The organism is Sphingomonas sp. P3_C6 (genome assembly GCF_056402595.1).
The window spans coordinates 1-57,671 of the sequence record NZ_JBFUHB010000003.1 but is presented as its reverse complement, the minus strand read 5'-3'; the positions used below and the strand labels follow the sequence as shown (position 1 = coordinate 57,671).

The 57,671-nt window shown below is 65.7% G+C and carries 50 protein-coding genes (1 of these 50 running past the window's edge); 33 read left to right on the top strand and 17 right to left on the bottom strand.

All coding sequences use genetic code 11. The features are described 5' to 3' along the window. Positions 1-111, top strand: the 3' portion of a protein-coding gene (locus tag AC1DT7_RS05195; RefSeq protein ID WP_478034717.1) for an efflux transporter outer membrane subunit. Its footprint begins 1,422 nt before the window's first position; only the last 111 of its 1,533 coding nucleotides appear in the window; its start codon lies off the left edge, out of view; it ends in the stop codon at positions 109-111. 276 nt (positions 112-387) lie between these two features. On the opposite strand, the gene AC1DT7_RS05190 is transcribed toward AC1DT7_RS05195, so the two are convergent. The 5 genes from AC1DT7_RS05190 to AC1DT7_RS05170 form a co-directional block, all read right to left on the bottom strand. After that, positions 388-3,972 carry an ABC transporter permease/M1 family aminopeptidase gene (locus AC1DT7_RS05190; protein ID WP_478034715.1) on the bottom strand — a complete coding sequence of 1,195 codons (3,585 nt, stop codon included), beginning with the start codon at positions 3,970-3,972 and terminating at the stop codon, positions 388-390. A 14-nt stretch (positions 3,973-3,986) separates the two neighbouring features. After that, complete coding sequence (locus AC1DT7_RS05185; protein ID WP_478034714.1) at positions 3,987-4,865, bottom strand: ABC transporter ATP-binding protein; 879 nt, start codon at positions 4,863-4,865, stop codon at positions 3,987-3,989. 105 nt (positions 4,866-4,970) lie between these two features. Beyond that, complete coding sequence (locus tag AC1DT7_RS05180) at positions 4,971-6,449, bottom strand: lipopolysaccharide biosynthesis protein (protein WP_478034713.1); 1,479 nt, start codon at positions 6,447-6,449, stop codon at positions 4,971-4,973. After that, positions 6,449-7,585 carry a GNAT family N-acetyltransferase gene (locus tag AC1DT7_RS05175; RefSeq protein WP_478034712.1) on the bottom strand — a complete coding sequence of 379 codons (1,137 nt, stop codon included), beginning with the start codon at positions 7,583-7,585 and terminating at the stop codon, positions 6,449-6,451. Before AC1DT7_RS05175 ends, AC1DT7_RS05180 begins: the two co-directional genes overlap by 1 nt. Before the next feature lie 126 nt (positions 7,586-7,711). Continuing rightward, entirely contained in the window at positions 7,712-8,623 is a 912-nt protein-coding gene (locus tag AC1DT7_RS05170) for a LysR substrate-binding domain-containing protein (protein ID WP_478034711.1), read from the bottom strand. Positions 8,624-8,757: 134 nt separating this feature from the next. Between AC1DT7_RS05170 and AC1DT7_RS05165 the strand changes: the two genes are divergently transcribed. From AC1DT7_RS05165 to AC1DT7_RS05150, 4 genes are all read left to right on the top strand, one after another. Further along, positions 8,758-11,964 carry an efflux RND transporter permease subunit gene (locus AC1DT7_RS05165; RefSeq protein ID WP_478034710.1) on the top strand — a complete coding sequence of 1,069 codons (3,207 nt, stop codon included), beginning with the start codon at positions 8,758-8,760 and terminating at the stop codon, positions 11,962-11,964. Next, entirely contained in the window at positions 11,957-13,141 is a 1,185-nt protein-coding gene (locus tag AC1DT7_RS05160; protein WP_478034708.1) for an efflux RND transporter periplasmic adaptor subunit, read from the top strand. Before AC1DT7_RS05165 ends, AC1DT7_RS05160 begins: the two co-directional genes overlap by 8 nt. 49 nt (positions 13,142-13,190) lie before the next feature. Then, a complete protein-coding gene (locus AC1DT7_RS05155; RefSeq protein ID WP_478034707.1) occupies positions 13,191-14,555 on the top strand; it encodes an efflux transporter outer membrane subunit in 1,365 nt (454 codons plus the stop codon). A gap of 135 nt (positions 14,556-14,690) precedes the next feature. Beyond that, positions 14,691-15,290, top strand: a complete 600-nt coding sequence (locus AC1DT7_RS05150; protein WP_478034706.1) for a hypothetical protein — start codon at positions 14,691-14,693, stop codon at positions 15,288-15,290. A 24-nt stretch (positions 15,291-15,314) separates the two neighbouring features. Here the strand turns inward: AC1DT7_RS05150 and AC1DT7_RS05145 are convergent, their stop codons facing one another. After that, positions 15,315-16,391: an AI-2E family transporter gene (locus AC1DT7_RS05145; RefSeq protein WP_478034705.1), complete on the bottom strand. Its 1,077-nt coding sequence runs from the start codon at positions 16,389-16,391 to the stop codon at positions 15,315-15,317. A gap of 150 nt (positions 16,392-16,541) precedes the next feature. Continuing rightward, the gene (locus AC1DT7_RS05140) at positions 16,542-16,769 is read right to left on the bottom strand and encodes a hypothetical protein (RefSeq protein WP_478034704.1); all 228 of its coding nucleotides are present in this window, start codon (positions 16,767-16,769) and stop codon (positions 16,542-16,544) included. Between the two features lie 237 nt (positions 16,770-17,006). On the opposite strand from AC1DT7_RS05140, the gene AC1DT7_RS05135 reads away from it, so the two are divergent. Together AC1DT7_RS05135 and AC1DT7_RS05130 are read left to right on the top strand one after the other, a co-directional pair. Continuing rightward, positions 17,007-19,670 carry a TonB-dependent receptor gene (locus tag AC1DT7_RS05135; protein ID WP_478034703.1) on the top strand — a complete coding sequence of 888 codons (2,664 nt, stop codon included), beginning with the start codon at positions 17,007-17,009 and terminating at the stop codon, positions 19,668-19,670. Further along, positions 19,670-20,518, top strand: a complete 849-nt coding sequence (locus AC1DT7_RS05130; protein ID WP_478034702.1) for a hypothetical protein — start codon at positions 19,670-19,672, stop codon at positions 20,516-20,518. The genes AC1DT7_RS05135 and AC1DT7_RS05130 overlap by 1 nt, the downstream gene beginning before the upstream one ends. A gap of 43 nt (positions 20,519-20,561) precedes the next feature. On the opposite strand, the gene AC1DT7_RS05125 is transcribed toward AC1DT7_RS05130, so the two are convergent. Continuing rightward, on the bottom strand, positions 20,562-21,374 hold the full coding sequence (locus AC1DT7_RS05125; protein WP_478034701.1) for a DUF7847 domain-containing protein: 813 nt from the start codon (positions 21,372-21,374) through the stop codon (positions 20,562-20,564). A 181-nt stretch (positions 21,375-21,555) separates the two neighbouring features. Here AC1DT7_RS05125 and AC1DT7_RS05120 point away from each other — a divergent pair, with 181 nt between their 5' ends. From AC1DT7_RS05120 to AC1DT7_RS05085, 8 genes are all read left to right on the top strand, one after another. Further along, on the top strand, positions 21,556-22,263 hold the full coding sequence (locus tag AC1DT7_RS05120; RefSeq protein ID WP_478034700.1) for a DUF4129 domain-containing protein: 708 nt from the start codon (positions 21,556-21,558) through the stop codon (positions 22,261-22,263). Further along, positions 22,260-23,480 carry a hypothetical protein gene (locus tag AC1DT7_RS05115; protein ID WP_478034698.1) on the top strand — a complete coding sequence of 407 codons (1,221 nt, stop codon included), beginning with the start codon at positions 22,260-22,262 and terminating at the stop codon, positions 23,478-23,480. The genes AC1DT7_RS05120 and AC1DT7_RS05115 overlap by 4 nt, the downstream gene beginning before the upstream one ends. Then, entirely contained in the window at positions 23,456-24,430 is a 975-nt protein-coding gene (locus tag AC1DT7_RS05110; protein WP_478034697.1) for an AAA family ATPase, read from the top strand. Before AC1DT7_RS05115 ends, AC1DT7_RS05110 begins: the two co-directional genes overlap by 25 nt. Then, positions 24,427-25,737, top strand: a complete 1,311-nt coding sequence (locus AC1DT7_RS05105; RefSeq protein ID WP_478034696.1) for a DUF58 domain-containing protein — start codon at positions 24,427-24,429, stop codon at positions 25,735-25,737. Before AC1DT7_RS05110 ends, AC1DT7_RS05105 begins: the two co-directional genes overlap by 4 nt. Continuing rightward, a complete protein-coding gene (locus AC1DT7_RS05100; protein WP_478034695.1) occupies positions 25,734-26,771 on the top strand; it encodes a stage II sporulation protein M in 1,038 nt (345 codons plus the stop codon). The genes AC1DT7_RS05105 and AC1DT7_RS05100 overlap by 4 nt, the downstream gene beginning before the upstream one ends. Beyond that, positions 26,771-27,643 (top strand): RDD family protein, encoded by an 873-nt coding sequence (locus tag AC1DT7_RS05095; protein ID WP_478034694.1) that lies wholly within the window; start codon positions 26,771-26,773, stop codon positions 27,641-27,643. The genes AC1DT7_RS05100 and AC1DT7_RS05095 overlap by 1 nt, the downstream gene beginning before the upstream one ends. Positions 27,644-27,728: 85 nt before the next feature. Further along, positions 27,729-28,955: an acetyl-CoA acetyltransferase gene (locus AC1DT7_RS05090; RefSeq protein WP_478034693.1), complete on the top strand. Its 1,227-nt coding sequence runs from the start codon at positions 27,729-27,731 to the stop codon at positions 28,953-28,955. Beyond that, the gene (locus AC1DT7_RS05085) at positions 28,952-29,743 is read left to right on the top strand and encodes a DUF1295 domain-containing protein (protein ID WP_478034692.1); all 792 of its coding nucleotides are present in this window, start codon (positions 28,952-28,954) and stop codon (positions 29,741-29,743) included. Before AC1DT7_RS05090 ends, AC1DT7_RS05085 begins: the two co-directional genes overlap by 4 nt. 124 nt (positions 29,744-29,867) lie before the next feature. Here AC1DT7_RS05085 and AC1DT7_RS05080 read toward each other — a convergent pair whose 3' ends face one another. Together AC1DT7_RS05080 and AC1DT7_RS05075 are read right to left on the bottom strand one after the other, a co-directional pair. Next, positions 29,868-31,325, bottom strand: coding sequence for a carotenoid oxygenase family protein (locus AC1DT7_RS05080; protein WP_478034691.1), 1,458 nt, complete (start codon positions 31,323-31,325; stop codon positions 29,868-29,870). 63 nt (positions 31,326-31,388) lie between these two features. Further along, positions 31,389-32,276: a metallophosphoesterase gene (locus AC1DT7_RS05075; protein ID WP_478034689.1), complete on the bottom strand. Its 888-nt coding sequence runs from the start codon at positions 32,274-32,276 to the stop codon at positions 31,389-31,391. 210 nt (positions 32,277-32,486) lie between these two features. On the opposite strand from AC1DT7_RS05075, the gene AC1DT7_RS05070 reads away from it, so the two are divergent. The 7 genes from AC1DT7_RS05070 to AC1DT7_RS05040 all read left to right on the top strand — a co-directional run bounded on the left by AC1DT7_RS05070 (position 32,487) and on the right by AC1DT7_RS05040 (position 38,868). Further along, positions 32,487-33,020: an RNA polymerase sigma factor gene (locus AC1DT7_RS05070; RefSeq protein WP_478034688.1), complete on the top strand. Its 534-nt coding sequence runs from the start codon at positions 32,487-32,489 to the stop codon at positions 33,018-33,020. After that, positions 33,017-33,946 (top strand): FecR family protein, encoded by a 930-nt coding sequence (locus tag AC1DT7_RS05065; protein ID WP_478034687.1) that lies wholly within the window; start codon positions 33,017-33,019, stop codon positions 33,944-33,946. Before AC1DT7_RS05070 ends, AC1DT7_RS05065 begins: the two co-directional genes overlap by 4 nt. Before the next feature lie 139 nt (positions 33,947-34,085). Beyond that, positions 34,086-37,076, top strand: coding sequence for a TonB-dependent receptor (locus AC1DT7_RS05060; RefSeq protein WP_478034686.1), 2,991 nt, complete (start codon positions 34,086-34,088; stop codon positions 37,074-37,076). Positions 37,077-37,177: 101 nt separating this feature from the next. Then, the gene (locus tag AC1DT7_RS05055; RefSeq protein ID WP_478034685.1) at positions 37,178-37,807 is read left to right on the top strand and encodes a peptidylprolyl isomerase; all 630 of its coding nucleotides are present in this window, start codon (positions 37,178-37,180) and stop codon (positions 37,805-37,807) included. A gap of 87 nt (positions 37,808-37,894) precedes the next feature. Next, on the top strand, positions 37,895-38,317 hold the full coding sequence (locus tag AC1DT7_RS05050; protein ID WP_478034684.1) for a hypothetical protein: 423 nt from the start codon (positions 37,895-37,897) through the stop codon (positions 38,315-38,317). A gap of 158 nt (positions 38,318-38,475) precedes the next feature. After that, positions 38,476-38,685: a hypothetical protein gene (locus tag AC1DT7_RS05045; protein ID WP_478034683.1), complete on the top strand. Its 210-nt coding sequence runs from the start codon at positions 38,476-38,478 to the stop codon at positions 38,683-38,685. A gap of 27 nt (positions 38,686-38,712) precedes the next feature. Continuing rightward, positions 38,713-38,868 (top strand): hypothetical protein, encoded by a 156-nt coding sequence (locus tag AC1DT7_RS05040; protein ID WP_372850569.1) that lies wholly within the window; start codon positions 38,713-38,715, stop codon positions 38,866-38,868. A 7-nt stretch (positions 38,869-38,875) separates the two neighbouring features. Here AC1DT7_RS05040 and AC1DT7_RS05035 read toward each other — a convergent pair whose 3' ends face one another. Beyond that, complete coding sequence (locus AC1DT7_RS05035; protein ID WP_478034979.1) at positions 38,876-39,862, bottom strand: aldo/keto reductase; 987 nt, start codon at positions 39,860-39,862, stop codon at positions 38,876-38,878. 180 nt (positions 39,863-40,042) lie between these two features. Here AC1DT7_RS05035 and AC1DT7_RS05030 point away from each other — a divergent pair, with 180 nt between their 5' ends. From AC1DT7_RS05030 to AC1DT7_RS05015, 4 genes are all read left to right on the top strand, one after another. Continuing rightward, entirely contained in the window at positions 40,043-40,492 is a 450-nt protein-coding gene (locus tag AC1DT7_RS05030; RefSeq protein ID WP_478034681.1) for a nuclear transport factor 2 family protein, read from the top strand. Positions 40,493-40,608: 116 nt separating this feature from the next. Further along, positions 40,609-41,955 carry an alginate export family protein gene (locus AC1DT7_RS05025; protein WP_478034679.1) on the top strand — a complete coding sequence of 449 codons (1,347 nt, stop codon included), beginning with the start codon at positions 40,609-40,611 and terminating at the stop codon, positions 41,953-41,955. Between the two features lie 52 nt (positions 41,956-42,007). After that, positions 42,008-42,421 (top strand): MbcA/ParS/Xre antitoxin family protein, encoded by a 414-nt coding sequence (locus AC1DT7_RS05020; RefSeq protein ID WP_478034678.1) that lies wholly within the window; start codon positions 42,008-42,010, stop codon positions 42,419-42,421. Continuing rightward, positions 42,418-43,143: an RES family NAD+ phosphorylase gene (locus tag AC1DT7_RS05015; protein ID WP_478034676.1), complete on the top strand. Its 726-nt coding sequence runs from the start codon at positions 42,418-42,420 to the stop codon at positions 43,141-43,143. Before AC1DT7_RS05020 ends, AC1DT7_RS05015 begins: the two co-directional genes overlap by 4 nt. A gap of 30 nt (positions 43,144-43,173) precedes the next feature. On the opposite strand, the gene AC1DT7_RS05010 is transcribed toward AC1DT7_RS05015, so the two are convergent. Further along, positions 43,174-43,920: a helix-turn-helix domain-containing protein gene (locus tag AC1DT7_RS05010; protein WP_478034675.1), complete on the bottom strand. Its 747-nt coding sequence runs from the start codon at positions 43,918-43,920 to the stop codon at positions 43,174-43,176. 161 nt (positions 43,921-44,081) lie between these two features. On the opposite strand from AC1DT7_RS05010, the gene AC1DT7_RS05005 reads away from it, so the two are divergent. From AC1DT7_RS05005 to AC1DT7_RS04985, 5 genes are read left to right on the top strand one after another with little or no spacing between them, the layout of a single operon-like run. After that, the gene (locus tag AC1DT7_RS05005; protein ID WP_478034673.1) at positions 44,082-44,711 is read left to right on the top strand and encodes a phage connector family protein; all 630 of its coding nucleotides are present in this window, start codon (positions 44,082-44,084) and stop codon (positions 44,709-44,711) included. Beyond that, positions 44,711-45,709, top strand: coding sequence for a hypothetical protein (locus AC1DT7_RS05000; RefSeq protein WP_478034672.1), 999 nt, complete (start codon positions 44,711-44,713; stop codon positions 45,707-45,709). Before AC1DT7_RS05005 ends, AC1DT7_RS05000 begins: the two co-directional genes overlap by 1 nt. 9 nt (positions 45,710-45,718) lie before the next feature. Beyond that, positions 45,719-47,479 carry a phage tail protein gene (locus AC1DT7_RS04995; protein WP_478034671.1) on the top strand — a complete coding sequence of 587 codons (1,761 nt, stop codon included), beginning with the start codon at positions 45,719-45,721 and terminating at the stop codon, positions 47,477-47,479. A 55-nt stretch (positions 47,480-47,534) separates the two neighbouring features. Beyond that, positions 47,535-47,933: a hypothetical protein gene (locus AC1DT7_RS04990; RefSeq protein ID WP_478034670.1), complete on the top strand. Its 399-nt coding sequence runs from the start codon at positions 47,535-47,537 to the stop codon at positions 47,931-47,933. Beyond that, positions 47,933-48,529 carry a virion core protein, T7 gp14 family gene (locus tag AC1DT7_RS04985; RefSeq protein ID WP_478034669.1) on the top strand — a complete coding sequence of 199 codons (597 nt, stop codon included), beginning with the start codon at positions 47,933-47,935 and terminating at the stop codon, positions 48,527-48,529. The genes AC1DT7_RS04990 and AC1DT7_RS04985 overlap by 1 nt, the downstream gene beginning before the upstream one ends. A 21-nt stretch (positions 48,530-48,550) precedes the next feature. Here AC1DT7_RS04985 and AC1DT7_RS04980 read toward each other — a convergent pair whose 3' ends face one another. Genes AC1DT7_RS04980 through AC1DT7_RS04965 form a run of 4 tightly spaced genes read right to left on the bottom strand, consistent with a single transcriptional unit; the run spans position 48,551 to position 53,988 of the window. Beyond that, positions 48,551-49,495: a glutaminase gene (locus AC1DT7_RS04980; RefSeq protein WP_478034668.1), complete on the bottom strand. Its 945-nt coding sequence runs from the start codon at positions 49,493-49,495 to the stop codon at positions 48,551-48,553. A gap of 40 nt (positions 49,496-49,535) precedes the next feature. Then, positions 49,536-50,765 carry a cytochrome P450 gene (locus AC1DT7_RS04975; protein WP_478034667.1) on the bottom strand — a complete coding sequence of 410 codons (1,230 nt, stop codon included), beginning with the start codon at positions 50,763-50,765 and terminating at the stop codon, positions 49,536-49,538. Then, on the bottom strand, positions 50,762-52,366 hold the full coding sequence (locus tag AC1DT7_RS04970; RefSeq protein ID WP_478034665.1) for a Dyp-type peroxidase: 1,605 nt from the start codon (positions 52,364-52,366) through the stop codon (positions 50,762-50,764). Before AC1DT7_RS04970 ends, AC1DT7_RS04975 begins: the two co-directional genes overlap by 4 nt. Continuing rightward, positions 52,348-53,988 carry a hypothetical protein gene (locus tag AC1DT7_RS04965; RefSeq protein WP_478034664.1) on the bottom strand — a complete coding sequence of 547 codons (1,641 nt, stop codon included), beginning with the start codon at positions 53,986-53,988 and terminating at the stop codon, positions 52,348-52,350. Before AC1DT7_RS04965 ends, AC1DT7_RS04970 begins: the two co-directional genes overlap by 19 nt. A 299-nt stretch (positions 53,989-54,287) precedes the next feature. Between AC1DT7_RS04965 and AC1DT7_RS04960 the strand changes: the two genes are divergently transcribed. Then, a complete protein-coding gene (locus AC1DT7_RS04960) occupies positions 54,288-56,735 on the top strand; it encodes a hypothetical protein (RefSeq protein ID WP_478034662.1) in 2,448 nt (815 codons plus the stop codon). A gap of 2 nt (positions 56,736-56,737) precedes the next feature. Further along, the gene (locus AC1DT7_RS04955) at positions 56,738-57,220 is read left to right on the top strand and encodes a hypothetical protein (protein WP_478034661.1); all 483 of its coding nucleotides are present in this window, start codon (positions 56,738-56,740) and stop codon (positions 57,218-57,220) included. Between the two features lie 228 nt (positions 57,221-57,448). On the opposite strand, the gene AC1DT7_RS04950 is transcribed toward AC1DT7_RS04955, so the two are convergent. Further along, positions 57,449-57,671, bottom strand: a 223-nt coding sequence (locus tag AC1DT7_RS04950; protein WP_478034659.1) for an integrase core domain-containing protein, incomplete at its 5' end; no start/stop codon positions are given.

Here is a 57,671-nt window from a genome sequence, read left to right as displayed (position 1 = left end):
GCGCAGTCAGACGCTGCGGTGGCCGACGCGCAGATTAGCCTGTTCAAGGCGCTCGGCGGCGGCTGGCAGGATGCGCCGGCACCGGTGCGACGCGACCCGGCCACGCCTTGAACGACTTCTCCCCTCCCGCTTGCGGGAGGGGATTATCGCACCTTCATGAACCGGATCGCCCGACCGAAGGCCGAGCGCGATGCTGTCGCGCCCCCCTCGCCTCTCGCGGACAAAAAAACGGGCCAGTCCCGAAGGGCCGACCCGAAAAAGTTTTAGGAGAGGATGCCTGAAAGGCCCGATCCTTGTGCACCGCAGCACGATTTGCTGCAAGTGCGTAATTTCCCGAAGCGATTGCTTTTACTGCAATCGTGACCGGTCCGGCCGCCTTTCCCAGCGTCACCCGGTCGTCGCGATGACATTGTCCTCGGAATTGCGATCGATGCGGATGTTGTACGGATCGGCGCCGGCAAAGCCCGGTTTCTTCGCCGTCACCAGCTTCACCACCTGGGTGCCGGTCCTGAGCGGCAGGCGCTGCAGCAGCAGCACATCCTTCTTCGCGAACGCTCCGCGGCCGGGCATCGCCGTGAACAGGCCGAACTCGGCCTGCTCGGCCATTGGCGCCTCGGTTTCCTTGCCCTTACCATCGGCATAGAGCTTGTGCGCCTCGACCGTCAGGGTCGTCTCGTACCGGCCATCGGGCAGCTTCTTCACCACCGCCCCCTTGGTCTTGATGTCATAGAGCGAGATGCGTTCGAACAGGTCGGTGATCAGCGCCTGCTCCTCGGGGCTGGCGCCCTTGCGAAATTCGGCGATCAGGTCGAGCGAGCGGGGATAGGGCGCGCCCTTGAAGCGGAAGCGCTCAAGATGGCGCCTCAGCGCCGCATTGACCCGCGCCTCGCCCAGCGCGTCCTTCAGCCGGTACATGACCAGCGACCCCTTGCTGTAATGGATATATTGCTGGTTCTCGACCCGGTAGAGCGGCAGTTCCTCGATCACCTCGCCGCCCCGCGCGCGCAGGTAGCTCTCCAGCTCGAACTTCAGGAAGCGGCGGATCTGGTCGCGGCCGTACAGCTTCTCCATCACCATCAGCGCCGAATATTGCGCCAGCGTCTCGGTAAGCATGGTCGCGCCCTGCATGTCGGCGCCGATCGCCTGGTGCGCCCAATATTGATGGGCGAGCTCATGCGCGGTCACATAGGTGACATAGTCGATCTTGTCCGGATCGGAGAGGTCGGCGATGAAACCGATGCCTTCCGAATAGGGCATGGTGCCGGCAAAGGCCTGGGCGAACCGCGCATAAGCCGGGAACTCGATGATGCGCGCCTGGCGGAACTGATAGGGACCGAAATTCGGCTGATAATAGTCCAGCCCGTGCGCGAAGGCAGCGAGCATCCGGTCAACGTTCCGGCCGTGGCGTGCGTCATAATAGACCGACAGGTCGACGCCGTTGTGCATCAGATGCTTCTCGACATAGTGCGCCGACTGGACCGAATAGAAATTCTGGATCGGCGCATCGACGACGAAGCGCGCGGTGCGCCTGCCGTTCACACTCGTATCGCTGATCTTGTAGCCCGGCGCGATCGGCGTCTGGCCGGCATCAGTGGTGACGGTGATGTCGGTCCTGATCCAGTCGGTGCGAATCTGGCTGAAACGCGTCGCCGCCATGTCCTCCAGCTTGGCCGGACGAAGCTCCGGCGGAAGGCCGTATTTGCGGCGCTTGACCCGATCCTGCAGCATGCCGTTCTGGTCGATGCCGATCGACGGCACGAATTCGAAATTATTGACGAAGGTGCCGTTCTGCACGACCCGCGTGTCGTTGCCGCTGTTGCGGAACCCGCGCTGGGTCCGTTCGCTGCGGAAACCGATGCTCATCGTCGCGCCGGGTGCGAGCGGTGCGGCGAGCCGGTAGATGCGGTACTGATATTTCGGATAATCGCGCGCCAATGTGGCACCCGGGATGGAAAGGGCTGTCAGCCTGGTCGTCCTGTCATCGAGCCTGACATGCAGGTCGCGGATCGGCCCCGGCGTCTTGTTGACGAGCGTGAGCGTGCCGCTGGCCGACAGGCCTGGCTCGTTCGGGCGCAGGTCGACCGAGACGCGGGCGGCCGTCACCGAGGGCTGGGGCAGCTTCTGATAGGGCAGCAGCGCCTTTTCATAGTCGGCCATGAAGGCGTCTTCGGAAACGGGCGTGCTGTACTCGTTCCACACATGGGTGTTGATGAAGATGTACACCCCGCTCGCGATGAATATGGCCAGGGCAGCGCCGCCGACCAGCCCGGCCGAACCGGATAGCCGGCGCGGCAGGCGCCTGAGCCGGTGTAGCAACCGGGTCTCCGTGCCGCGTCGCCACAGCGCATGGGCAAGCACCAGCAGCAGCACCGCAAAGGCCGACCAATAGAGCCGGAGCCACCAGGCACCGATCCAGAAGCGCCCCTGCCCGTTCATGTCCGACAGCGGCACGCCCGGGAACTGGCCGTAATTGTAAAGCGCGTCGCCGAGACCGAGATTGCGCAGCGTGACCCGGACGATGATGAAATAGAACACCATCAGGCCCCAGCCGAGATATTTGTTCGGGCTGAGCGCCTGGATGAACACGGCGAGGATCGCGATCAGCGTGAAGTTGACCGTGTCGGGCAGGACGTACCAGAGCAGATATTTGCCGAGTTCGAAATCGGTGTAGCCGTGCAGCACCTGTGCGACGAGGCCGGCAAGCACGCTGACCATCAGGGTCGAAAACATCACCAGCACGACGGCGACCGCCTTGGGTACGACATAGGCCCAGTCCGGAATCGCCGACGCGTCGATGATCTCGTGGATCTTGCGTTCGCGCTCACGCCAGACGAGTTCGCCGGCATAATAGATCGCGATGATCACCGGGATGATGCTGAACGATCCTTCGAGCAGGCCGATCACCACCCGCGTCACGGGCAGGACCGGCGTGCCGAACACCTCGCCGATATCGATCGTCGCCGCGGCAGCATTGAACAGGCCGAGCGCCATCAGCACGAAGAAGGCCGGGCTCTTGAACACCTGGCCGAGTTCGAGCCGGGTGCGTGCGCGCAGCTGTGCCAGCGCGGTCGCCGGGCCGTAGCTCGGCACGGGCAGCGGGCCGATCGGGCCGGCCGGCGCCGGCGCCTCGATCTGTTGCTGAAGTTTCAGCGCGCGCCGGCTGGCCTTTGACGGTTTGGTGCCGAAGCGAAAGGTCGCGGTGGCAAGCGCAAGTGCGCCGAGGCCGATCGCGACGACGACGGCGCGGTTCCACAGGAACATGCCGTCGATCGGCGGAACGAGCGTGTTGCGATCCGCCGCGGTCCAATATTTGGTCGCATAGGAGAAAGCGCCGACGCCGAACGGCTCCCCATAGGCGCCGGCCAGTTCATAGGCGGGGTTGCGATCGAGCACGACGTTGGCGACCGTCCACAGGATCAGGAAGCCGATGACGCCGAGATAGGTCGCCATCATCGACCGCGTCGCCGTCGCCAGCGTGAAGAACAGCGCCGAGGTCAGCAGCAGGTTCGGCAGGCCGATCAACAGGAACGGCACGGCATAATAGGAGAAGCTGTTCGGGCCGAGCGTTTCGCCGTCGACCCAGGGCATGAAGGTACCGATCCAGATGCCGGCCAGCACGGCAAGGAAACCGATCGCGGCGGCGACATAGGCGCCGGAATAGCGGCCGAGCAGATAGGCGACCCGGGTGATGCGCGTGGCGCGCACGATCGGGCCGAAGCCTGTTTCGTCGTCGCGCACGATCACATTGGCGACGAAGGCGGTCGAGACGAACATGTAGAAGACCGACATGATCAGCACGACCTGCGCGATCGCGTAAGGCGCGTTCTTGTGGACGTTGCCGCCCGACCCGATCTGGATCTGGTCGACCGTCGTCGCCCCGAAGGACAGCAGGAAAAAGACGACCACCGCAACCCAGAAGACCGGGTTGCGCATCTGGTAGCGAAGCTCGAAGCCGAAGACGCCGCCGAACATGCCGGGCGCCCCGCTCAGGCCGCGCGACGCGACGCGTCGAGCGTCGAGAAATAGACGTCCTCGAGGCCGCCGGACACGGGGTGGAAGCCGGCGCCCGGTGCCGCATCGGCCAGCACATGGATGACGGTGTTGCCCGCGAACAGGCGGGTCGAGATGACGCGGTGCCGCTCCCGATAGCTTTCCAGCTCGTCGCGGCCGATCGTCTTTTCCCAGATATGGCCCCGGGTCTGCGCGATCAGATCCAGCGGCGCCCCCTCGAGCAGGATCCGCCCGCCGGCCAGCACCGCCATGCGCGGGCAGAGATCGGCCACGTCCTCGACGATATGGGTCGACAGGATCACCACGACAGTGTCGCCGATCTCGCCGAGCAGGTTGAGGAAGCGGTTGCGCTCCTCCGGGTCGAGGCCGGCGGTAGGCTCGTCGACGATGATCAGCTTGGGCTGGCCGATCAGCGCCTGGGCGATGCCGAACCGCTGACGCATGCCGCCGGAGAAACCGGCCAGTGCCTTTTTGCGCACGCCCCAGAGATTGACCTGGTTGAGCAGCCCCTCGACCGTCGCCTTGCGCTCGCCGCGGCCGGCAATGCCCTTCAGCACCGCCATGTGATCGAGCATGTCATAGGCCGAGACTCGCGGATAGACGCCGAAATCCTGCGGCAGATAGCCGAGCACGCGGCGCAGCTTCTCCGGCTCGGCGATGACGTCGATCCCGTCGAAATCGATCGCGCCGGACGTCGGCGTCTGCAGGGTCGCGACCGTGCGCATGAGGGTGGACTTGCCCGCGCCGTTGGGACCAAGCAGCCCGAACATGCCCGGCGGTATTGTCAGGTCGACGCCGTCCAGCGCCCGCGTGCCGTTTCCATAGACATGGGTGAGCTTTTCGATCTTGAGCATGAATCCCTCCGGTCGGCGCAGGAAGCTAACAGGTGTGTTGGGGTTGTAAAGCAGCGATGACACCGGTTCGGTGACTGACCAAAATATGGCGCGCTCGTGCTCTGCTCAGGCTGGTGCCGGCCCCTGGCGCACCAGCGCCCAGGCGTCGCTCACCACGCCGCGGGCGAACAGCGCCAGCAGCCCGGCATAAGCCGCGGCGCCGACCGCAATCAGCACTGCCAGTTTCGCGGGTGCCGGCAGGACGGGTAGCGCGCCGTCCGCCAGCATCACCACGCCGGCCATCGCTACCGACGGCAATGCTCCCGGCAGCACCGCCAGAGCAAGGCCGCGCAGGTCGGCGCCGATCGCGGGGAGCGACTGGACCGCGGTGAAACCGGTTACCAGCGCCATGCCGCCGAGCCAGCTCCAGGCGAGCCCCTCGATCCCCCATTGTACGCCGATCAGGAAGGCCGAGGGCAGCATGATTCCGCCCGCGATCGAAGTGCGCAGCGAGATGCCGGGGCGCCCGATCGCATTGGTCGCGGGTGCGAACAGGATTTGAAGGGTGAGCAGCGGCATGGCGAGCGCGAGGATCGGCACGACCGCCACCGTCTCGGCCCATTTCTCGCCGAGCATGGTTTCGACCAGCGGCCCGGCCGTCACCGCCAGCCCCATATAGGCGGGCATCGCCACCAGCATGATGAGCCGCACCGTCTTCAGGAACGCATCGCGCATCACCTCGTGCTGGCCCTGGATGCGGGAATAGGCGGCGAAGGCGACTTCGTTCAGCGGCGGCACGAATTTGGTGGCGAGGATCTGGGTCAGGAACAGCGCCGTCGTATAGATGCCGAGCACATGCGGATCGAGCACGCGGCCTCCGATCATCACATCGGCCTGACTCTGCAGGAACCAGAAGAAATAGGCGAGCATCAGCGCACCGCCATAGCGGAACAGCGCGCCCGACCCGCGAAAGTCGAAGCTGGGCCACATGAGCGAGCGCGCGGCCCAGGTCATGCCGATCGCCTCGACATAGAAAAGCGCCATCGGCGCCGCGACCAGCGTCCACACGCCCATGCCCGCCATTGCGCAGCCAAGCGCGGTAGCGGCGCCCGAGATCGACGCCGCCAGCCGCACCTGCGCCGGCCGCTTGAAATCCATGCGCCGGCTGAGGATCGCATAGGGCAGCGCCATGAACGGCGTCGGTATATAGAGCAGCGCCTGGACGCGCAGCAGGTCGGCGACCTCGGCGTGGCGGTAATAGTCGGCGATCCACGGCGCCGCCGCGAACTGGGCGAGGCCGAGGCCGAGGTTCAGCAGCAGCAACATGCCGAACACCTGGCGCAGTTCGCGCCGCGATACGCTCTCCGCCCTGATCAGCGCATTGGCGATGCCATAGCCGTTCATAAGGTTGAGAAAGGCGAGCACCACCTGGGTCATGGCGAACAGACCATAATCGGTCGGATCTAGCAGGCGGATGACCATGAAGGTCGATCCCCAGGCGATCGCCTGGGCGACGATCTGGCTGCCCGATCGCCAGAGGATCGCCAGCTTCACGCGCTGGAGCAGGTCGCCCGGGCGGGAGGGCTCGATCACGTCCTGCGTCATTATTCGGCGAGCGCCATGGCGGTGGCGGCGGCGAGCACGCCTGCCGTGAGCCACGGTTCGAGCCGGGTCAGCACCGCCGCGTGGCGGATGTCCGATGCGGGCAGAAAGGCATCGCGCCCGACCGCCGATTCCTCGCCCCATTTCAGGCGGAGCACCTTCGCCGCAGTGCGGCTGCGCAAGATCAGCAGGTCGAGGATCTCAGACCCCTCGACCGCGCCCATGTCCTGCTTGTAGCCGCTGTCGCCAGCGCCAAGATCGACCGTCCTGACGCCGCGTTCCCGCGCCCATTCGAGCTGCCGCCAGGTGACGATCCGCCCCGGCCGCCCCGCGGCGAAGCGGTCGTCATAGCTGCTGGCAATGCCATATTGCGTCTGCCCGACCTGAAGATCGAACGAGAAGGCTGCCGGCCTGTTGCCGACGAACATGATCGTGGCCGACAGCGCTTCGGCGATCTTCGGGTCGCGCAGCGCGAGCCGCCAGCGGCCGCGCTGTTCCTGGGTCAGGAATTTGGTGCCGGTGCAGTCGGTGGATTTCGCCACCCAACTGTTCCACTCGATCGACCCCATCGCGGCAAAGGCAGCTTCGTCCCAGTCGGCGCCGGTGACGAATCGGAACGAGACCGGCCCGGTAAGCCCAAGCTGCTTTTCGTAATTGGCCAGCCGCCGGCGCGTCGACTTGCGTGGCCATCCGCCATCGTCGGCCGAGGCCGGGAGATCGAACAGGAATGTCCGCCCGATGCTTCGCGACAATACCGTCCAGCCGGCGCGTGCAACGGCACACTTGAGCAGCAGGGTCGCCGGATCTTCCTCATAGACCGGCCCGACCCGCCATATCGGCGTCAGGGCCGACCGGGTCGTCGGATGCCTGAAAGCCTCGGCAAGCTCGGCCTGCGTCGCGCTCCTGTCGATCAGGATCGACCGGAACGGCCAATAGCTGCCCGGCACCGTCCGCGCGCCGAGCAGGCTCGGGCCGACCGCTATCGTCGGGATGGCGGCGATCACGCTGTCGTCGGCGCGGCGCGCGATGAGGGTCGTGCCCTCCGCGTCGTCGCTTGCGTACCAGGCGGAACGCAGAAAGGCCCGCGCGCCGACCGCGCGATCGGCAAGATCGTCGAGCAGCGCGGGAAACCCGCTCACTGCCTCGATTCCCACGCGGTTTCCCGCCGCCGGGCCCTTGATCTCCTCCTGAATCACGCGCGTCCGCAAGCTCCTCAGCCAGTGCGGATAGGGTGGAAATCCTACGATAGGGTAACGTTGCGCCCGTCAGCCGGCCGCGACCGGCGGCTCGCCATGGGATTCGAGGATGGCGAGGAACTGCCGCGCCGCCGCCCCTCCCGCATTGCGCGAGCTCAGAATCCAGAGCGAGGAGATCGCCTTCTTCCCCCGAAGCGCACGGTAGGTGAGACCCGCCGGCTGGAGGGCACGAAGCGATTCGGCCAGCACCGCGATGCCTAGGCCCGCCACGACCAGACCAAACAGGGTGGATATCTCGCGCACGTCCTGCGCCAAGACCGGCTCGACCCCGGCCTCGTGCAGCATGTCGAGGAAGCTGCTGGCGAAACTACCCTTCTGTTCGCGCGAATAGAAGATCATCGGCTCGCCGTGCAGATCCTGGAAGGACAGGCTCGCCTTGCGGGCAAGATGATGCTCCGACCGCATCGCGATGAAGAGCCGTTCCTCGAGCACCCGCGTCACGACGATTCCGGGCGGGACCATGGGCGGGGTCGGGCTGCGCATGAAGCTGATGTCGATGTCGCCGCCGACCAGCGCCGCGACCTGAGCGCCCGGCGACAGTTCGAGTAGTTCGATCCGCACGTCGGGATGACGCTGGCTGAAATCGAAGATCGCGCGGGCAACGGCGGGCACAAACGGCGCCGACGGGTTGAAGCCGAGGGTGAGCTTGCCGAAGTCGCCACGCGCCGCCCGTTTCGCCACATCGACCGCATGCTCCGCCTGGGCGAGAGTCGCGCGGGCCTGGTCGAGGAAGACCCGCCCCGCCTCGGTCAGCGCGACCCGGCGGCTGCTGCGATCGAACAGGCGCACCCCGAGCAGGTCCTCGAGCGCGCGGATCTGCTGGCTGAGCGGGGGTTGCGAGACACCGAGCCGTTGTGCGGCACGGCCGAAATGCAATTCATCGGCGACGGCGACGAAGTAGCGCAGGTGGCGGAGCTCCATGATCGATATGTCTCACGTCTTGATCCGGGGTCAAATCATATTGGACGCAGGTGCAGCAAAAGCCCATTCGGCCGCCAACAAACTCAGTTGCTGCCCCTCCCCAGGGCACGGAGATCCGCCATGATCGGACCCAAATGATCGGTATCGTCAAGGTCGCGCTGACGCGGCCGCTGACCTTCATTGTAATGGCGATCCTGATCGCGATCGTCGGCGTCCTGTCGGCGGCGCGCACGCCGGTCGACATCTTCCCCGAAATCCGCGTGCCGGTGATCGCGACCGCCTGGAACTATGCGGGCCTCTCGCCCGAGGACATGGCAGGCCGGATCATCACGCCGTATGAGCGGATCCTGACCACCACGGTCAACGATATCGACCATATCGAGAGCCAGTCGCTGCCGGGCATCGGCATCGTGAAGATCTATTTCCAGCCCGGCGTCGACATCCGCACCGCCACCGCGCAGGTGACGTCGGTGTCGCAGACGGCGGTACGCCAGATGCCGACCGGCACCACGCCGCCGCTGATCCTGAACTATAATGCGTCGACCGTGCCGATCCTCCAGCTCGCGCTGTCGGGCAAAGGCCTGTCCGAAGGGCGCATGTTCGATCTTGCGCAGAACAGCATCCGCCCCTCGCTCGTCACCATTCCGGGCGCCGCCATTCCCTATCCGTCCGGCGGGCGCTCGCGCCAGATCCAGGTCGATCTCGACCCGCAGGCGCTTCAGTCGAAGGGGCTGTCGGCGCAGGACGTGACCAACGCCATCGCCGCGCAGAACCAGATCAACCCGGCCGGCTTTGTGAAGATCGGCGATTTCCAGTACACCGTCCGCCTGAACAACGCGCCGGGGACGATCGACGAGCTGAACGCGCTGCCGGTCAAGGTGGTCGATGGCGGCACCATCTATATGCGCGACGTCGCCCATGTGCGCGACGGCACCGCGCCGCAGACCAACGTCGTCCATGTCGACGGATCGAGATCGGTCCTGATGACGATCCTGAAGAACGGCGCGACCTCTACGCTCGCGATCGTGCAGGGCATCAAGGATGCGCTGCCGGGCATTCAGACGACCCTGCCCGACGCGCTGAAGGTCGTGCCGATCGGCGACCAGTCGCTGTTCGTGAAGGCAGCGATCAACGGCGTGATCAAGGAAGGCGCCATCGCCGCAGCGCTGACCAGCCTGATGATCCTGCTGTTCCTGGGATCGTGGCGGTCGACCGTCATCATCGCCATCTCGATCCCGCTCGCCATCCTGGCCGCGCTGATCGCCCTCGCCGTGACGGGTCAGACGCTCAACATCATGACGCTGGGCGGCCTGAGCCTCGCGGTCGGCATCCTGGTCGACGATGCGACGGTGACGATCGAGAACATCAACTGGCATCTGGAACAGGGCAAGGGCGTCGTTCCCGCGATCCTGGACGGTGCGGCGCAGATCGTGACGCCGGCCTTCGTCTCGCTGCTGTGCATCTGCATCGTGTTCGTGCCGATGTTCTTCCTGCCGGGCGTTGCCGGTTTCCTGTTCGTGCCGCTTGCGCTCGCGGTGGTGTTCGCGATGATCGCGTCCTTCATCCTGTCACGCACCCTGGTGCCGACCATGGCGATGTTCCTGCTGAAGCCGCACGCACCGGGCCATCTCCACGAGGCGGGCGCGCCCGGTTCCCGCAACCCGCTGGTCCGGTTCCAGCGCGGGTTCGAGGCGAGATTCGAGCGGTTCCGTACCGGATATGGCAGCCTGCTCGAACGCGCGCTCGGGTCGAGCCGGCGCTTCGTGATCGGTTTTCTCGTGGTCGTCGGGCTCTCGTTCCTGCTGGTGCCGTTCCTCGGGCAGAATTTCTTCCCCGCGGTCGATGCGGGGCAGATCACCATGCACGTCCGCGCGCCCGTCGGGTCGCGCATCGAGCAGACATCGGCTCAGTTCGACCGGATCCAGCGCCGGGTCCGCCAGATCATCCCGGCCGAAGAGCTGGTGTCGATCGTCGACAATATCGGCGTGCCGTTCAGCGGCATCAACGTGATCTACAATAACTCTGGCACGATCGGCCCGCAGGACGGCGACATCCTGATCCAGCTTTCCAAGGATCATGCGCCGACCGCCGATTATGTCCGCAAGCTGCGCGAGGCGTTGCCCAAGGCGTTCCCCGGCACGACCTTCTCCTTCCTGCCCGCCGACATCACCAGCCAGATCCTGAACTTCGGTGCGCCGGCACCGATCGACGTGCAGATCGCGGGTGGGCGCAACCAGGCGGCCAATTACGCCTATGCGCGCAGCATCCTGCGCCGGCTCCAGGCGATCCCCGGCGTGGCCGATGCCCGCATCCAGCAGAGCGCGCGCTATCCCGAGATGCGCGTCGCGGTCGATCGCAGCCGGATCAGCCAGTTCGGCCTGACCGAGCGGGACGTGACCAACGGGCTGGCCGGCGCGCTCGCCGGATCGGGCCAGACATCGCCGGTCTTCTATCTCAACCCGGAAAACGGCGTGTCCTATTCGGTCGTCGCACAGACGCCGGAATATCAGATCGGTTCGTTGAGCGACCTGCAGAACATCCCGATCACGGGCGCCGGCCATGGCGGATCGCAGGTGCTGGGCGGCATCGCGACCCTCTCGCGCGGCAATGCGGCGGCGGTCGTCTCCCATTACAATATCGCGCCGTCGATCGACATCTTCGCGACACCCAATGGCCGTGACCTCGGCGCGGTGGCAGGCGATATCAACCGCGTGCTGAAGGAGATGAAGGCGCAGGCGCCCAAGGGCGTTACCGTCACGCTGCGCGGCCAGTATCAGACGATGAACACCGCCTTTTCCGGCCTGTTCTTCGGCCTGATCGGCGCGATCCTGCTGATCTATCTGCTGATCGTGGTGAACTTCCAGAGCTGGCTCGACCCGTTCGTCATCATCACCGCCCTGCCCGGCGCGATCGCCGGTATCATCTGGATGCTGTTCATCACGGGCACCACCCTGTCGGTCCCCGCCCTGACCGGTGCGATCATGTGCATGGGCGTGGCCACCGCGAACTCGATCCTGGTCGTCAGCTTCGCCCGTGAAAGGCTGGCCGAGCATGGCGAAGCGGTGCGGGCGGCGATGGAAGCCGGCATGACCCGCTTCCGCCCGGTGCTGATGACCGCGCTGGCCATGATCATCGGCATGCTGCCGATGGCACTGGGCCTGGGCGAAGGCGGCGAGCAGAACGCACCGCTGGGCCGCGCGGTGATCGGCGGGCTGATCGTCGCGACGATCGCTACCCTGATGTTCGTGCCCGTCATCTTCAGCATCGCCCATCGCCGCGACGCGCAAAAGTCACACAAGCGTGCCGCCGCCGGCGCCACGCTGGAGGAATCGCATGCCTGACGTCCGTACCGACACCGTGGAGGCACCCCCCAAGACCAGGTTGCGGATCTTCGCCATCATCGCGGTGGCGGTTGCGCTGGCGGTCGTCGCATTCGGCATCTTCAGCCGGATGCGCGCCGAGAGCAGCCTGACGACCTGGACCGATGCGCAGGCGACGCCCGTCGTCACCGTGATCCGCGCCACCCCGGCGGAAAAGGCCGATGCGCTGACCCTGCCCGGCAGCGTCCAGGCCTATAACAGCGCCGCCATCTACGCCCGCACCACCGGCTATATCCGCCAATGGTTCGTCGATATCGGCGACCCCGTCCATGCCGGCCAGGTGCTCGCCGTGCTCGACGCGCCGGAGGTTGATCAGCAGGTCGCCGCGGCGCGCGCCGACCTTCAGACCGCCCAGGCCAATCGCGCGCTGGCGCAATCGACCGCGGCGCGCTGGAACAACCTGCTGTCCAAGGACGCCGTGTCGAAGCAGGAGACCGACGAGAAGCTCGGCGATCTCGCCGCCAAGACGGCCATCGCCAATGCGGCGAACGCCGATGTCCGCCGGCTCGGCGCGTTGCAGGGTTTCACCCGGCTGGTCGCGCCCTTTTCCGGCGTGGTGACCAGCCGATCGACCCAGATCGGCGCGCTCGTCACCGCCGGCACCGCCGCCTCGACGCCCCTGTTCACCGTCGCCGATATCGGGAAGATGCGGGTCTATGTCCGTGTGCCGCAGCCCTATTCGGGCGCGTTCCATCCGGGTCTTCACGCCTCGCTCACCGTGCCGGAATATCCGGGCCGCGATTTCGACATCCAGCTCGTGCGCAGCGCGGGCGCGGTCGACCCGCAATCGGGCACGGTGCTGATGGAATTCCAGGCGGCCAATGGCGACAAGGCGCTGAAGCCGGGCGCCTATGCCCAGGTCAAGCTGCCGCTCGGCGCCGGCAGCCCGGGCGCCGGCGTCCGCCTGCCGCCGAGCGCCATGATCATCGGCGCCAACGGCACCCAGGTCGCGGTGATCGGGCCCGACGGCAAGGCGCTGCTCAAGACCGTCACCATCGGCCGCGACAATGGCGACACTGTCGAGATCAGCGCCGGCCTGACCGCCAACGACCGGGTGATCGACAACCCGCCGGACTCGCTCCAGACCGGCGACGCGGTGCGCACGGCCAAGCCGGGGGCGACCCGTGCGGCGAGCTGACATCACAAAACCAGATCCTTCGCTGAAAGGGAGGGGCTTTATCGCCGCCATGCTCGCCACCAGCCTTTCCGCCTGTTCGCTCGCGCCGCCGGAGACGCTTCCGCCAAGCCCGGCCGCGGCCGCGTACAAGGAACTCGGACCGTGGCAGCCGATCGCCGCCAAGCCGCCCGAGACGGGCGCATGGTGGACGCTCTTCGCCGACCCGACGCTCAACGATCTCGAGGCGCGGATCGAGGCGGCGAACCCCGACCTGGCCGCTGCGGTCGCACGCTACGACCAAGCCAGGGCAGCGTTGCGCGAAACCGGCGCGCAAGCCTTGCCGAGCGTCGATGCGGGTGCGGACGCCGGGCGCTCGCGGGTTTCCGCCGGCCGGCCCTTCGGCCCGGGCAAGCCGGCGACCGCCACCGACCTGCGGATCGGCGCCTCGCTCGCCTATGAGATCGACCTGTTCGGCCGGGTGCGCAATTCGATCAGGGCAAGTGCGGCCGATGCCCGCGCCAGCGCGCAGGATCTGGCCGCCGTCAGGCTCGGCCTGCAGGCGGCGCTGGCCGACAATTATGTCCGGATGCGTGGGCTGGACGCACGCATCACTTTGCTGAAGCAGACGGTCGAGGCATTCCAGCGCGCCTATGACCTGACCGATACGCGTCATTCGGGCGGCATCGCCTCGGGCATCGACGTCAGCCGCGCCTCCGCGATCCTGTCGAGCGCCAAGGCCGAACTGTCCTCGGTCGCGGCCGACCGTGCCGCGCTGGAACATGCCGTCGCGATCCTGGTGGGCGAATCCCCGTCGAGCTTCTCGCTGCCGGTGTCGGAGGCCCAGCTTGCCCCGCCGGTAATCCCGGTCGGGGTGCCGTCCGACCTGCTCCAGCGGCGCCCGGACGTGATCGCCTCGGCCGAGCGGATCGCCGCCGCGAATGCCCGGATCGGCGTAGCGCGGGCCGCGCAATATCCGTCGCTCACGCTGGGAGGCGGCGGCGGATTCGAGGCGGGGGACAGCAGCATCTTCAGCGCGCCCAACGCCTTTTGGGCGCTCGGCCCGCTATCGGCGGCGCTCTCGATCTTCGACGGCGGCGCCCGCCGCGCGCGGGTGAAGATCAGCCGCGCGCAATATGACGAGGCTGACGCCGGCTATCGCTCGACCGTGCTGACCGCTTTCCGCGAAGTGGAGGACGACCTTGCCCGCGCGCGCTATCTGGCGACCCAGGAAACCGACCAGCAGGCGGCAACGACCGCCGCCGAGCGCACCCGCGACCTCGCCCTGATCCGCTACCGTGACGGCGCGTCCGATTATCTCGAGGTCGTGACTGCCCAGACCGCCGCGCTCGACGCGCAGCGCTCGCTGCTGGACGTGCGCACCAATCGGCTGCAGATCGCGGTGGCGACGGTGCAGGCCGTGGGCGGGGTGTATTGAGAACAGACGCAAGCATCGATCTGGATCGATCGAGCGGATTCGGCGGGTCCTGCGTGGCTGGCTCTTCCGTCGGATGGCAGATATACCATTTATCTGTATCATATGGGCGGGGGCCGGATCATGACACGACATAGAATGGCGAAATCAGCTGCCGGCCTGTCGATTTTCGCTCTTTCCGCAATGATCCTGACGGGCTTCGCCACTCCCGCACCGGCCCAGGATACGAATGATCGCGAATATCCCTCGGCCGTCTCGACGTTCGAACGCATCTGCCTCGTACCAGGCGTTGAACCCTCAGCGCGTTTGTCGGCTTTGACTTCGGACAGCAGTTGGCAGGAGGATAAGACCGTTACGGTGGACATCGCCCAGATGAGCATCTCCAGGGCGATCGAGCGCAACTACTCGTTCAACAATATATCCAACGCGCGCCAATGGTCAGGCAAGATCGACGGGCAGAACGCTCGTTTCGTGGTCGCCAGTTTCAACGGCAAGTCACGCTACCCGAATTTATGCGCTCTGGTACTGGAAGGACCGCGTAACGCGCTACCCTATTCGGACGCGCTTAAAGCAGCTTTCAAGTCCTTCGGGATCGGCGGAAAGAGCGTCGATCTGGTGCATTATTTTGAATTTGCCGGAAAAGTGGGCACGGATAAGCACCCGGTGCGCGGCGAGATATTCAGCAGATCCCTGAGCGGGTCTGCCAAACAGACTACCCATATATATGTCGCTTATTGAGCGTAGCGCGGAAAGTCCGGCGCGTCATGCCGGCTCATTCCCCTCGGCCTGATCCGGCACCTCCAGGAATTCGCGCCACAGCATCACCAGCACCGCCATGGTCGCAGGGCCGATGAACAGGCCGAGCAGGCCAAGCGTCTCGACGCCGCCAAGGATGCCGATCAGCACCCAGAGGAAAGGCAGCCGGGTCGCGCCGCCGATCAATACCGGACGGACGAAATGATCGGCGATGCCGACCACGACCAGGCCGATCACCATCACCGCCACCGCGCCGGCGACCGAGCCGAGCCCGATCAGCAGCGCGCCCGCGATCGCGAAGACAAGCGCCGCACCGAACGGGATCATCGCCGCCACCGCCGTCACCGCCCCGAGCAGCAGCGGATGCGGCACGCCCAGCACGATATAGACGATCGTCATCACCGCGCCCTCACCGATGCCGACAAGCACCAGACCGTCTATCGTCCCGCGGATCGAGCGAAGCGCCTGAACGCCGACGCGCTCCCCGGTCGGGCCGAACAGGCGATCCCCGGCGCGGCGCATCTGGGCGATGATCATGTCGCGGTCGCGCAGCAGGAAGAACAGGGTCAGCAGGGTGAAAGCGAAGACGACCAGCCGGTGAAGCACGTTGCTGCCGATCAGGCGCGTATCGGCGACCGCCTGCAATTGATGGAACTGGTGTACGGCGCCCTCGGGCGTGGCGAGGTTCACCTGCCACCAGTTGATCAACATCTCGCGTCCGACCGGAACCTTGGCCACCCAGTCGGGCAGCGGCAGGCCGTTCGCCTGCGCCTGCGTGATCCAGACCGAGACGTCATGCGCCTCCCGCGCCGCCTGGGCGATGCCGGCCGCGACCGGCACCAGCACGACGAGCGCGACCAGCAGCGTGATGGCAGCGGCCGTCCAGGTACGCCCGCCGGGGCCGGGCCACCGCGCGCGCAGCCGCATGTGCAGCGGATCGATCGCCACCGCGATCACCACTGCCCAGGCAAGAGAGGGCAGGAAGGTCCAGGCGATCCACAGGCCGAGCAGCGCGAGCAGCCCGGCCAGCGTGAGCCGGGCGATATAGGTTGCGCGGGGCGGCGCCGTTTCGGGTTGTTTCATGGGTGCGAGCTTAGCGTGGGAATGCGCGACGGGCCATTGCCGGTAACACCAGCTATGGGCACCGGCTGGAGCCTTTCAGGTCGGGTTGATTCACCTCGTCCGCCCTGAGCTTGGCCGGCCGAAGGCGAGCGACGCTCAACGGCGCCTGCTCTATCTGGCCATACCGATAGCGGCGAGGACGAGAAGCGCGGTGGCGCCGGCGACCGCCGCAACCCTTGCCGCGGTTCCAACCGGGTCCGGCGCCATCGCCGGCAGGCAGCAGGCGCTGATCTGCAACAGATGCGCCTTGCGACGCTGGAACTCGGTCTCGCCCAGCCTGCCCTGATCGCGCTGGGCGAACAGGTGCTGAAGTTCCGCGCCTATGGTCCGCCTGGGCATGGTCCTCTCCACTTCTGGTGACGAGGCAAGATACGGGCGATGGCGCCGCGCGGATGCAGAACCGGACAGTCGCGGCCAATCGCCCCATACCCCTGAGGCAAAAAAACCGTTTTCGTAACGGAAATGCCGCTATTCGGTCATGGTGCGGTAACGGAAACCCTTAAGGGCGGCGGCACGAAGATTGCCGCCAAAGCGGTGGTAACGCCGTGTCGCCGAAGAGCGCCTTAGGGGAAAATCATGAACCGCATTCGCATTGTCGCCCGGCTGGGCGCCTCGATCGCCGCCATCTGTGTCGCCGCCGCCGCACAGGCCCAGAGCACGCCGCCGGTCGATGACGGCGCGGCATCGGAGGACATCGTCGTCACCGGCCAGCGTGGCAGCCTGCAGCGCGCGATCGAGCTGAAGCGCGACGCGATCGGCGTGACCGATATCGCCAGCGCCGACGAGATCGGCCGCCTGCCCGACCGCAATGTATCCGAGGTGGTGGAGCATCTTCCCGGCGTTGGCGTCACCTATGACCAGGGTGAGGGGCGCTATGTCTCGATCCGCGGCGTGCCGTCCAACCTCAATAACTACACGCTGAACGGGATCGAAGTCGGCAACCCCGACGGGACGACCCGGTCGCTGCCGCTCGACATCATCTCCGGCCAGTTGCTCAACCGGGTCGAGGTGGCGAAGGTCAAGACCGCCGATATGGACGGCCAGGGCATCGGCGGCACGATCAACCTGGTCACGCAGACGGCATTCGACTTCAAGGACAGGTTCACGATCGCGGGCAGCGCGAAGGCCGGATACCAGGAACTCAACCACAAGGTACCGGTGCAGGCCGACCTGAGCATCGCAACCCGGTTCGGCGCCGACGAGCAGTTCGGCCTGGTGCTCGGCGCCAGCTATTCCGACCGCGACTTCGTCAGCGAAGGCTTCTACCCCGACAACTGGAAGCCGGTCGCCGGCGCCGCGCGGGGCGGCCTGCCCGACAATATCAAATATACCGAATATTCGCTCGACCGGCGCCGGATCGGCGGGACGGGCGCGTTCGACTGGCACCCGAACGACCACCAGACCTTCTACATCCGCGGGGTCTATTCGAAGTTCATCGAGGACGAGGTTCGCCCGCGCTATCGGCTCGATTTCGCAACCGCAGGGGCGCTGGGCGTCACGGATACAAGTCCGACCATCAAGGCACCGAACATCCACCTCAATCCGGACGGCCTGACCGGTTATGTGACCGACACTGATCCGCTATGCGGCAAGCCGATCGCGTGCATCGCGCCGGAACGTCGCGAGGATCTGCGGCTCGACTACAAGGCGAAATGGCTGGCCACAGGCATGGTCGGCGGCTCGACCGATCTCGGCGCACTGAAGCTCGATTATGAGGGGGCGTACAGCCGCAACGAGACGCTCGATAAATTCCCGATCTGGCAGTTCCGCTGCAACCCGGGCCGCGTGACCTTCGATTTCAGCGACAAGATCTATTCGGCCAAGCCGGATACGGAGTGCACCGCGAACCAGATGCAATTCCGCCAGTTCACCAAACAGCATCAGCTCAACACCGAAAAGATCTGGCAGGGCCGGTTCGACGCCACCTATCAGCTGGACAATCTCGGCGAGGGCAGCTTCCTGAAGGCCGGCGCGAAATATCGCGCGACCGATCGTGTTTTCGATCAGGACAATCCCACCTGGACACGCGCCTCGGCCGCCGCGAACCGCTGGACGCTCGGCCAGTATAATCTGGGCGGCCCTGCCCAATGCGTCTATCCGAACAACGCGAACACCGACCAGTGCTTCAGCAACGGCCCGACCTTCAACATTCCGGCGCTGCAGGCCTTTACCGACGCCAATCTGGGCAGCGCCCTCATGCCGCTCGATGCTGCGGCGACGCTCGCCAACAACACGCTGTCCGATTTCCGACTGACCGAGAAGGTCGCGGCGGGCTATGTGATGGCGAACCTCAAGTTCGGGGTGGTCACGGTGACGCCGGGTATCCGGTACGAGCATACCGCGCTCGATATCACCGGCTTCCAGTTGCAGAACGGCACGGCGATCAGCCCGGCTGCTCGCAGCAACAGCTATGACGATTTCCTGCCGTCGCTGGTGGTGCGGATCGAGCCGAGCAGCAAGACGGTGTTCCGCCTGGCTTATTCGACGAGCCTGGGGCGGCCGGAATACAGCAATCTTTCGCCTGGCGGGTCGATCGACACGATCAATTCGCAGGTCTCGCTCGGCAACCCCGACCTTAAACCGTACCGTGCGCAGAACCTAGATGCGACGGCCGAATGGTATTTCGCGAAAGGCGGCGTGTTGAGCGTCGGCGTATTCGCCAAGTTCATCAGGAACCCGATCTTTTCCAAGACGACGACGCTGTTCAACACGACCTATAACGGGACAGCCTATTCAAAGCTGACCTTCATTCAGCCGTTCAACGCCACCGACGGCGACATCGTCGGCATCGAAGCGCAGTATCAGCAGCAGTTCACCTTCCTGCCGGGCCTGCTTTCCGGCCTTGGCGTCCAGCTGACGGGCACGCTGACCAGTTCGACTCTGACCCTTCCCCCGCCCGACCCGCGCAGCTCGACCTTCCCGAACCAGTCCAAATATCTCTACGGCGCGGAGGTGTTCTACCAGAAGGGTCCGGTCGAAGCCTCGGTCGCCTATCATAATACCGGCAAGGCGCTGCTCGCGATCGGCAGCCCTTCGTACAACGACCAGTATAATGACGACCTGCGCCGGCTCGATGCGAAGGTGAGCGTCGGCCTGTTCGAGGGCATCCGGGTCTTTGCCGAGGCGCAGAACCTGACCGACGAAGCGACCCGGCAATATCAGGCCGGCAACCCCGACTGGGTGATCCAGAACGAACGCTATGGCCGGACCTTCTATGCCGGCGTATCGGCGAAGTTCTGATGCGCACGCTCCTCCTGCTCGCCGCCGCTTCGGCAATCGCCATCGCCCCGGCCGGTAGCGCGCAGGAGGTTGCGGCACCGGCACCCGCGGCCGTGCCCGAACTGGCCGCGGCCAAGCCGGTCGCCCGCTGGGCCGCCGAGGAAGCGCGGCAGGGCGTCGCTGCCGACGCCCGTTTCTTCTACCCGATGACCAACAACCGCATCGGCAAATACGACAAGAAGACCGGCAAGCGTGTGGCCCAGTGGGAGGGCGCGCGCGCCCTGTATCCGCACATGAATTCGTGCGTGGTGGACGGCACTCAGCTCATCTGCGCCGCTTCCAACTACCCCGCCGTACCAATGTCGAGCGCAGTCGAGATCTTCGACACGGTCACCCTGAAGCATGTCCGCAGCATCGCCTTGCCGCCCCTGCCCGGCTCGCTCACCTGGATCGAGCGGCGTGGGAAGGACTGGTATGCCGGCCTGGCCAATTATCCGGCAGACCATGGCGGCGAGCCGGGGCACGACCATCGCTGGACCCTGCTCGTCAGGCTCGATGCCGAATTCCGACCGACCGCTTCGTGGCATTTCCCGGAGAGCGTGCTGGCGCGCTTCGATCCGATGAGCTGTTCGGGCGGCTCATGGGGCGATGACGGGCTGCTCTACGTCACCGGGCACGACCGGCCGGAGCTTTATGCGATGCGCCTGCCCGAGGCGGGCACGGTGCTGGAGCATGTCGCGACCATCCCGCTGCCGACCGGTGGGCAGGCGATTGCCTGGGACCGTTCGACAGCGCGTACCCTGTGGTCGCTCGACCGGAAGACACGCAATGTCGTGGCGAGCCGGATTCCGCCGGTCCCATCGCGCTGATCCGCAAAATGGCCCGCCGCCCCAAGACGGCGGGACCTTCGTATCAGGCGAAGATTTCGGTCAGGGCCTCAGTGGCGGGCCCGTCCTTCCAGTCGCGCAACTCGATATAGAGCGAGGTCTGGATCGTCGTGACGATCGCGGTGACGAGGGTGGTGAGAACCAGGCTCACGAGCAGGAAGGCGAGGGGCAGTCCGCCCTGCAGCGCGTCGGCAAAGCCCTGCACACCATAGATGCTGACCAATAAGGTGCTGCTGATCCCGCCGAATATCAGATAGATCACGATGATGATGAGCCCGAGGCCGAAAATCTTCCAGCGCGCGCCGCTGGTGAGGTAGCGGCTGCGGCCAAAGGCATCGATCACGCCGATCTTCTCCTCCACCAATGCGGGCGCCGCGACGGCCCACATCAGATACAGGATAATGCCCGGGACGATCAGCAGCGCAAATCCAAGAAACAGGCCGAGGCCAAGCAATATACCCAGCACAAACAAGGGGAAGGCCGCGCGCAAGCCGGTAAGAGCCGCTTCGCCGATGCTCGCCTTGCGACCTTCGGCATAGGCGGCAGTCGCACGGACCAGCGCCCCCTGGGTGAGCATCGAGAAGATGACGGTAAGCAGCGCCGACACGACTCCGACGGTTGCGAACAGGGCAACCGAGATGGTGCCGCTGGCGAGATTCTGCTGCGAGTAGCCGAGCCCTCGCGCGATATAATTCATGATTAAGCTTGGAAGTGCGGTAAACAGCAAGGAGATGCCGAAAACCGTAACCGGATTGCTGCCCATCGTTTCGAACGCGCGGCTGAAGATTCGCCCGATCGAAACGGCGCGGCCACCCGCCTCACCGATGCTTGTCGCCATGATGTCAGTCCCTGCTGATAGACGGTCGTGCCCCGACGCATCGCCGCGACGCGGGAGACTGACGATCACGGCATGGGCTGTAAAGCACGAAAAAAAGGCCGAATTGGACATATATCCGTGATTGCACGGCGGCCCACAATGGCTAGTCTCGGCAAGAGGCGAATTGCAACCGGGGGAACATGTGAGCGGTGGTAATTCGCAGGAGGCGGCGGCCGCCGCCGAGCGCTTCGCCGCCGCGCATCGTGCCCTGAAGGCCGACCCGGCGACTCAGTTCACCTTGCCGCCGGCACCGCCACCACCCGAGCCCCCGGCATGGCTGAAGGCCTTTGGCGAATGGCTGGTCGAGGTGCTCCGCCCGGTCGGACGCTTCTTCAGCTGGCTCAGCAGCTTCATGCCCGACGCGCCCTATGCGCGGATCTTCCTGTGGACGGTGATCGCGATCGCCGCCGCAGCGCTGATCTGGATGGCCTATCAGCGAATCCGATATGGCGAGTGGCGGCTGCCGCGCCGCCGCTCTTCACGCGGCACGCCCACCGACATGGTCGAGGAACCGGCCTGGGCGCCCGAAGCCGCCCCGGCGCGCGCCTGGCTGAACGAGGCGGATGCCCTGGCCGCGCAGGGCCGGTTTGCCGAGGCGATCCACCATCTGCTGGTCAGGTCGGTCGAGGATATCGCCCGTCGGCGACCACGCCTGGTCAGGCCGGCGCTCACCAGCCGCGAACTCGCCGCGTCCGACGCCATACCGCCATCGGCCCGCGACCTGTTCGCCGGCATCGCGCGGCTCGTCGAGAAGAGCCTGTTCGGCGGCCGCCCGGTCGATGCGCGGGACTGGGAGACGGCGCGCACCGCCTATGCCGATTTCGCCCTGCCCGGGACATGGCACATATGAGCGACATCGCCATCAGGCCGAAGGGTGCCGGCGGGGAAGGCGTGTTCCGGGCTCGGACGGTGGTGCTGATCCTGGTGATCGGCATCCTCGGCTTTATCGGTACGCTGGTCCTCGGCGCCTATGCCCCCGATCTCCGGTCGGGCCGCAACGGCGGCGGGCACGCGCTATCGACCTCGGCAACCGGGTTCAGCGGCCTTGTCCGCCTGGCAGAGGCGACCGGGCGTGATCCGCAGGTGACGCGCGACGTGCATCTGCTCGACGCCGAAGATCTCACGGTGCTGACGCCGGAGGCCGGCACCACCGATCTGTCCCCGGTCCTCAGCCAGCGCAGCGGCAAGGTGACGCTGATCGTCCTGCCGAAATGGCAGACCGAGGCCGACCCGAACCGGACCGGCTGGGTGCGCCAGCGCGGGCTGAAAGGGGCCGATGACCCGGAAGGCGTCCTGGCGCCGGCCGACAAGCTGAAGGTCACCCGACACCGGAGCGGCGGCCGGCCGCTGGTCACCTCGCCCGATCTTCCGCGGACCATCCGCTTCGCCGCGCCGCGCGCCCTCCAGACGATCACGGCCACCACCGGCCTCGAGCCGCTGATCACCGACCAGCAGGGCCGCGTGGTGCTTGCCAAGCTGCCGAACCGGCCCTGGTATGTGCTCGCCGATCCCGACCTGTTGTCGAACATGGGCATGGCCGATGCGCATCAGGCCGCATCGGCCCTCGCGCTGCTCGATTGGCTCAACTCGAACGACGCGACCTCGATCTATTTCGACGTGACGCTCAACGGCTTTGGTCGTTCGCCGAGCCCGCTCAAGCTCGCCTTCGAACCGCCTTTCCTGGCGATGACGCTGGCGGTGGCGATCACGATCCTGCTTGCAGCGTGGCAGGGCGCAGTGCGTTTCGGCGCCCCCCGGCGGCGCGAGCGGGCGATCGCCTTCGGCAAGGCGGCGCTGATCGACAATGCCGCCGCGCTGGTGCGCAAGGCGGGCAGGTACGCGATGCTCGGCAACCGTTATGCCGAGATGACCCGCGAACGGGCCGCCACGATCTTCGGCGTGCCGGCGCATCTGCGCGACGAGGCGCTCGACGCGCATCTCGACGCGCTCGGGCGGCGCGCGCGCTTCGCCGATCTGGTCCAGGCGGCGCGGGATGCGCGAGACCGGCATTCAGTCCTTTCCGCGGCGCAGGCGCTGCACCAATGGTTGTGGGAGAAGAACAGGTGACGACAGACGAGGTGCGCGCACTCGCCGAGGCGATCCGCGCGGAAATCGGCAAGGCCGTGGTCGGCCAGGAGGCGAGCGTCGAGCTGATGCTCGTCGCGCTGTTCTCCGGCGGGCATATCCTGCTCGAAGGGCCTCCGGGCACGGCGAAGACGTTGCTGGCACGGAGCTTCGCAGAGGTGGTCGGGCTCGATTTCGGGCGGATCCAGTTCACGCCCGACCTGATGCCCGGCGACATCATCGGCGCGAACCTGTTCAATTTCCAGACATCGACCTTCACGCTGACGCGCGGGCCGATCTTCACCGACCTGCTGCTGGCGGACGAGATCAACCGCGCGCCGCCAAAGACCCAGGCAGCGCTACTCGAGGCGATGCAGGAACGCACTGTGACGGTGGACGGCGAGAGCCTGGCGCTGGGCAGCCGCTTCATGGTCGTGGCGACGCAGAATCCGATCGAGCAGCAGGGCGTCTATCCGCTGCCCGAGGCGCAGCTCGACCGATTCCTGTTCAAGCAGACGGTCGATTATCCTTCGGCCGAGGAGGAGCGGCGCATCGTCGCGACGCATGGTGCGCACCAGTCGATGACACCGACCGAATGGGGCGTCGAGAAACGCGCCGATTCGGCGACGATCGATGCGGCCGTTACAGCCGTTGCCGCAATCAAGCTGGTCGACGAGGTGATCGATTACATCACCGCGCTGATTCGGGCGACCCGCGACGTGGCCGACCTGGAAAGCGGTGCAAGCCCGCGGGCCGGCGCCATGCTGGCGGGTGCGGCGCGGGCCCGGGCGGCGCTGGACGGCCGTGACTTCGTGCTGCCCGACGATGTGAAGGCGCTGGCGCCTGCCCTGTTGCGCCATCGCCTGATCCTGTCGCCGGCGGCCGAGATCGACGGACGGTCGATCGAGGACGTGCTCCACGGCATCATCGAGGCGATCGAGGCCCCCCGTTGATCTATCCGACCCGCACGGCAGTGATCGCGGCGGCGGCGGGTGCGCCCGTCGCGCTGATGATTGCCGTGCTCCTGCCGGGGCGCTGGTATGCCGGGCTCGCCTGGCCGGTCGCGGTGCTGCTGCTGACCGTGATCGACGCCTTTTCCGGCGCGAGGAAAGGATCCGCCCAGCTTGCGCCGATCCCGAGCGTCTGCGTGGGCGCGACGGTGGAGGCGGCGATCAGCGTCACCCTGAGCGACGGTGCCGCGCCCCAACTGGCGGAGATCGCGGTCGCGACCGATCCGCTGGTGACCGTCGAGGATGACGGGCGATTGTGGATCGCGCTCCAGGAGGGGAAAGGCGCCGCCTTGCTGCCGCTGACGGCGGTGCGGCGCGGGCTGGGGCGGATCGACCGGCTGTGGCTGCGCTGGCGCGGGCCGCTCGGCCTTGCGTGGAAGCAGCGCGAGGTGCGGGTGGAGGCGACCTTCCCGATCCTGCCCGATATCCGCCCGGTGCGGGAACGCGGCGCCCAGATCTTCCAGCGGCATGCGCTGCAGGGCCTGATTGCGCAGATCGACCGCGGCGACGGCGCCGATTTCGACGCACTGGTCGAGTTCCGGTCCGGCATGGACCGGCGCGCGATCGACTGGAAACAATCGGCGCGGCACATGAAGCTGCACGCCAAGGAATATCGCACCGAGCGCAACAACCAGATCGTCTTCGCGATCGATGCCGGGCGCCAGATGACCGAGCCGGTCGCGGGCCTGCCTCGGGTCGATCGGGCGGTATCGGCAATGCTGCTGACGGCCTGGGTTGCGCTCAAGCTCGGCGACCGGATCGCGCTTCACGCCTTCGATTCACGGCCGCGCATCGCCAGCGGCCTGATTTCGGGCACGGCGGCGTTCGCCAATCTCCAGCGGCTGGCGGCGGGGATCGACTATAGCGGCGAGGAGACCAACTACACTTTCGCCCTGACCACGCTGGCGACGCAGCTGACGCGGCGGTCGATGATCGTGCTGTTCACCGAATTCACCGACCTGACCACCGCCGAATTCCTGGTGCGCGCCGCGGCCCGCATCGTGAAGACGCATCTGCTGCTGATCGTCGTGCTGCGCGACGAAGAGGTCGAGACGATCGCCGACCGTGAACCGGAGAGCGCGGACGACGTGACGCGCGCCGTGACGGCCGCCGCGCTGCTCAAGGACCGGCGGATCGTGATGACGCGACTGCGCCATCTCGGCATCCACCTGATCGAGAGCGAGCATGACCGGGTCAGCGAGCGGCTGGTCGAAGGCTATGTCGATCTCAAGCGGAGGAACCTGTTGTGACGTCGCCAGAGATCAGTCGGGCCACGGGCCGGACATCGGCCTTCGTCGACGCACAGCCGGTGCTGGTCAATGCCAGCCGATTCCGCAAGGTGCATGTCGCGGACTGGGAACGGCTCGACCAGTTGGTGACGCGGTGCGAGAAACGATCGGTCCGGGCGCTGTCCGACGACGATCTGCTCGCGCTGCCCCTGCTCTACCGATCGACGCTGTCGACCCTGTCGGTCGCGCGCGAGACCTCGCTCGACCGGTCGCTGGTCACCTATCTCGAACAGCTTTGCGCGCGGGCCTATTTCCAGATCTACGGCGTGCCGTCGTCGGCGCTGCGCCAGCTCGGCCAGTTCTTTTCGCATGGCTGGCCCGAGGCGGTTCAGTCCCTCTGGCGCGAGACGTTGGTCGCGCTGTTGCTGACCATTGCCGGCGCCGTGGTCGGTTATCTGCTCGTCGTGCATGACCCGACATGGTTTTACGGCATCGTCGGCGGCGACATGGCAGGCGGACGCGATCCGACCGCATCAGCGGCATCACTGAAAGCGACGCTCTACGACAACAAGGAAGAACTGCTCGCGGCCTTCGCGACCTTCCTGTTCACGCATAACGCCCAGATCGCGATCTTCTCCTTCGCGCTCGGTTTCGCCTTTGCGGTGCCGACCGCGATGCTGATCCTGTATAACGGCCTGATGCTCGGCGCGATGATGGCGGTGTTCGCGACCAAGGGCCTTGGCTTCGAATTCGCGGGCTGGCTCACGATCCATGGCACGACGGAGATGTTCGCCATCATCCTGTCGGGCGCGGCGGGTTTCCGCATCGGGACCGCCATCGCCTTTCCCGGCCGGCTGTCGCGAGGCGATTCCGTCGTCGTCGCGGGACGCGCCGGTGCGGTCGCGATGGGCGGGGCGGTGATCATGCTGGCGATCGCCGGCCTGCTCGAAGGCATTGGGCGCCAGACGGTGACGGGCGATATCACGCGTTATGCGATCGGCCTGGCGATGCTCGCCGGCTGGCTCGTCTACTTCTACCTGCCGAGGCGCCACTGATGCGCTGGCCGTTCCGCAAGGGCCCGCGCGCGCCCAAATCGCTCCGTCGCACTTTCGTGACGCCGGAGGGCGTCGACCTTCAGCTCGAGCTGGGCGGCGCGGGGGTGCGTGCCGCCGCCTTCATGCTCGACGGGATGGCGATCATCATCGTGCTGATCCTCGCCACCATCCTTATCGGACTGCTGTTCGCGGCGAGCAGGTCGAGCCTCTTCGGCATCCTGTGGCTGATCGGGTTCTTCATCCTGCGCAACGGCTGGTTCGCCTTGTTCGAAATGGGCGGACGCGGCGCGACGCCTGGCAAGCGGCTGATGGGCCTGCGGGTGGTGGCGCGTGACGGCGCCCGATTGACCGGCGGCGCAGTGCTGGCGCGCAACGCCATGCGCGAGATCGAGGTGTTCCTGCCGCTGTCCTTCCTGGGAATGCAATCGTCGCAGGGCCAGGCGGATGCGTTCCTGGTGCTGTTCTCCCTGAGCTGGAGCTGCATCTTCCTGTTCTTCCCGCTGTTCAACCGAGATCGGCTGCGCGCCGGGGACCTGATCGCCGGCACCTGGGTCGTCCGCACCGTCAGCAGTACGCTCGGCGACGATCTGGGCGCCGAGGTATCGCGGCAGCGCCGCACCTTCAGCGAGGCGGCGCTCGGCCTGTATGGCGTGTATGAGCTCCAGACGCTGGAGGATGTGCTGCGCGGTGGGCGTGACGATGCGATCGCGACGGTCGCGGCGACGATCCGGCGCAAGGCGGACATTCCCGACGACGGCGACGATTACCGGTTCCTGTCCGATTATTATGCCGCGCTGTGCGGCAGGCTCGAACGCGGGCTGATGGTCGGCCAGCGCCGCGCCGACAAATTCGGGGCTGCCCGCACGGGGTAAACGCCAAATTGCCAAGCGTCGCCAAACGCGCGACACTCAGGGTCGGGCTGACGGAGAACAGCCGGGGAAAAGCGGGAGAGTGGGCTTGGTCTATATCCTTGGCGGGTGGCAAAGCGACTTTGCGCGCAACTGGAGTCGCGAAGGGATCGACATTGCCGATGCCTTTGCCGAAACGGTGCGGTATGGCCTGGACGCCGCCGTGCTCGACGCGGAGGAAATCGAGACGGGCCATGTTGGAAACTTTACCGCCGAGCTCTTTGCCGGACAGGGCCTGCTCGGCGGGTTCTTCGGGCTGGTCGATCCCGCCTGGGACGGGCTGCCGACCGCTCGGCATGAGGCAGCCTGTGCGTCGGGCAGCGTCGCCGTGCTGGCCGCGACGGCCGAGATCGAGGCGGGGCGATATGACCTGGCCTGTGTCGTCGGGGTCGAGCAGATGCGCAACGTGCCCGGCCGGACGGCCGCGCAGCATCTGGGCGCCGCAGCGTGGAACGGGCACGAATTCGCCGATGCCGAGTTCGTCTGGCCGCGCGCCTTTTCCGATCTCGCCGAGGAATATGAGCGACGGCACGGGCTGAAATACGAACATCTGATGCGGATCGCCGAGATCAATTTCGGCAATGCGAAGCGCAATCCCAATGCGCAGACGCGCGGCCATGTCTTCACCCCAGCGCATTTCACCGCCGACGACGACGCCAACCCGGTGGTCGAGGGCCGCACCCGGAAGATGGATTGCGGACAGGTGACCGACGGCGCGGCGGTGCTGTTCCTTGCCTCGCCCGAGCGCGCCGCCGACTATGCCCGCAAGCGCGGCGTGCCGCTGGAGAGCCTGGCGCGGATCAGCGGCTGGGGGCATCGCTCGGCCCCGATCTCCTATGCGGCCAAGGTTCGGGCGAGCGAGGGCGAGCCCTATGTCTTCCCGCAGGTCCGCCGCGCGATCCTGGATGCGCGGACACGGGCCGGCGTGGATCTGGCGGCGATCGATGCTGTCGAGACGCATGACTGCTTCACCGCGACCGAATATATGGCGATCGATCATCTCGGCCTGACCGGGCCGGGCGAGTCCTGGCGGGCGATCGAGGACGGATCGATCGAGATCGGGGGGCGGATGCCGGTCAACCCATCGGGCGGGCTGATCGGGCTTGGCCATCCGGTGGGAGCGACAGGGGTGCGGATGCTGCTCGATGCGTCGAAACAGGTGACGGGTATGGCAGGCGACTATCAGGTGGAGGGCGCGCGGCGGATGCAGACGCTGAATATCGGCGGATCGACGACGACGACGGTCAGCTTCGTCGTCGAGCGCGACGTGGCATGACCGTGGTCACCGTCCTCGCCACCAATGCGACCTTGCTGGTCGCGCTGTTCCTGCTGTTGTGGCTGATATGCCTGAAGACGCGCGACGTGACGCCGATCGACAGCGTCTGGGCCCTCGGCATGGTATTTCTCGGCGCGGCGAGTTTCCTCCACACCAATGGTGATCCGACACGCAAGGCGATGTTGCTCGGGCTGTGCGCGGTGTGGGGCGTGCGGCTTGGCCTGTATCTGCTCTGGCGCTGGCGGAAGCATGGGCCCGACCGGCGATATGGCAAGATGTTCGCTATGGTCGAGGAGGCCAAGGGCTGGGGTTTCGCCCGAGCCTCGCTGCTGCTGGTGTTCGCGACACAGGCGCCCTTGCTGTTCATCGTCTGCCTGCCGGTGCAGCTCGGCCAGATCGATGCCGGGCCGCCGGTCGGCCTGCTCGGCGTGGCCGGCGCGGGCGTCGCGATTGCCGGCATCCTGTTCGAAAGCATCGGGGACTGGCAGCTGGTGCGGTTCCGCCGCGACCCGGCCAATGCAGGCAAGGTGCTGGAGACCGGGCTGTGGCGCTATACGCGGCACCCCAATTATTTCGGCGACGCGCTGACGTGGTGGGGCCTGTATCTGATCGCAGCCGAGAGCTGGTCGGGAATGTGGGCGCTACCGGGGCCGGTGCTGCTGACCTGGACCCTGATACGCTGGTCGGGCGTGCCGACGATCGAGGGCCGGTTGAAGCGCAAGCGGGCGGGCTATCAGGAGTATGTGCGGCGGACCTCGGGGTTCGTGCCGTGGTGGCCGAAGGCGTAGCCGCCGCCCAAACCGTCATGCCGGACTTGTTCCGGCATCCATTGTGCAACAAGCACCGTCTTCGCGAGTGGAGAGATGGACCCCGGAACAAGTCCGGGGTGACGCGGTACGTGTGGTGCAAGTTCTACCGCAGCTGCGCCCGCTCCGCCCAATGCGCATGGGTGCCGCTGCAGATCTTATGCGGTAGCGCGATGCGGCAGACCGGGCCGTCTTCGAACCTCTTGCAGTCTATCAGCACGCATTCGGACGTGCCGCGATTCTCGTCGATGATGAAGCTGACGAGATAGCCGTCATCCTCGTCGATCGCGCCTGTCCGCGGCGCGAAGGGTGCTTCGCTGGCGTAGCGGCCGTCCTCCAGCATCAGCTCCCAGGACTCGCCAGTGTCGAGGTCGTGCTTCACGAAGCCGTTGAAGAGGAACCAGCCGGGCTTTGACGTGGTCGAGTAGATGTAGCGATGCTTCCGCCCCGCAACGCGCTGGTTGATCATGCCGAATTCGAGGATTCGGCCGTCCAGCCGCTCCTCCCGGGTCGTGCCGTCGGCGAGGTTGAAACGCCAGCGGTGGAGCTTGGGGCGAAAGCTGTGCTCGTCGACATAGGCCATGAGGTGCCCATAGCCATCGGCATTCTCCAGTGGCGCCGGCGTCGGGTCCTCCTGGAAATAGCCGTCCATCACCACCTCGTCGCCTTCCTCATAGGCGTTGAGGAAGTGGAGGACATAGGTCGGTTCGGCTTCGAACCAGCGGATCTCGTCGGGTCCGCCATGGCGCGGGATCAGGGCGAAACGGGCGGGTACGCCCTCGTGCAGCCGGGCGGCGTGGATGTCGCGCTTGAGCAGTTCGGCATCCCAGAACACCGGCAGGTCGTTCACGATCGACCAATTCTCGCTGAAGGTCATGTCGTGCGGCAGGCGCGGACCGGGCAGCGGCACCGGGATATAATGCGTCAGCTTCCCGTCCCGATCGACCACGCCATAATGCATGAAGGGCGCGTGCTTCGAATAGTTGAAGAACATCAGCTCGCCGGTGCGGTCGTCCACCTTGGGGTGTGCCGAGACGCCGTCGATCGGCACCCAGGGCGCCATGCCGTGCTGTTCGAGCGTCTCGGGGTCGAGCACATAGCCTTCCCCACATTGGTAGAAGGTCGAGATAGCCTTGCCGGCATGGACGATGATGTCGGTGCTGCTGCTGTCCTTGAGCGATCCGTGCGCACCATAGCCGGGACGGAGCGAGGTACCGGCGCGATCCGCCAGCCCGCCCCAGAGCGATCCGCCTGCCTCCTGTTCGGCCTGGAAGCAGCGGGTGCGGACGAAACGATTGCGATAGGAGGCGGTGCCGTTCCGGAAATCGATCTGGTGGATCATGCCGTCGCCGTCGAACGGATGATAGCGGCCGAGCGGCTGATGAAGCTGGTTCTCGGTGTTACGCAGATAGATGCCGTCGATATCGGTCGGGATCGCGCCCTCGATCACCTCCAGGTCGATCGCGGTCACTTCCTCATGCAGCGGCGTCCACGCCCCGTTGAGATAGGGATGGTTGCTTGGATGCAGCGAACCTTTCACGGGCGCGCGGTCGATGATCTGCATGGCGGTTCCTCTCCACGGCACCTGACGGATGCAGTCTAGCGCGGAAATCCGGATCGGCCAGCGTCACCGAAGCGGCAGCGTCAAATCCTGCTGCCGCCCGGTGCCGTGCACCACCACCTTGTCGGCGAAGAAATCGAGCCGGGCGTAGGATGTCTCCTCCGTGTCGAGCATCGCCCTCAGGTTGACGTAATGAATGCCGGCGCGGGCGCCGTAATTGCCGTCGTGATTATGGCCGTCGAGCCAGATCTTTGCCGAGGGATGGCGTTCCAGCAGCGCCATGACTGCAGGCGCGTTCCACAGATTGTGCTCGTTCTCCGGGTAAAGCGGAAAGTGGTTGAACAGCATCGCCTTGAGACCGCGCTTGTCGGCGTCGGCGAGTTGCGCGTCGATCCAGCGAAGCTGGGTGTCGCCGATGCCGCCGTCCCATAGGGGCTTGTCGGCATAGTGCGCCGCGTGCACCTCCATGCTTGCCTTGAGTTCGGGACTGCCCTCCGGCCAGGCGTAGCTGCTCAGGTCATTGCCGTCGGTGACGATGAACATCCAGCCATGCTGCACGAAGCTGTGATAGCGCGCCTTCATGCCGAGCTTGGCCGGGACCATCGGCTTGTGCGCGTCGTCGATCGAGAATTCGTGATTGCCCAGCACGAACTGCCACGGATGCGTGAGCTTGCGGGCGACCGGCAGCAGCAGATCGTAGCTTGCCCAGTCGCGGTCGATGAAGTCGCCGAGATGGACGACGAAGGCGAGCTTCTGCCGGTTGAGATCTGTCACCGCGGCGGCGAGCTTGGCGGGGGTGGTGTGATAGAGGCGATGGCCGCTGTCGGGCTCGACGGCATATTGCGCGTCGGAGATGGCGCCGATGCTGAACAACGGGCGTTCGGGCTTTTGCGCCGGAGCCGAGCCCGCCAGGGCAAGCGCGGCCATCGTCGCCACCAGCATCGCTCCGCGCATACCCACTCCCGTCGCCAAAGCGCGGGGCCATAGGGGCCGTGCGTGACAGTTGAGCGACTGGCCTGCATTTCGTCCGTCCGACTGTCACCGATGGGTCATGGAGCGCGACTAGGGGAAAACCTGACTCGGGCAGATTTTCAGGGACGGGAGCGACCAGATGACCGGCATGCCGCGCCGCCCCACCCTGCCCGCCTCTGGCGGGTTCGCGCGATGAACGAGCTGACGCCCATTGCCGCGCGTGCCCTTGCGCGGGACGAGATCGACCTGCGCCAGGCGCTGCAGCGCTTCGTCGAGGGGCGGCTGCGCGACCGCAATGACGGCGAGGACATCGTCCAGGAAACCTATGTCCGGCTCTACAGCTATCGCCGGACCCGGCCGGTGGCGGATGTCGGTGCCTTCTGCTTCGCAGTCGCGCGCAACCTGGTGTTCGATCATCTGCGCCGCCGCCAGACCCAACCGCAGACAGCCGAGCTGGCCGAGGACATCGCCTGCCCCCAGCCCCGCGCCGAAGAGATCCTGGATTACCGCCAGCGGGTCGATATCCTGGTCCGCGCGCTGAAGGTGATGCCGCCGCTGCGCCGCGAGGTGTTCCTGCGCCGGCGGCTCGACGGCATTCCGGCGGCGGTGATCGCGAACGACCTGCAACTCAGCATCTCGGCGATCGAGAAACATTGCAGCCGCGCGCTGGCCGATCTGCGCGCCGCACTCGAACGACGCGGCCTGCCTGCTGGAGCACAGGCATGAGCCGGCGCGCCGCCCTGCGTGACGCCGCCCGCTGGGCATTGGCCGAGGACCATATGCCCGCGGCGCCGCCGCCGCTGGCGCATGACGTGCAGGCGACGCTCGACGACCCGGCCCTGGCTGAAGCGCTCGAACAAGCGACGGCGTTTGGCCGGCTTTCCGACGGCGACATCCTCGCGATGCGGGCGTCGCGCCGTCGCGGCATCGCCACGCTCGGCACCGCGGTGCTGGTGGCGGCGGTTGGCATCGGCGGCTGGTCGAACAACTGGTTCGCGAGTGCGCCGGCCCCGATCGTCGCGCATTACGAAACCGCGCGTGGACAGCAGAGCGACGTCACGCTCGCCGACGGATCGACGCTCCACCTCAACGGCGCGACCAGCCTCGACGTGACGATCGACGCCAGGAGCAGGCATGTCGCGCTCAACCGGGGCGAGGCTTATTTCGATGTAGCCCATGAAAAGAGCCGGCCCTTCATCGTCCAGGCCGGGGCGTCCGCAACCCAGGTGCTCGGAACTGCCTTCGACGTCGATATGGCGCGGGGAGAGGTGAAGCTCGCCGTCTATCGCGGGCGGGTGCGGTTCGGCGGGGTCGGGGCGGATGCGCGCAGCGTCGAGGTGCCGGCCGGCTGGCGCTCTCGCTTCGAAGACGGGGTGGCGCACGCACCGACACGCTTTGATGCGGCGCAGCAGGATTGGCGCCAGGACTGGCTCGATACGGACGACATGCGGCTCACCGACCTGGTCGATGCGCTCAACCGGCGGGGCGGCCCGATGATCGTCGCGCCGTCGCCCGTGCTCGGTAATATCGCCCTGTCTGGCCGCTTCAAGCTTGACAAACCACGACAATTGCTCGGCGCGATCGGCACTGCCTATGGGTTCGAAGTCGTCGAAGACGGCGACACATTACGGCTCGCGCAGACCGCTGAGTGAGTCCCTTTTTCGTCACGCCGATGTCATTGCACTGCAACAAAATTCTTTTGTCCGGAACGGGTGCCAAGCCCCGTCCTCCGTCCGGGGCGAACAGACGCCTGAGCGGAGGAACATCATGGATTGCACAAAGGGACTTTCATTGATCGCGCTGGCAGCGGCGCTCGCCGCGCCGGCCATGGCGCAGGCCAGGCCGGTCGAGGGGACGCTGGCACGGCAGATGCAATTCGATATCGGCGCATCGGACCTGCGCACCGCCATCTCGCATTTCTCGCGCGCGACGGGCGTGCAGGTGATCGTGGCACCGGACGTCGTCGCGAAGCGCCGCACCGCCGGCGTACGCGGCGCGCATAGCGTCCGCGAAGCGCTCGACCTGATGCTGCGCGGCACCAACCTGTCGGCGTCGATCAGCGACGGCGTCGCCGTGCTGAAGCCCACCGCAACGGCACCGACCGCCACGCACCGCGCCGCCCATGTGGTGCGCGAGATCGCCCAGGTCGAGGCGACCGGCGCAGCACCGGAGCAGGAAGCCGATGGCGCGACCGACATCGTCGTGTCCGGCTATCGCCAGAGCCTGAAGGGTGCGCAGGATCTGAAGCGCCTCGCGGTCGGATCGGAGGACGATATCCTTGCGCAGGATATCGCCGCCTTTCCCGACCTGAACCTCGCCGAATCGCTCCAGCGCGTTCCCGGCATCACCATCACGCGCGATTCGGGCGAAGGCCGGCAGATCGCCCTGCGCGGCCTGGGCGCCGGTTTCACCCGTACCCAGCTGAACGGCATGGAAGTGCTGGGCAACACCGCATCGGGCATGGACAATCGTGGCGGCGTCAGCCGGTCGCGCTCGTTCGACTACAGCCTGTTCGCGTCGGAACTGTTCAACCGCGTCTCGATCCAGAAATCCTATGCGGCCGAGCAGGACGAAGGCGGCATTGCCGGCACGGTCGGGCTGAACACCGCCAAGCCGTTCGACTATAACGGGTCGAAGTTCGTCGTGTCCGCCAAGGGCCAGACCAACACCAACACCAGCGGCATCACGCCGCGCGTCGTCGGCCTTGCGTCGGGCCGGTGGGGTGATTTCGGAGCGCTCGCCTCCGTCGCGTACAGCCAGATCAAGAGCAACGAGTACGGCTATCGCAACTGGGGCTGGGGCACTGTCAAATATGCGCCCGGCAATATCGGGCCAAACATCGATGCCGCGACCTCGCAGTTGCTGCAGTCAGGCACTATCGTGGCGCCCCAGGCTGAGTCGCCCTCGACCTGGTACACCGACCGCAAGCGGCTGGGCGTCACCTCGTCGCTGCAATACCACCCCGGCGACCGGTTCAAGATCGACGTCGACTTCCTCTATGGCCGGCTGTGGGATCATCGCGACGATTACGCCATCGCCAGCGCCGGCACCAACGCGCTGACCGGTGCCACCGTCAATGGCGGGCAGATCATCCGGTCGGCGGTGATCGACGGCAACACGCTGCGCGCGGCGAGCTATACCGGCATCGACCAGCGCTCCGAGCACCACATCGTCGAGAACCACACCGATTTCTATCAGGGCGTGGCCAATGCGAGCTGGAAGGTCACCGACCGCCTGACGCTTACCGCGCTGGGCGGCTATGAAGAGTCCGACTTCAGCCAGCCGGTGTTCGACAAGGTGTTCATGGAGGCCAAGAACATGGCCTTCAGCTTCGACACCCGGCCCACCATTCCAGTCAACACCTATGGCAAGGACCTGACCGACCCGAACAACTGGACGGTCCAGCGCATGGACGCGCAGGAGAACGGCATCACCAGCAAATATGCCAATGGCAAGCTGGCCGCCGCCTGGCAGGCCACCGATGTCCTGACCTTTAAGACCGGTGGCGAATTCAAGCACTTCACCAACAGCGGCTACATCTATGTCAACAAGGTGTTCCACAATGTGCCCGCCAACCTGCAGATTCCGAACGACCTGAAGCAGGTGATCGGACGGGATTCGCTGCTGCCCTATATCGTCGGCAATGTTGACGGCGTGTATTCCTATGTCGGCGATCCGCGCGACCTGTCGGCAAAATATCTGCAGGCGGGCAGCGACTTCCTGGTCGACGAGAAGACCTGGAGCGGCTTTGCCCAGGTCGATCTCGATACGCAGGTTGCCGGCATGCGCCTGCGCGGCAACGCGGGCCTGCGCTATTACTCGACCGACCTGACCTCTTCGGGCCATATCACCGCGCCGGTGAACGGCGTGAACACGCTGGTGCCCGTTGAGATCACCACCAACAGCCATGGCTGGCTGCCGGCCGCCAACCTCGCGCTCGACGTTGCCAAGAACGTGGTGGTGCGCCTGAGCGCCAGCCGCAACGTCAACCGGCCGGCGCTGGGCGACCTCGCCGCGGCGGGCACGCTCACCACGCGCCCGAACGGCGGGAGCGCCAGTTTCGGCAACCCCTTCCTGAAGCCGTTCAAGGCGACGTCGGTCGAGGGGTCGATCGAATATTATATGGACCGCACCGGCTTCGCGTCGATCGGCTTTTTCTACAAGCACATGGACAGCTTCATCACCACGAGCAGCACGACGATCCCGTACAGCCAGACGGGGCTGCCGCTGTCGTTGCTGATCCAGGGCCAGGACGGGAACACGCCCTATGACGTGAGCCGGCCGATCAACGGCCCGGGTGCCGACATCAAGGGCATCGAGGTCGCGTTCCAGCACGACTTCACCTTCCTGCCGGGGCCGCTCGACCATCTCGGCATGGTCGCCAACGGCACCTGGTTCGACGGACACCAGAAGGCGATCTACACCTCTGGCAACATCACCAGGATCGAGACCCTGCCGCTGCTCGACCTGTCCAAATGGGCGGCGAACATCACGCTCTATTATGAGGACAAGGACTGGGGCGTGCGCGTGTCGGATGCGTATCGCAGCCAGTATCTGACCAACACCGGCAATTTCGCCAATACCGGTGACGGCATCAAGGGCACCAACAACGTGGATTTCCAGGCGCATTTCAACATCACGCCGAAGATCCGGCTGGTGGCCGAGGGCATCAACCTGACCAACGCGGCGATCCGCCAGTTCGCCGACATCAATGCCGACCGCAGCGAGGTCTATACGACCAGCGGCCGGACCTTCACCTTCGGCGTCAGCGCCGAGTTCTGATTGGACACGCCCCCGCGCAGCCTGACTGCGCGGGGGCACCCATCCTGCCGGTTGGCAGAGCATGGTTGGCAGAGCGCGGGGCGACGCTCTAGGCTGATCCCATGTTCAGACGATTCGCCATGCTCGCCGTCCTGCTGCTCGGCATCGGGACCGCCACCGCGCAGACCGCCGCGCCCGCTGATCCCGCCGCACCCGCGACGCCGCCTGCCACCGTCCGTGTCCTGCTGACGACGAGCGAAGGCGCGATCACGATCGAGCTGGAAAAGGATCGCGCGCCCAAGACCACCGCGAACTTCCTGCGTTATGTCGATACCAAAAGGTTCGACGGCACCACCTTCTACCGTGCGATGAAGCTGCAGCCGGAACTCGGCCTGATTCAGGGCGGGCTTCGCAACGATCCGCGAAAGCTGTTCCCGCCGGTCGCGCACGAGCCGACCACCCAGACCGGCCTGTCCAACAAGGATGGCGTTATCTCAATGGCGCGCGACAAGCCGGGCAGCGCGACCGCGGATTTCTTCATCGCGATCGGCGATCTTTCCTCGCTCGATGCCAAGCCGGACCAGCCGGGCGACAATCTCGGCTTCGCGGCGTTCGGGCATGTGGTCGAGGGGATGGATGTGGTGCGCCGCATCGGCATGGGGCCCACCTCGCCGACCGAGGGTGAAGGCGTGATGAAGGGACAGATGCTGGCCCCAACCGTCAAGATCGTCACCGTGCGCCGCGTGCCCTGAACGTCCGGTCATGCCGCCGCAACTCATCGCCGGTTCAGCAACTTCATGGTATGACCCTCGTCAGCACTTAAACGAACGAGGGTTCCCATGCGTATCCTGTCCTCAATCCTACTGGGCGCCGCACTGATCGGCATGGGCGCCGCCGCGCCCGCCGCCCCGCGCGAGAGCCAGCAGAACGCCAAGGCCGAAGCAAAGCTCGCCAAGGCGCTCGAAGGCCGTATCGCGGGCAAGCCGGTGAGCTGCATCAGCCAGCAGAACATCACCAACTCTACGATCTATGACGGCACCGCCATCGTCTACCGGGTCGGCAGCACGCTGTACGTCAATCGTCCGCGGGTCGGCCAGACCTCGCTCGACGACGACGATATCCTGGTCAGCAGGACCTATGGCTCACAGCTCTGCAACCTCGATACGATCAGGCTAATCGACCGGTCGACGCGCTTCCCGACCGGTTTCGTCGGGCTGGGCGACTTCGTGCCCTATGCGAAGCCGAAAGCGATGAAGAGCTGATCCTGGCAGCGGCGGCATTAGCCCGCGGGCTTGTACCGCCGCCCGCTATCGACCACAGGCACCGGAGATGCCGGGCGGTATTGGCGCGCAAGCTGACCGAGGCGGCGGGGAACGGGACGTTCCCCCGATCCCCGATTCACCTTGTTCCGGAGCCTGCCATGTCGAGAACCCCCGTTCGCCCATTCCTTGTCGCCAAGGATGAGGAAGGTGTATTCCGCGTGACGGTGCGTACCACCCGCTATAATTCGCAGGGTTATCCGCTGGTTTCGGCCGAGTTGCTCGACGAGGGTTTCCGTACCCAGACTGCCGCGAAAGCCTATGTCCGCGAGCAGTACAGCGCCGAAGCCGGCGACATCGCCACGAAATAGGCCTCAACAGCCAGGGAGCCAGCCGCCGTGACCGACTCGACCGACGACCTGATCATCGACACCCCCGACGGGCCGATGACCTTTGCCGCGTGGAAGAAGAAGCATCCGGTCCAGATCCCGTCGCGACGGACCAAGGGCAAGGACCTGCCGGTGAAGGTCAAGCGCTTTACCGACAAGCCCTGAACCGGGATCAGCGATCGAGCATCGCCATGCCCTTCTCACCATAGCGCTCGCCAGCGACGATCCCGGGACGTAGCGCCTCGTCGAGTCCCGAGAGATCATCGGCACTAAGCGCGATATCGGCCGCTGCGACATTCTCTTCCAGATAGGTCCGGCGCTTGGTACCGGGGATCGGCACGAGATCGGCGCCCTGGTGGAGCAGCCAGGCGAGCGCGATCTGGCCGGGCTTCACGCCCTTCGCCTCGGCCAGCGCGCGTACCGCATCGGCGGCGCGCATGTTCGCGGTGAAATTCTCGCCCTGGAAACGCGGATCGCCGCGGCGGAAATCTCCCTCGGGATATTCCTCCGCACGCTTCGCCGTGCCGGTCAGGAAACCGCGGCCGAGCGGGCTGAACGGCACCAGCCCGATGCCGAGCTCCCGCAGCACCGGCAGGATCTGTTCCTCCAGCCCCCGCTCCCAGAGCGAATATTCACTCTGCAGCGCCGTGACCGGCTGCACCGCGTGCGCCCGGCGGATATTGGCGACGCCAGCCTCCGACAGGCCGAAATAGCGCACCTTCCCTTCGCGGATCAGGTCGCCGACCGTGCCAGCGACATCCTCGATCGGCACGGCGGGGTCGACCCGATGCTGATAGAGCAGGTCGATATGGTCGGTGCCGAGCCGCCCGAGCGAGGCCTCTACTACCTCGCGAATATGATCGGGACGGCTGTTGACGCCGCCGGTGCGATCCGCACGGCCGAGATCGAAGCCGAACTTGGTCGCGATCACCACCTTGTCGCGCCTGCCCTGCAGCGCGCGGCCGAGCAGTTCCTCATTGGTGTAGGGGCCATAGACCTCGGCGGTGTCGAACAGGGTCACGCCCAGATCGATCGCGCGGTGGATGGTGGCGATCGATTCGGCATCGTCGAAGCTGCCATAGGACTGGCTCATGCCCATGCAGCCGAGCCCGAGCTCGGACACCTTCAATCCCTGACTCCCCAGGGCGCGCGGCTTCAGCATCTTACGGTCTCCGATCATGGCAGAATTGCCGATATGGGAAATGTCGCCGCCCGAGAAAACCACGGGGACGCGACCGACCAGGAATTTTACCGGCGGTGCGGCAATTTCCTTGAATCCTATATCATATTGAGGAACAGTCCGGCGGAACGAAAAAACGCCAAATCCGGGGAGATAGAGATGTCCAAAGTCCTGAAGTTCGCCGCAGCCCTGTCGCTGCTCGCCGCCGTGCCCGCCTATGCGGCTGATCGCACGCCCGAGCAGGTGGTGAAGGATCATGTCGAGTCGATGAAGACGGGCGACCTCGAGAAGGTCATGAGCGACTACGCGGACGATACGGTCGTCATCACGCCGCCGGGCCTCGTCCCCGGCCAGACCCCGGCCAATGCGCCCGGCGTCTATTCCGGCAAGGCGAATGCGCGCAAGGTGTTCACCGTGCTGACCGGCAAGGGCAGCATCGACGGCATCCGCTCGATGGAAACCGTCGTGGAGCCGATCGGCGGCGACGTCGCGCTGCTGCGCTGGACGCAGTTCCGTGGCACGCCCAAGCAGGTATCCGGCGTCGATGTTTTCGTCGTGCGCGGCGACAAGGTCGTCGTACAGGATATCGTGCTCGACGCTGCAAAATAACCCTACCAAGGATCGGGAGCGACACACCGCTCCCGATCTAAGCGATTGACACGATAACCGTCGCGCGGCCTTTCGACGCGATGGGAGATCGAGTGCGTCCGGGCCGAAGGAATGATGTGAACCGCACGATTCTTGCGGCGGCCCTCTTGCTCGCCCCTGTAACGTCTTTCGCGCAGACTGCGCCGTCGACGGTGGACGGCCTGGACCTGAGCGCCAGCGTCCGTCTTCGCCACGAAACGATCGATGGCCAGCCGCGACCCGGCTTCAATGCGAGCGACGATCTGCTTTTGCTGCGCACCATCCTGGGCGCGCAATATCGAACCGGGCGGGTCAGGGTTGCCGCAGAACTCTATGACAGCCGGGCCTGGCTTGCCGATCGGGGCACCCCGATCTCCACTGGCGATGTCAATGCGGCCGAGCTGGTCCAGGCCTATATCGCGGTCGAGACGCCCGATGCGTTCGGGCCGGGCACATCGCTGGCGCTGCAGGGCGGGCGGTTCATGCTCAACATCGGATCGCGCCGGCTCATCGCCGCCGACGAATACCGCAACACCACCAACGGCTATACCGGGTTGCGGGCCGACATCGCTGCCAAAGGCGGGTTCAAGGGAACCTTCATCTACGTCCTGCCCCAGACCCGCCTGCCCGACGACCTCGGCTCGATCCTGGACAACCGGGTCCGGATCGACCGGGAGAGTTTCGACCAGGTGCTGTGGGGCGGTACGCTGTCGCGCGCCAGGACGATTGGGCCGGCGATGGCCGAACTGTCCTTCTACCATCTCGGCGAACGGGATTCACCGGGCCGACCGACCCGCGACCGGTCACTGAACACCATCGGCGGCCGGATCATCCGCGATCCCAAGGCCGGGGCGACCGATTACGAGGTCGAGGCGATCTACCAGATCGGCCATGTCAGCAGCAGCATGGCGGCGACGGCCACGCTGCTCGATGTGAGTGCGTCCTTCGTCCATGCCGAGATCGGCTACACCTTTGCCGGCGGCTGGAAACCGCATGTCTCGGTCGAGTTCGACCGGGCGAGCGGCGACGGAGCGGGCGGGTCCTATGGCCGGTTCGATACGCTGTTCGGCATGCGCCGCGCGGATCTGGCGCCGTCCGGCCTTTATGCCGCCGTCGCCCGCGCCAATATCGTGACGCCCGGGCTGCGGCTGGAGGCAGTGCCCAGCAAGGCCATCGACTGGTTCGTCAGTTATCGCCCGATGTGGCTGGCGGACCGTACCGATTCCTTCTCGACCAGCACCGTGCGCGACCCGACCGGCCGATCGGGCAGCTTTGCCGGCCATCAGGTCGACGCGCGGCTGCGCTACTGGCTGGTGCAGGACCGGCTTCGCCTCGAACTCGACGGGCTCTGGCTGGGCAAGGGACGGTTCCTGCGCGAGGCCCCGAACGCACCGCATACGGGCGACACCAAATATCTGTCGACGAACCTGACGGTAAGCCTGTAATTGCAATTTGGCATCTTAAGCTCTATGTGATGCCAAATTGTAGGGACGATCGATGTCAGTGCTGACTCTTGTTGATACGCTGCCCCGTCCTTTCGTCGCGGAACCGGTTACCGATGCGGAGGCCGAAGCGATGTTCCGCGCGACGCTCGGCCTGTTTCAGCGCTGGGGCGTCACCGACGATCAGGCGGCGGTGCTGCTCGACCTTCCCTTGCGCACCTTCCGCCGCTGGAAAGCCGGGGAGCTGGGGCGGATCGATCGCGACGGCAAGGCGCGTCTGTCCAACCTGATGGGTATCCACAAGGCGCTGCGCATCATCTTCCACGAACCGGCGCGTGGCTATCGCTGGATGAAGGCGACGAACGAGGCCTTTGGCGGACGTTCGGCGCTCGACGTGATGCTCGGCGGTGAGCTGACCGACCTGATGCGCGTGCGCCGCTATCTGGATGCCGAGCGCGGCGGCTGGTGATCGATCCGGCAACGATCCTCACCCGGCCGGTCGATTGGCCCGGCGCGCGGCGCATCATCCGCAGCCTTCACCCACCGATCGACCTGTTCGAGGATATCGCCGATCCGGCCGACTGGCCGCTGCTGATCTCCGCCGAGCAGAAGACCAACCCGCGACTGATGGAGACGCTTGGCGCGATCGACCTGGTGCCGCCGGAAAGGCGGGTCGGCGGGCCGGGCGCGAGCTATCTGATGGCGCCGTTCACCCATGTCAGCACCGACCGGCCGAGCCGCTTCACCGCCGGCCTGTTCGGCGTGCTCTATGCCGCGAATGATTTCGAGACCGCGCTGTCCGAGACGGTGCATCACCACCAGCGCTTCATGGCGCGGACCGCTGAACCGGCCGGCTGGACCTCGCAATTCCGCGAGATCATCCTCGATATCGACACGGTCGCGCACGATCTGCGCGGAGGCGATCCCCGCCACGCCGCCGCGCTCCTGCCCGATGATTACAGCGCCAGCCAGATGCTCGGCGCGACGTTGCGCGCCGGCGGAGCGGATGCCATCGCCTATCCGAGCTGCCGGCATCGCAACGGGGAATGCGTCGGCCTGTTCTATCCCGATCTCGCCACCAACCCGCGCCAGGGGCGGCATCTCGATTATCACTGGAACGGCATTCGAGTCGATTTCTACCGCGAGACCGGCCCAGGCAGCGTGTATCGCATCGAGGAAGAGGGAAGCTGAACGGCGCCGCGAGACTGCGGTGGCTGCGTGCTACCGATAGAAACGCACGAAATCACCCTGTGTCGCGACGTTCAGCCGTTCGCGATATTCCTGATGCTCCATCGTCCCAGGCGCAACGCGGCCGATGACCGGGTCGGCCTGTCCGTCGATCCTGACCAGTGCGACCGGGCAGGCGACGGGCACGAGTTGCGAACCCATGCCGACCTGGAGCGTGGTCAGCACGCCGTACAGCGCGCCCTCGATCGTCGGACGGCCGAGGATCGCCATGCGGTGCTGCCCGGCGACATTGGTGACGAGATATATATGGCCCGACAGGTTCGGCATGGAGACGTGCCCGGCCTGTTCGAACCGGGCATCGGTCCGCTGCGATTCAGCAAAGCCGAGATGCCCGGCATCGTCGATCCAGCGGATCGTGGTGACATAGGCGAAGATATCCGCCGAGCTGCCGAAGCTGGGCCGCAGCGTCAGGTACCGCCCCTCGATCCAGCGCACCGCAGCGCGGGCGTAAGCGCCCATGGTTTCGGGCGCGAGATCCTGCGACGGGACGGGCGGCGGCGGTGCGACCGGGCGGAGGGTGACGCCGAGCGCTTCCTCAAGCCGGATCGTCGTCGCGAGCGTAAAAGGCCGTCCGCCGGACAGCGCCTTTTCGAGGGTCGACAGGCTGATCTTCGCCATGTCGGCCAGCGCCTGGCGCGAGATGCGGCGCCGCGCGATCTGCTCGCGCACGCGGCGGCCGACCTCACGCGTCTCGCCCTCCAGAAGATCCCGGTCCTGCATCCTATTCCCTTTTTCCGATACCGGATTATCCGCACGTTTCCGTGCCGTTCGTCAACTGTTCTCCCTGTGCCGACGATGAAAAACGCAGTATTTTTCGTGGTGCATGACCGCCACGCCGCGGCTTGATTCAAACCCCGCCCGGCCTGGCCTAATCCCGTCGCATGGCCATCAGCATCACCGTCTGCAACCTCGCCCTTGGCGAGCTCCGCGCACCGCCCATCGCCGATGTCGACGAGGCAACCACCGAAGCGGCCGAGTGCCGGCGCTATTACGCGCATTGCCTCAAGCTGCTGCTCGAACGCTTCGACTGGAGCTTCGCCACGCGCATCGCCGCGCTTGCCGAGCTGACCCTCAACCCGCGCGCGAGCGAATGGGCCCACGCCTATATGCTGCCCGCGAACATGGCGACGGCGCAGCGGCTCGTGCCGCCGGTCGCGGGCTGGCCGGCTGCGGCGGGAGCCGCGCCCGTGGCCCCGGTGCTGACCCGCCCCTTCGCCATCGAGGACGGCATGCTGTTCAGCCAGGTGCCGGGCGCGATCCTCGAATATACCACGCGCGAGATAAGCGAGGCCGACATGCCCGCCTTGTTCTGCGATGCACTTGCCTATGCGCTGGCCGCCCGGCTCGCCGTGCCGTTGCGCGACAGCCGCGAGACCAAGGGGCAGCTGCTCCAGCAGGCCGAGGTCGCAGCACAGCGCGCGATGGCCGACGACGTCAACCGCCAGCCCAACCGCGATGGGCGCGCCATCGACGACGTGGCCGTGGCGCGCGGCTCGACCGGAGAGCAGTGATGGCGCTGCGCACCGGACAACCGAATTTCTCCAAGGGCGAGTTGGCCGAGGAACTGCTCTCCCGCGTCGACGTCGCCGCTTATGCAACCGGCCTGAGGCGTGCGCGCAACGTCGTCATCCTGAAATATGGCGGTGTGACCAAGCGCCCCGGTACCCGGCTCGTCGCCGAGGTCTATGCCGACCAGGGCGTCAGGCTGATGCCGTTCCAGTTCTCGATCGACCAGACTTATGCCCTGGAAATGGGGCAGGGCTATATGCGTCCCGCGGCGCTCGGCGGCCTGTTGCTCGAGGACAAGCTGTCGATCACGGGGATCACGCTGGGCGGCGTCACCACCATCCATGCCGCCTATCACGACTATGCGGTCGGCGATCAGGTCTATCTTTCGGGGATCGAGGGCACGACCGAGCTGAACGGCCGCGTCGCGCGCATCCTTGGCGTTTCGGGCGGGGACAGCGCCGGCGGAAGCTTCACCATCGACGTGGACTCCACCGGTTTCACGCCGTTCACGGCCGATACCGGCGGTGCGACCCGTCCGGGGACGCCCCCGCCTCCACCGCCGCCGCCGCCCGTTCCGCCGACCGCGCCACCGCCGCCGCCGCCCAATGTCGGCGGTGGGGGCGGAGGGCGCGGCGGCTATTGCGTGGCCGACGACACCCCGATCCTGATGGCCGACGGGCGGGAGATCGAAGCCCGGCACCTGAAGGTCGGCATGCGCGTGAGGACCCGGCACGCAGTGACGATGGAGTGGGGCGACTATCCGGTCGAGGCCGTCAGCGCCGCCTGGCGACCGGTGTTCGCCTGCACCATCGCCGGCGTCACGATCCGCGCGACGGCGGAGCATCGCTTCCGGATAGACGACGCCTGGGTTCGTGCCGACAGCATCGGCACTCCAGCCGGATCGGCCTGGGTCGCGCGGATCACCATCGCCGATGCCCATAGCTATGTCTCGGCCGGCATCCTGTCACACAACAAGATCGCGGAGCCGATCTATGACTGAGCAAAAAGCATGAGCGTCGCCCGCATCTACCGCGTCGGATCGCCCTTCAACGGCGAAGAATTGCCCGAAGTCGATTTCGAGCAGTCGGCCGACACCATGTACCTCGCGCATCTGAACCATGCGCCGACCAAGCTCGTCCGCGCGGGCCATACCGACTGGACCTTCTCGTCGATCGACTTCACCCCGACACTTGGGCCGCCGTCCAGCCTGGGCGTTACGCCGTCAACACCGAACACGACCGAGATCTTCTACCAGCCGGCGCGCTATGTCGTGACCTCGATCGACGATGTCAGCGGGACCGAGAGCCGGGCCTCGGCCCCGGGATTCGCGAGCAACGACCTGACGCTCAAGCGCAATTGCAACACTCTGGGCTGGGCGGCTGCGCCCGGCGCGACACGCTACCGGGTGTACAAGGCCGACAATACGCAGGAATTCGGCTATATCGGCACCACGGCCAGCCTGGGCTTTGTCGACGATAATATCGGCCCGGATTACTCCGACGGACCGCCCGTCCTGTCCAACCCGTTCGGGACATCGGGCGACTGGCCGTCGACCGTCACCTTTTTCGAGCAGCGCCTGCTCTGGGGACGGACAAACAATCATCCAAATGCGATCTGGGGTTCCCGGTCGGGCAGCTTCGAGAACATGGACATCTCCCGCCCGCTCAAGGCGTCGGACAGCCTGAGCTTCGCGCTCGTCTCCGGGCGAGTGAATGCAGTGAACCAGCTCGTCTCGACGACGAGCCTGCTCGCCCTCACCTCGGATTCGATCTTCAAGATCGAAGGGGGGCAAAATGGTTATCTGACGGCGACGGATTTCGTCAGCCGACGCCAGAATGGGCGCGGGTCGTCCCGGCTCTCGCCGCTCGTCATTGACAGCGTCGTTTTCTACCAGACCAGCGTCGGCAACGGCGTGCGGACGCTCGGCTATGAATTTTCCTCCGACAGCATCAATTCCAATGACGTGACGATCTTTTCGCCGCACCTCTTTCGCGGTTTCAATATCACCTCCTGGGCCTATGCGCAGGAACCGCGATCGCTGATCTGGGCGGTGCGCGACGACGGCAAGCTGCTGTGCTTCACATGGGAGCAGGAGCAGCAGGTCTGGGGCTGGACCGTCTGCGAGACCGATGGTCTTGTCGAAAGCGTCTGCGTGATTTCGGAAGGCGGCGAGGACCGGCTGTACCTGACCGTGCGGCGGAACGGGAAGCTGCTGATCGAGCGCATGGCCAACGCCCGGTGGGACGCGGTGGAGGATTGCTGCTTCCTCGACAGCGCGGTCAGCTATCATTTCGATACGCCGCAGACCTTGCTGACCAATTTGCAGCATCTGGAAGGGCGGACGGTGTCGGCGCTTGCCGATGGTGGCGTCGTAACCGGGCTGGTCGTCGCCAATGGCCGCGTCACGCTGCCCGAACCGGCGACCAAGGTGACGATCGGCCTGCCTTATGGCGCGACGATCGAGACGCTGCCGCTGGCCTATCAGGGCCAGGCCGGCTGGACGATCGCCAAGCCGCAGACCCAGGCAAAGGCGGCCATTCGCCTGATCGACAGCCGCGGCGTGAAGGCAGGCCCGACCGATGCGACGCTCGAGCCGCTGCGATCCCGGACCAGCGAACTCCCCGGCCAGCCGCCCTCCCTGATGACGGGGCTGTACGAGACCTATCTGCGCGCCGACATCAATGGTGGCGCACGCATGGTGGTGCGATCCGACGATCCACTGCCGATGACCGTGAGTGCGATCTATCTCGACCCCTCCATCTCAGAATAGGGCGGTCACACTTGTCCCGGCCTCGCCCGTTCATGTCGGCCCGATCGCATCCCGCATGCGCGCGGCCGATGTCGTCGAGTGCGCGGCGATGGGGCACACGCCGCGACAGGCGCTGCGGGCCGGGCTGCTCTCCTCCTCGATGTGCCTGACCGCGACGGTCGATGGCCGGCCCGAGGCGATGTTCGGCCTGGTGGTGAGCAACGCGCTGTGCGGCGAGGGATCGCCCTGGATGCTCGGCAGCGATGCGATCTACCGCCATCCGCGCACGATGCTGCGCTGGGGGCCGCGCATCCTGTCGGCGATGTTCGATTCAACGTCGGTGCTGGAGAATCTAGTAGCCGAGGACAATCACCGCGCTGTCCGCTTCCTGAAGCGGATCGGCTTCACCATCGGAAAGGAGGTGATCATGATCGCCGGAACCCGCTTCATCGCTTTTTCGCAGGAGCGCCGCTGATGTGCGAGCCCTCGACTGCATTGCTGATCGCCTCGACCGCGATCTCCTCCATCGGCGCCGTGACGGCCGGCATCGGCCAGTCGCAGCAATATCGCTATCAGGCGCAGATCGCCGACCAGAATGCGCGACTGGCCAACGACCAGGCACGCGATTCGATCGAGAACACCAATCTGGAAGCGCAGCGCCGCTATCGCGCACTGGCGCAGATGAAGGGCGCGCAGACGGCGGCGATGGCAGCCAACGGCGTCGACCTCAATTTCGGATCGGCGGTTGATATCCAGAAGGACACGGCGATGATCGGCGCCGAGGATATCGCGCAGATCTACAAGGGCGGGAACGAACGAACGCGCGGCTTCGATATCAACGCCTTCAACTATCGGTCCCAGGCTGCAGCGAACCGTGCACAGGCGAGTGGTGCGCTCATGAAGGGAATTTTCGAAGGCGTGTCCACCGCGTTGGGTGGTGCGTCTCAGGTTGCCGGGATGAAGAAACCGACGGGCAATTCCACCGGGAAAAAGACCTCGGCCATCGGAACCATGCCGTCCTTCTTCGCGCCTCCCGCGAAATCGATCGGGATTGATCCCAGCAAAGCGTAGCGCATGCTGAGGCGGATGCCTCTACGACAAGCCTGCCGAAGTCTCGAACACAGACCATCCGGTCCGTTGCACCAGCCGCTCCAGCGCCAGCGCGCCGAGTTGCGACGTGCCGCGCGCATTGAGGCCCGGCGACCAAACGGCGATCGACGCCTTGCCCGGCGCGATCGCCAGGATGCCACCACCCACGCCCGATTTGCCGGGCAGGCCAACGCGAAAGGCGAATTCGCCCGAGCCGTCGTAATGGCCGCAGGTCATCATCAGCGCGTTGATGCGCCGGGCGCGCTGGGCCGACACGATCGAATGGCCGGTCGCCGGGTTGATCCCCCCGGCCATCAGATAGCCACCGGCGCGGGCGAGCTGGCAGCAACTCATCGCCAGCGCGCATTGGTGGAAATAGACGCCGAGCGTGCGTTCGACCGGATTCCGGATATTGCCGAAGGCCCGCATGTAATTGGCCAGCGCGAAGTTGCGGAACCCAGTGTCCTGTTCGGACCGGGCGATGATTTCGTCGATGAAAATGCTGTCGTCATCGGCCAGCGACCGGACAAACCGCAATATCTCTCCGATGGCCTCGATCGGCTGATGTGCGCCAAGGATCATGTCGGCGACCACGATGGCACCGGCATTGATGAACGGGTTGCGCGGAATGCCGGATTCGGTCTCAAGCTGGACGATCGAGTTGAAGGCGCTGCCGGACGGCTCGCGCCCTACCCTGTCCCATAGCCGGTCGCCGATCGCGCCGAGCGCGAGCGTGAGGCTGAACACCTTGGAGATGCTCTGGATCGAGAAGGGCTCATCCGCATCGCCCGCCTTGTGGCAGGTGCCGTCGGCCTCGATCACCGCGATACCGAACTTGTCGGCGCCCACTTCGGCAAGGCCGGGGATATAATCGGCCACAATGCCGCGGTCGGGCGCATCCGCCATCTCGGCCGCGATATCGACGACGATCGTTTCGAGGGAAGCCATAGGCGCTGTTAGCGGGCTAGCCTCATGGAATCACCCTGCTTCAGTCGAACTCGACCGTCAGCGATTCAGCGAAGGCCCCATTCTTGCGCAATGTGCCCGCCGCGCCGGACGCACGGCGCAGATTCTGGCGTTTCAGCAGCGGCTTCAGCATCAGGTGAAGCGTCGCATTGTTGATATGGATGCCGAAGCATTGGTGCAGGTCGTAGCCGAAGTGAATATATTCGTGCGGCAGCCGGCGCGGGTTGAACCTCTCCGGATCGGACACGCGGCGGCCATCGCGCATCGCCGAGGCGAAAGCGGCAATCACCGTCGATCCGGCGGGCACGCGTTGCTCGTGTTTCGTGCCCTTGCCGATCGTCCAGTCTTCCAGCGCGATGCGCGGCAGGCCCGGCGCGAGCGGATCGAACCGCATCGCCTCGCGTACATAGCCCGCCAGCAGCACGTCGTCGCCGGCACGCGCCGCCGCCTGGGCACCGCGCAACGCCTCGGGACGGCGCAGCAACTGCTCCATCGCCTGGGGCACGACCATCGGCGGCTGGGGCGGTCCACCGACGATGAAGCCCATCAGCGCGGTGCGGATCTGGGCGTCGCTGAAGCCGGGCTCGCCAGCCTTTTGCAGCTTCAGGCAACGGCCGAGCACGTCATCGGCGCCCGGCTTGTCGCGCCGCAGCTCGATCTGGTTCTGGATATGCGCGCGGAGCGCCGGCGCGATGACCTTCACCTCTTCGACAAGCGGCTCGTCACTGGCAACGAACTGATATTCGAACAGGCGTGTCCCCCACACCCGCAGATCGCCGCCCGGCGGTTCGGGTACGCCGAGATAGTCGGCGAGGAAATCGAAGGTCGCGCGCCGCACCAGCGTATCGACCACCTCGACCCTGCCGCCCGCGCCCGCGACGATCGCCTCGGCCCGTGCCTCGACATCGGCGGCCAGCCGGGGCAGATCCTCCCGCTTCATCACCTTGCGCATCGCGGCGGTATCCGCCTGATATTGCGGGGTATTGGCCATGCCGAGGAAGAAGGGCTCGCCGCCCATGATGACGTCGAGCTTGTCCTTATAGGTCACGCCGAACGCCGGGTCGGTCGCGAACACCTCCCGCACGTCGTCATAGCGGGTCGCGACATAGATCTTGCCGAAATGCGGAACCGGCTTCAGCCAGCGCAGCAGCCGGAAAAAGAAGGGCAGCGCCGCCATCGCCCGCGTCATCAGCCAGCGCTTGAAGCCCGTGGGGCCGGGCCGCAGCACCTCGGTGGACGAGAGGACGCTCATAGCAGTTCCAGATATTTCAGCGCCGGGATGCTCGGCAGGAAGAAATAGTCGCCGCCGGCCATGCGGATGAAGGTCTCGACATCGACGATCCGGCGCAGCGGCTGCTCCCGGATGGTCATCCTGCCCTTGGGGCCGATCAGCGGATCGGTCTCGTCATAGAGGGTGGCGAAGTTCGGGTTGAGCAGCCAGGTCTGCTGAACGAACTCGAACTGCCGCGCGATGTCGGTGTTGAGGCAGATGAACAGCAAGCCGCGATCAACCCCGTCCTCCTTGGGCGGCACGCTGATCGTGGAGCCATATTTGCGGCCGCGGCGCAGGATGCGGTGGTTGTTCGCCGCGTCGAGCAGCGTCTGCTTCTGGTCGGGCGTCGGGGCGAGCCCGTCGCGCGGGTTGGAGCGGCGGACATGTGAACCGGCCGGGCAGCCGACGCCGTGCAGGTCCCGGTCGAAAAAGCCGAAATCATTTTCCGGCATGTCATAGGCGTCGGGCGGCAGATAACCGGCGGGGCAGAGCAGATCGCCCTTGGTGTTGCGGCCGACCACACGTTCGGCGAGCCAGGTGGTGGTGACGTGCGCCGAGCCTGTCGGATCGCGCTCACGAATATGCGCGGCGTTCGCGCGCATCGATTGCCAGAAGGCGACGACATCCTGCTTCAGCTCGCGCACGACCATATAGCTGCCGTCGAGCCCGAAATCGAGAAAGCCCTCGGCCAGCGGATGCGCCGTCAGGCCGGCGGCCTGGCCATTGGCGTCGTCGGGCACGATCGGCCCCGGCGCCTTTTCGTGATGGCCGTTGGTGTGGCCGAACAGGATCTCGCCGAGCGGGACGCCGTTCCAGTAATCGCGCGCCGCCGGCGCCCCGGTGCTGAGCACCACCGCGTCGTCATCGAACGGAACGGGTTGCGAGATGCCATCCGCAAAGCCGAAATGCTCGCGCGCGACGCCCTTCGCATCGGGGCGAAGATCGAGCGGCAGGCGATGGACGACCTGGACGTCGTGCGGCTTCAGCGCTGCCTCGACCTGCTCGGCCCAGGCCTCTGCTCTCTCCTCGTCCTTGTCGTAGAGCAGCAGCAGGGCGTGCACCGTGATCGGCGTGACGATCTGCTCCTCGCGGTGGCCGGTCGACGTGCTGGCCCGCGACTGGCCTTCCTCGACGCTGGTCAGGGCAGCGCGCTGCCGCGCGTTGGAGCTCCATTTCGGCCCGCCCTCGATGACGGTACCGAGCCATTCGCCCTTGCGCCGATCACCGAGGCGGCGAAGCCGGTCCTCCTGGAACATGCCCTCGCGGAAGGGCGCGGCGAAGGATTCGAGCGCCGACTTGGGCAGGTTCATCTTCTCGAGGCCAGCATAGGCGAAGGCGATGGCCGTCGCGCGCGCGTCGCGCCCGTCGGCGTCTGTGACGGGTGCAAGTTCATCGATGGTCTTGAGCCAGGCGCCACCGCCTTTCCCGTTCCAGGTGAATTCGAGGAACAGCGCCCGCCCCGTGGGCAGCGAGGCGAAGCCGCTGACCACCAGTCCCTGGGTCAGGGTGCAATGCGGTGCCTTGAGCTGCCAGCTCGGCGGCTTCTTGCGCGGCGTCTCGCTCACAGGTCGTTGATCCACGCGGACGCCTCCTTCTTGGTGAGCGACGGCTTGCGCAGGCCGTTGGCGATGCGGTTGTTGCGTTCGACCTGATCGACCGTGAGGTCGCTATAGGCGCTGTACCAGAAGCGGCTGACCGTCATGGAATGGCGCGCCCAGGCCTTGAACTTGCGCCCATGGCTGGCGCCGTCCTGGATGAGGAAGCGCGTCGCCGGGAAGCCGACGCCGCAACCCCAGGCGAGGGTGAGACCGACATGTGCCTTCTCGATGAAGTCATCGAGATAGCTTTCCCAGCTCTGGTCGAAATTGCTGAAGAACATCAGCCGACTGCCATTGTTGACGAACGCCCAATGCGCGAAATGCACCGTGCGCATGCTGCCGAGATAGCCGCGCACGCCGCTGTTCGGCATCGCGCGCAGGATGAGCCCGAGGCCGCGGTGACCGGCATGGACGATGATCGTCCGCAGCACGCCCGGCTTGATCAGCACAACCGAGCCCATATGGTTCTGCGGAATCCAGTCCTCGCGCTGCGCCATCTGGCGCACCATTTCCTCATCGATCGGCGGCGCATCCTGGGAAGCGTCGCGCCGTTCGAGATAGCGCAGCCAGCACAGGACCAGCAGCACCGAAAAGGGAATGCTGAGCATGCCGAACAGGGTGATGCGCGGCGCATGTTCCTTCGCCTGTTCGAGCGGCAGCCCCGTCATCAGCGAGATGGCGATGGTGATCAGCGGGGCGAGCACCGCATAGAGGATGCCGCCGACCAGGATCAGCGCGAGCGTCTGCGGCTTGAACAGCGCCGAGATCAGGTTGAACTTGCCCGCCGTGTCGGTGCCCGGCAGCGGCTCCCGGATCAGGTAGAGGCGGATGCCGGTATAGAGGATACCGAAGGCGAGCAGCAGGTAGAAGCGGCTGTCCGGCATCATCGGCGCGAGGACCAGCCCCGGCAGCGCGAGCGCGAGGACCACCACAAGGGCGAAGACCGCAACCTTCAGATAATCGGCGCAGCGGGTGAGGAACGGCACGCGTGCCGGTGCCTTCTCCCCGAGCCAGGGATAGGCCGGCATTAGCGCCGCGCGCATGTGCCGGTGGATTTCGACCGGCGTCACCGGGCCGCGATAGGGGCTCGGGCCGGCACCGTTGGCGGTGGCGATTTCGGTGCGGGTCGCGCGGAACAGCTCGCCCTCCGCCAGGATCCGGTCGCGGGTCATACCGCGATTGCCATGGTGATAGACGCTCGGCTGAAGCGAGCGCCGTTCCATATAGGGCGCGATCGGTGCGCGGGAATCCGGTGCGGTCACTGCGTCGTAGAGCGGCCCGGTCGGGTCGAGCGGGCGCTTGCAGCAGCGCAGCATGGCGCGCAGATCGACCCCGATCGCCGCCTCGAGCTGGCCCCAGAAGACGCTGGGCAGGCCGTCGAAATTGGCCTCGAGCACGAACAGCGGATCATAATCCTCGCCGGGGAACACGCTCATCGACAGGAAATGGACCGACGGCACGCCGGCCATAAACCAGGCATAATCGCCCGGGCCGCCGGCACTCGCCGCGGAGCCGTTGTCGTGCAGCCGGTCGATCAGCGCGGAAAGCTTGTCATGGCTTTCCGGCTTGACCTCCAGCGCCACGGACAAAGTCGTTTGTCGCATCCGGCCGCTCCCCCGTTCGCGGGGTCTCCCGCGCCCTGTCTCTGCGAAACGGGAAACGGGCACGCCCCCCCGGACGTTACGCCCCCGATTCGTCGGCTCTACTATGTCACAGCTTTGCGCCGTGCACAGACAAACAAGGCAATAGGTCGACTTCCGGCGCCATCTCCGCCCCCCATCTCCGGCCCGCGACCGGGGCCGGTCGATTCAAGATACTCCCTGCCCGCCTTAAGTCCTCCTTCAAACCAAGGAGGTGCCCATGGCCGCCATTTTCCCCAACATCCTGCGATCGGAGGCCTGAGATGCCGACGGTCCCCACGGAACAGAACCGCACCGGCATTGCCGACGTCACCGACGCGAAGCTGCAGCCCGGCGATTATTCGGGCACCGGCCTTCAGGCGCTCGGCGCCGGGATGCAGCAACTTGGCGGGGTGGGCGCGAAGATCGCCGGCGACGTGCAGCAGCGGCAGGACAGTGACGACGCGTTCGAGATCAAGAAGGCGTGGAACGCCTATGCCGAAGGTGCGCGCAGCATCCGCGCCGATGCGATCGGCAAGTTCGATGCCGATCCCCCCGGAATGCTGCAAAGGATGACGCAGGACTATGGCGGCCTGCGCGACTGGATCCGCAGCGGGATGAAGAACGATCGCCAGCGCGGCCAGTTCGATCAGGTGATCGCCGAGCGGTTCGATTACGACCTGTCCGGCGCGCTCACCGAGAGCGAGCGGGCGCTTCAGCGAGGCCAGGACCAACAGAGCCTGTTGCTCGAACAGAATGCGGCTGACGACGCGGTCGACAATGCGGACGATCCGGCACTGTTCGACAAGCATCTCCATACCGGCGCCGAATCGATTGCCGGCCGGGCCGCGGCGCGCGGCGACGATCCCGCCGCGATCGACCGGAGCGTCACTGCCTATCGCTCCGGCATCCAGTGCCGCGCGCTGCAGAATGTCATCGACCGCGACCCGGTTGCAGCGGCCAACCGCTATCGAACGATACGCGACGGGATGACCGCCGCCGACCAGCAGACGGCGCAGAAGGAGCTGTTCGAACCACTCGCCCGCGCACTCGGGGCACAAGATGTGGACGGGCTGCTGCCGCCGGTCGAGATGGAAGGCCCCGCCCCGCTCTCTCCCGAACAGCGCGCTTCGGTCGCCGAGGCGATCGAGGCGCAGCCCTGGACTGACGCCCGCAAATATTATGCACGCGAGGATCTGGCGACGCGGGGATCGCTCGAAGACCGGCAACGCAAACAGGCCACCGACGCGGCGAAGGACAAGGGCCTGGCGATCGCCGAGCAGCTCGGTCCGGATTTCACCTCGATCACGCAGCTTCCGCCTGAGGTCCGCCGCGATCTCGACGACGATACGGCGCAGACGCTGGGCCTGATGGCGCAGGACAGTCTCGACGGTAAGCCGGTCGCCCCGAACGGCGTGACCTCGCTGATGATGAACCTCATCGCGTCGCAGAACCCGGCGGCGTTTGCGAAGGAGGATCTGCGTCTGGTGCGGGGCAAGGTGACGCCGGCGGAATATGAGACATTGGTGAGATTACAGCGGGGTCAGGGCGAGAGCAGGACTTTCGGCAACGATGTTACTCTGCGGCGCGGTCTCCAGACCGTTGCCCTGCAACTTCAACCACAAGGGGCAGCGCACACGCGCCCAGCGACGGATCCGCTCCTCGCTACGTCCGGCATTCCAGAATCGGAAGCACCGCCCGCACCGACTCAAGCACAGAATATGCAGCAGCCAGCGAGCCCGAACCCTGTCGACCAGCAGTCCGACGATTCCGTGAAGGCTGCTGCCCCGTATGTTCCAAGCGCGAAAGCTGTGCCTTCGAATATCTTGGCAGGCACATTCACGAACGACCCCACCTTTGTCGCCTTGATGGCAAGCAGGAAGCAATCGGACCTTGCTGGACTCGAGCAACGCTACCGGGCCCTGAAACACGGCCTTGAAGATGCCGTGAAGGACCTGGGGAAAGCGCAAGACAAGCGGAAACCAAATCCCAAGGAAATCGCGAACCGGCAACAGAGGGTAGACGCACAGCGACAGCGTCTTGCCGCAGCCGCAGTCCCGCTTGTCTCCGCCACAAGATCGGAGCGGGCGCTCGAACAATATTTCATCGGGAAGGACGTGAACATCATCGTCGGAGATCCGGCCGGCAAACATGGATCGGTGACATTCGATAGTGAGAGCCGAGTCAAATTCCCGCCGGGTTCCACAACTGCTACGTATACGATCCGCGGTCCGAACTATGCGTTCACCAACCCGGACGATGCCGCCTATGATGCCATAGCGCTCACCAGGGCGATCACGGGAGCACTCGGCGATCCCAATGAGAAGGCGGGTTATGTCGTCAAGCGCCCCGACGGTAGCTTCGGTTATGAATATCAAAGACAGATCGAAGGACAGCAGCCGCTGTCCAAAATCTATGCCTCCGGCATCGAAGATAAAGCCACCACCGATCCCACACCGAAAAATGCGGTTGCAATGTGGCATATCCACCCGGTCGGCGGGATCGGGAACGATGCCAAGAATGTCTATTTCGGCGAGGGCGACGTCAAAGCGCCGTTCGAAGCGGCACGGAGTATCAGTGCGACCCAGTTCGACGCCTATGTCGGCGCTTCGGATGGAGGCGTGCGGGTTGTGCGCCACATCCCTTCATCGTACAAAGAGGGAACAAACGGGGTAGACCTGAAGCCCAAAGTGTACCAAATTGTCGGGCCCGGATATATGCGGTTGAGGTAGATATGAAGAACATCATTCCGTTCGCCTCCGCGCTTCTGATCTGTGCCTGCGCGACGGATCGCCTATCGGACGGCGAGACAATGGGTGCGGGTGATATCCTGACCGTTCCAGATCTTTATAAGAACTCAGGCCGCTATAATCGCAAGACAATCAGGGTCGTGGGGTACCTCGACACCTGGTTGGGCCGCGGAAAATATCTGATCCGCGACAGCACCAAGGCATCCTGTCGTGAAATGCCCGATATTCTCGTCAGGCTTCCGAAACGCGACGGAGCGAAACTGGAAAAATTGCTTGGACATGAGGTCGTCATAGAAGGCATCTTCCAGAACGATATATTCCCGGACGGAATAGATACCGGGTTCGCCGAAGCCCTGGGCAATGAAAGATTTTATGGCCCGGTGAAGCGCGCCAGGATTATCGAGGCAAGGCCCAGAATATGCCCCGATATTAACAGGGGGCCATGGATCGATCCCAAGGCGGAATAGTGGGTAGCCGGGAGTGTCGATGGGATTCTGGTGACAAGTGCAACAATCCCCAACTGTCATCAAGATTCCGCAGCAGAGTAAAGGGGTTATTGCACCCGTCACCGAAGACTCCGATATTCATCGAAGGGCCTATATCGCATCCAGCAAGGCAAACCTCACGCACATCTTGGCATCGATCTGCCCGACAAGACTGGAAATCCGGTGACGTGCTCCCCTGAGTGTTACCACTCAGAGATAGAGTCCTTGCCCTTTGTGCGGGCTGGTTGCTGACATGGCAACGGCCATGGGGGCATGCCCCCATGGCCGTTGGCCGGCGATCTCGGCGGGAGTTTTTCCGCCCAGTTTCGAGTGCGGCCTGACATTGTTGTAATCGTCCCGCCAGGCCGCCAATATCCGGCGCGCATGCGCCAGTGACCTGAACAGCGTCTCGTTCAGACATTCGTCGCGCAAG

Excerpts from the sequence above, each read along its gene's own strand:
- AC1DT7_RS05190 (WP_478034715.1), bottom strand. The coding sequence starts at position 3,972 with ATGTTCGGCGGCGTCTTCGGCTTCGAGCTTCGCTACCAGATGCGCAAC.
- AC1DT7_RS05185 (WP_478034714.1), bottom strand. The coding sequence starts at position 4,865 with ATGCTCAAGATCGAAAAGCTCACCCATGTCTATGGAAACGGCACGCGG.
- AC1DT7_RS05180 (WP_478034713.1), bottom strand. The coding sequence starts at position 6,449 with ATGACGCAGGACGTGATCGAGCCCTCCCGCCCGGGCGACCTGCTCCAG.
- AC1DT7_RS05170 (WP_478034711.1), bottom strand. The coding sequence starts at position 8,623 with ATGGAGCTCCGCCACCTGCGCTACTTCGTCGCCGTCGCCGATGAATTG.
- AC1DT7_RS05165 (WP_478034710.1), top strand. The coding sequence starts at position 8,758 with ATGATCGGTATCGTCAAGGTCGCGCTGACGCGGCCGCTGACCTTCATT.
- AC1DT7_RS05160 (WP_478034708.1), top strand. The coding sequence starts at position 11,957 with ATGCCTGACGTCCGTACCGACACCGTGGAGGCACCCCCCAAGACCAGG.
- AC1DT7_RS05155 (WP_478034707.1), top strand. The coding sequence starts at position 13,191 with ATGCTCGCCACCAGCCTTTCCGCCTGTTCGCTCGCGCCGCCGGAGACG.
- AC1DT7_RS05150 (WP_478034706.1), top strand. The coding sequence starts at position 14,691 with ATGGCGAAATCAGCTGCCGGCCTGTCGATTTTCGCTCTTTCCGCAATG.
- AC1DT7_RS05145 (WP_478034705.1), bottom strand. The coding sequence starts at position 16,391 with ATGAAACAACCCGAAACGGCGCCGCCCCGCGCAACCTATATCGCCCGG.
- AC1DT7_RS05140 (WP_478034704.1), bottom strand. The coding sequence starts at position 16,769 with ATGCCCAGGCGGACCATAGGCGCGGAACTTCAGCACCTGTTCGCCCAG.
- AC1DT7_RS05135 (WP_478034703.1), top strand. The coding sequence starts at position 17,007 with ATGAACCGCATTCGCATTGTCGCCCGGCTGGGCGCCTCGATCGCCGCC.
- AC1DT7_RS05130 (WP_478034702.1), top strand. The coding sequence starts at position 19,670 with ATGCGCACGCTCCTCCTGCTCGCCGCCGCTTCGGCAATCGCCATCGCC.
- AC1DT7_RS05125 (WP_478034701.1), bottom strand. The coding sequence starts at position 21,374 with ATGGCGACAAGCATCGGTGAGGCGGGTGGCCGCGCCGTTTCGATCGGG.
- AC1DT7_RS05115 (WP_478034698.1), top strand. The coding sequence starts at position 22,260 with ATGAGCGACATCGCCATCAGGCCGAAGGGTGCCGGCGGGGAAGGCGTG.
- AC1DT7_RS05110 (WP_478034697.1), top strand. The coding sequence starts at position 23,456 with ATGGTTGTGGGAGAAGAACAGGTGACGACAGACGAGGTGCGCGCACTC.
- AC1DT7_RS05095 (WP_478034694.1), top strand. The coding sequence starts at position 26,771 with ATGCGCTGGCCGTTCCGCAAGGGCCCGCGCGCGCCCAAATCGCTCCGT.
- AC1DT7_RS05085 (WP_478034692.1), top strand. The coding sequence starts at position 28,952 with ATGACCGTGGTCACCGTCCTCGCCACCAATGCGACCTTGCTGGTCGCG.
- AC1DT7_RS05080 (WP_478034691.1), bottom strand. The coding sequence starts at position 31,325 with ATGCAGATCATCGACCGCGCGCCCGTGAAAGGTTCGCTGCATCCAAGC.
- AC1DT7_RS05075 (WP_478034689.1), bottom strand. The coding sequence starts at position 32,276 with ATGCGCGGAGCGATGCTGGTGGCGACGATGGCCGCGCTTGCCCTGGCG.
- AC1DT7_RS05070 (WP_478034688.1), top strand. The coding sequence starts at position 32,487 with ATGAACGAGCTGACGCCCATTGCCGCGCGTGCCCTTGCGCGGGACGAG.
- AC1DT7_RS05065 (WP_478034687.1), top strand. The coding sequence starts at position 33,017 with ATGAGCCGGCGCGCCGCCCTGCGTGACGCCGCCCGCTGGGCATTGGCC.
- AC1DT7_RS05055 (WP_478034685.1), top strand. The coding sequence starts at position 37,178 with ATGTTCAGACGATTCGCCATGCTCGCCGTCCTGCTGCTCGGCATCGGG.
- AC1DT7_RS05050 (WP_478034684.1), top strand. The coding sequence starts at position 37,895 with ATGCGTATCCTGTCCTCAATCCTACTGGGCGCCGCACTGATCGGCATG.
- AC1DT7_RS05045 (WP_478034683.1), top strand. The coding sequence starts at position 38,476 with ATGTCGAGAACCCCCGTTCGCCCATTCCTTGTCGCCAAGGATGAGGAA.
- AC1DT7_RS05030 (WP_478034681.1), top strand. The coding sequence starts at position 40,043 with ATGTCCAAAGTCCTGAAGTTCGCCGCAGCCCTGTCGCTGCTCGCCGCC.
- AC1DT7_RS05020 (WP_478034678.1), top strand. The coding sequence starts at position 42,008 with ATGTCAGTGCTGACTCTTGTTGATACGCTGCCCCGTCCTTTCGTCGCG.
- AC1DT7_RS05010 (WP_478034675.1), bottom strand. The coding sequence starts at position 43,920 with ATGCAGGACCGGGATCTTCTGGAGGGCGAGACGCGTGAGGTCGGCCGC.
- AC1DT7_RS05005 (WP_478034673.1), top strand. The coding sequence starts at position 44,082 with ATGGCCATCAGCATCACCGTCTGCAACCTCGCCCTTGGCGAGCTCCGC.
- AC1DT7_RS05000 (WP_478034672.1), top strand. The coding sequence starts at position 44,711 with ATGGCGCTGCGCACCGGACAACCGAATTTCTCCAAGGGCGAGTTGGCC.
- AC1DT7_RS04995 (WP_478034671.1), top strand. The coding sequence starts at position 45,719 with ATGAGCGTCGCCCGCATCTACCGCGTCGGATCGCCCTTCAACGGCGAA.
- AC1DT7_RS04990 (WP_478034670.1), top strand. The coding sequence starts at position 47,535 with ATGCGCGCGGCCGATGTCGTCGAGTGCGCGGCGATGGGGCACACGCCG.
- AC1DT7_RS04985 (WP_478034669.1), top strand. The coding sequence starts at position 47,933 with ATGTGCGAGCCCTCGACTGCATTGCTGATCGCCTCGACCGCGATCTCC.
- AC1DT7_RS04980 (WP_478034668.1), bottom strand. The coding sequence starts at position 49,495 with ATGGCTTCCCTCGAAACGATCGTCGTCGATATCGCGGCCGAGATGGCG.
- AC1DT7_RS04975 (WP_478034667.1), bottom strand. The coding sequence starts at position 50,765 with ATGAGCGTCCTCTCGTCCACCGAGGTGCTGCGGCCCGGCCCCACGGGC.
- AC1DT7_RS04965 (WP_478034664.1), bottom strand. The coding sequence starts at position 53,988 with ATGCGACAAACGACTTTGTCCGTGGCGCTGGAGGTCAAGCCGGAAAGC.
- AC1DT7_RS04960 (WP_478034662.1), top strand. The coding sequence starts at position 54,288 with ATGCCGACGGTCCCCACGGAACAGAACCGCACCGGCATTGCCGACGTC.
- AC1DT7_RS04955 (WP_478034661.1), top strand. The coding sequence starts at position 56,738 with ATGAAGAACATCATTCCGTTCGCCTCCGCGCTTCTGATCTGTGCCTGC.